This window comes from Microbacterium sp. PRC9, assembly GCF_031844125.1.
Lineage (GTDB): Bacteria > Actinomycetota > Actinomycetes > Actinomycetales > Microbacteriaceae > Microbacterium.
In genome coordinates this window covers 337,590-394,239 of sequence record NZ_JAUZUR010000006.1, presented here as the reverse complement: position 1 = coordinate 394,239, position 56,650 = coordinate 337,590, and the positions used below count along the sequence as shown (strand labels likewise).

Annotated in this window: 52 protein-coding genes (2 of these 52 only partly in view); 30 read left to right on the top strand and 22 right to left on the bottom strand. The window is 70.4% G+C overall.

The genetic code is table 11. The annotated features are described in order from the left end of the window. A protein-coding gene (gene manD, locus Q9R33_RS15710) for a D-mannonate dehydratase ManD (protein WP_311294347.1) crosses the window boundary here: on the top strand, positions 1-985 show its 3' portion. The gene continues 254 nt to the left of window position 1, outside the view; the window shows 985 of its 1,239 coding nt (coding positions 255-1,239); the start codon falls outside the window, past its left edge; its stop codon occupies positions 983-985. Next, the gene (locus Q9R33_RS15705) at positions 982-1,524 is read left to right on the top strand and encodes a gluconokinase, GntK/IdnK-type (RefSeq protein WP_311294345.1); all 543 of its coding nucleotides are present in this window, start codon (positions 982-984) and stop codon (positions 1,522-1,524) included. The genes manD and Q9R33_RS15705 overlap by 4 nt, the downstream gene beginning before the upstream one ends. 231 nt (positions 1,525-1,755) lie before the next feature. Here the strand turns inward: Q9R33_RS15705 and Q9R33_RS15700 are convergent, their stop codons facing one another. Continuing rightward, positions 1,756-4,527 carry an Ig-like domain repeat protein gene (locus Q9R33_RS15700; RefSeq protein WP_311294344.1) on the bottom strand — a complete coding sequence of 924 codons (2,772 nt, stop codon included), beginning with the start codon at positions 4,525-4,527 and terminating at the stop codon, positions 1,756-1,758. A 143-nt stretch (positions 4,528-4,670) separates the two neighbouring features. Further along, positions 4,671-5,057, bottom strand: coding sequence for an aspartate 1-decarboxylase (gene panD / locus Q9R33_RS15695; protein WP_056367019.1), 387 nt, complete (start codon positions 5,055-5,057; stop codon positions 4,671-4,673). 93 nt (positions 5,058-5,150) lie between these two features. Between panD and Q9R33_RS15690 the strand changes: the two genes are divergently transcribed. Genes Q9R33_RS15690 through Q9R33_RS15680 form a run of 3 tightly spaced genes read left to right on the top strand, consistent with a single transcriptional unit; the run spans position 5,151 to position 10,766 of the window. After that, positions 5,151-6,623, top strand: coding sequence for a DUF3375 domain-containing protein (locus Q9R33_RS15690; RefSeq protein WP_311294343.1), 1,473 nt, complete (start codon positions 5,151-5,153; stop codon positions 6,621-6,623). Next, complete coding sequence (locus tag Q9R33_RS15685) at positions 6,616-7,419, top strand: DUF4194 domain-containing protein (RefSeq protein ID WP_396654112.1); 804 nt, start codon at positions 6,616-6,618, stop codon at positions 7,417-7,419. The genes Q9R33_RS15690 and Q9R33_RS15685 overlap by 8 nt, the downstream gene beginning before the upstream one ends. Next, positions 7,416-10,766 carry an ATP-binding protein gene (locus Q9R33_RS15680; protein WP_311294342.1) on the top strand — a complete coding sequence of 1,117 codons (3,351 nt, stop codon included), beginning with the start codon at positions 7,416-7,418 and terminating at the stop codon, positions 10,764-10,766. The genes Q9R33_RS15685 and Q9R33_RS15680 overlap by 4 nt, the downstream gene beginning before the upstream one ends. A 3-nt stretch (positions 10,767-10,769) precedes the next feature. Here Q9R33_RS15680 and Q9R33_RS15675 read toward each other — a convergent pair whose 3' ends face one another. From Q9R33_RS15675 to Q9R33_RS15630, 10 genes are all read right to left on the bottom strand, one after another. Beyond that, on the bottom strand, positions 10,770-11,375 hold the full coding sequence (locus tag Q9R33_RS15675) for a GNAT family N-acetyltransferase (protein WP_311294341.1): 606 nt from the start codon (positions 11,373-11,375) through the stop codon (positions 10,770-10,772). Next, positions 11,372-13,474, bottom strand: coding sequence for a penicillin acylase family protein (locus Q9R33_RS15670; protein WP_311294340.1), 2,103 nt, complete (start codon positions 13,472-13,474; stop codon positions 11,372-11,374). Before Q9R33_RS15670 ends, Q9R33_RS15675 begins: the two co-directional genes overlap by 4 nt. A 4-nt stretch (positions 13,475-13,478) precedes the next feature. Then, positions 13,479-15,266 (bottom strand): IucA/IucC family siderophore biosynthesis protein, encoded by a 1,788-nt coding sequence (locus Q9R33_RS15665; RefSeq protein WP_311294338.1) that lies wholly within the window; start codon positions 15,264-15,266, stop codon positions 13,479-13,481. Beyond that, positions 15,263-15,850, bottom strand: coding sequence for a GNAT family N-acetyltransferase (locus tag Q9R33_RS15660; RefSeq protein WP_311294337.1), 588 nt, complete (start codon positions 15,848-15,850; stop codon positions 15,263-15,265). Before Q9R33_RS15660 ends, Q9R33_RS15665 begins: the two co-directional genes overlap by 4 nt. Beyond that, positions 15,847-17,154, bottom strand: a complete 1,308-nt coding sequence (locus Q9R33_RS15655; RefSeq protein ID WP_311294336.1) for a SidA/IucD/PvdA family monooxygenase — start codon at positions 17,152-17,154, stop codon at positions 15,847-15,849. Before Q9R33_RS15655 ends, Q9R33_RS15660 begins: the two co-directional genes overlap by 4 nt. Beyond that, positions 17,151-18,623 (bottom strand): pyridoxal-dependent decarboxylase, encoded by a 1,473-nt coding sequence (locus Q9R33_RS15650; protein ID WP_311294335.1) that lies wholly within the window; start codon positions 18,621-18,623, stop codon positions 17,151-17,153. Before Q9R33_RS15650 ends, Q9R33_RS15655 begins: the two co-directional genes overlap by 4 nt. A gap of 124 nt (positions 18,624-18,747) precedes the next feature. Next, positions 18,748-21,357, bottom strand: a complete 2,610-nt coding sequence (locus Q9R33_RS15645) for a PEP/pyruvate-binding domain-containing protein (RefSeq protein WP_311294334.1) — start codon at positions 21,355-21,357, stop codon at positions 18,748-18,750. A gap of 92 nt (positions 21,358-21,449) precedes the next feature. Beyond that, entirely contained in the window at positions 21,450-22,778 is a 1,329-nt protein-coding gene (locus Q9R33_RS15640; protein ID WP_311294333.1) for an NAD(P)/FAD-dependent oxidoreductase, read from the bottom strand. Between the two features lie 85 nt (positions 22,779-22,863). Continuing rightward, positions 22,864-23,352, bottom strand: coding sequence for an adenosine-specific kinase (locus Q9R33_RS15635; protein WP_311294332.1), 489 nt, complete (start codon positions 23,350-23,352; stop codon positions 22,864-22,866). 66 nt (positions 23,353-23,418) lie between these two features. Continuing rightward, a complete protein-coding gene (locus Q9R33_RS15630) occupies positions 23,419-24,030 on the bottom strand; it encodes a helix-turn-helix domain-containing protein (RefSeq protein WP_311294331.1) in 612 nt (203 codons plus the stop codon). A gap of 132 nt (positions 24,031-24,162) precedes the next feature. Here Q9R33_RS15630 and Q9R33_RS15625 point away from each other — a divergent pair, with 132 nt between their 5' ends. From Q9R33_RS15625 to Q9R33_RS15605, 5 genes are all read left to right on the top strand, one after another. Continuing rightward, the gene (locus tag Q9R33_RS15625; RefSeq protein WP_056367033.1) at positions 24,163-25,383 is read left to right on the top strand and encodes a globin domain-containing protein; all 1,221 of its coding nucleotides are present in this window, start codon (positions 24,163-24,165) and stop codon (positions 25,381-25,383) included. Between the two features lie 188 nt (positions 25,384-25,571). Beyond that, complete coding sequence (locus Q9R33_RS15620) at positions 25,572-26,288, top strand: hypothetical protein (RefSeq protein WP_310249461.1); 717 nt, start codon at positions 25,572-25,574, stop codon at positions 26,286-26,288. A 109-nt stretch (positions 26,289-26,397) separates the two neighbouring features. Next, positions 26,398-26,874, top strand: coding sequence for a hypothetical protein (locus tag Q9R33_RS15615; RefSeq protein ID WP_311294330.1), 477 nt, complete (start codon positions 26,398-26,400; stop codon positions 26,872-26,874). After that, positions 26,861-28,426, top strand: coding sequence for a multicopper oxidase family protein (locus Q9R33_RS15610; RefSeq protein WP_311294329.1), 1,566 nt, complete (start codon positions 26,861-26,863; stop codon positions 28,424-28,426). Before Q9R33_RS15615 ends, Q9R33_RS15610 begins: the two co-directional genes overlap by 14 nt. Positions 28,427-28,463: 37 nt before the next feature. Beyond that, complete coding sequence (locus tag Q9R33_RS15605) at positions 28,464-28,670, top strand: hypothetical protein (RefSeq protein WP_311294328.1); 207 nt, start codon at positions 28,464-28,466, stop codon at positions 28,668-28,670. Positions 28,671-28,885: 215 nt separating this feature from the next. Here Q9R33_RS15605 and Q9R33_RS15600 read toward each other — a convergent pair whose 3' ends face one another. Further along, positions 28,886-29,812, bottom strand: a complete 927-nt coding sequence (locus Q9R33_RS15600; RefSeq protein WP_056367038.1) for an Lrp/AsnC family transcriptional regulator — start codon at positions 29,810-29,812, stop codon at positions 28,886-28,888. A 219-nt stretch (positions 29,813-30,031) separates the two neighbouring features. Here Q9R33_RS15600 and Q9R33_RS15595 point away from each other — a divergent pair, with 219 nt between their 5' ends. From Q9R33_RS15595 to Q9R33_RS15560, 8 genes are all read left to right on the top strand, one after another. After that, positions 30,032-31,354, top strand: coding sequence for an MFS transporter (locus Q9R33_RS15595; RefSeq protein WP_311294327.1), 1,323 nt, complete (start codon positions 30,032-30,034; stop codon positions 31,352-31,354). 40 nt (positions 31,355-31,394) lie between these two features. Next, positions 31,395-33,083: an amidohydrolase gene (locus Q9R33_RS15590; RefSeq protein ID WP_311294326.1), complete on the top strand. Its 1,689-nt coding sequence runs from the start codon at positions 31,395-31,397 to the stop codon at positions 33,081-33,083. Further along, the gene (locus tag Q9R33_RS15585; RefSeq protein ID WP_311294325.1) at positions 33,080-34,744 is read left to right on the top strand and encodes a thiamine pyrophosphate-dependent enzyme; all 1,665 of its coding nucleotides are present in this window, start codon (positions 33,080-33,082) and stop codon (positions 34,742-34,744) included. Before Q9R33_RS15590 ends, Q9R33_RS15585 begins: the two co-directional genes overlap by 4 nt. Then, positions 34,741-35,706, top strand: coding sequence for an agmatinase (speB, locus tag Q9R33_RS15580; protein WP_311294324.1), 966 nt, complete (start codon positions 34,741-34,743; stop codon positions 35,704-35,706). Before Q9R33_RS15585 ends, speB begins: the two co-directional genes overlap by 4 nt. 89 nt (positions 35,707-35,795) lie before the next feature. Next, on the top strand, positions 35,796-36,284 hold the full coding sequence (locus Q9R33_RS15575; RefSeq protein ID WP_311294323.1) for a hypothetical protein: 489 nt from the start codon (positions 35,796-35,798) through the stop codon (positions 36,282-36,284). A 45-nt stretch (positions 36,285-36,329) separates the two neighbouring features. Beyond that, on the top strand, positions 36,330-36,899 hold the full coding sequence (locus Q9R33_RS15570) for a mismatch-specific DNA-glycosylase (RefSeq protein ID WP_311294322.1): 570 nt from the start codon (positions 36,330-36,332) through the stop codon (positions 36,897-36,899). Continuing rightward, entirely contained in the window at positions 36,896-37,282 is a 387-nt protein-coding gene (locus Q9R33_RS15565) for a DUF2809 domain-containing protein (RefSeq protein ID WP_311294321.1), read from the top strand. Before Q9R33_RS15570 ends, Q9R33_RS15565 begins: the two co-directional genes overlap by 4 nt. Positions 37,283-37,510: 228 nt before the next feature. Continuing rightward, a complete protein-coding gene (locus Q9R33_RS15560; protein ID WP_311294320.1) occupies positions 37,511-37,789 on the top strand; it encodes a GIY-YIG nuclease family protein in 279 nt (92 codons plus the stop codon). A gap of 154 nt (positions 37,790-37,943) precedes the next feature. Here the strand turns inward: Q9R33_RS15560 and Q9R33_RS15555 are convergent, their stop codons facing one another. Further along, the gene (locus tag Q9R33_RS15555; RefSeq protein WP_311294319.1) at positions 37,944-38,672 is read right to left on the bottom strand and encodes an NAD(P)-binding domain-containing protein; all 729 of its coding nucleotides are present in this window, start codon (positions 38,670-38,672) and stop codon (positions 37,944-37,946) included. 165 nt (positions 38,673-38,837) lie between these two features. On the opposite strand from Q9R33_RS15555, the gene Q9R33_RS15550 reads away from it, so the two are divergent. Next, on the top strand, positions 38,838-39,803 hold the full coding sequence (locus tag Q9R33_RS15550) for a L,D-transpeptidase (RefSeq protein WP_311294318.1): 966 nt from the start codon (positions 38,838-38,840) through the stop codon (positions 39,801-39,803). 32 nt (positions 39,804-39,835) lie between these two features. Here the strand turns inward: Q9R33_RS15550 and Q9R33_RS15545 are convergent, their stop codons facing one another. Then, complete coding sequence (locus Q9R33_RS15545; protein ID WP_310249488.1) at positions 39,836-40,924, bottom strand: FUSC family protein; 1,089 nt, start codon at positions 40,922-40,924, stop codon at positions 39,836-39,838. A gap of 149 nt (positions 40,925-41,073) precedes the next feature. On the opposite strand from Q9R33_RS15545, the gene Q9R33_RS15540 reads away from it, so the two are divergent. Then, positions 41,074-42,066 carry an aldo/keto reductase gene (locus Q9R33_RS15540; protein ID WP_311294317.1) on the top strand — a complete coding sequence of 331 codons (993 nt, stop codon included), beginning with the start codon at positions 41,074-41,076 and terminating at the stop codon, positions 42,064-42,066. A 75-nt stretch (positions 42,067-42,141) separates the two neighbouring features. Here the strand turns inward: Q9R33_RS15540 and Q9R33_RS15535 are convergent, their stop codons facing one another. Further along, a complete protein-coding gene (locus tag Q9R33_RS15535; RefSeq protein ID WP_311294316.1) occupies positions 42,142-44,064 on the bottom strand; it encodes a glycosyl hydrolase family 28-related protein in 1,923 nt (640 codons plus the stop codon). Between the two features lie 115 nt (positions 44,065-44,179). Beyond that, positions 44,180-44,767, bottom strand: a complete 588-nt coding sequence (locus Q9R33_RS15530; RefSeq protein WP_311294315.1) for a GNAT family N-acetyltransferase — start codon at positions 44,765-44,767, stop codon at positions 44,180-44,182. Positions 44,768-44,817: 50 nt separating this feature from the next. On the opposite strand from Q9R33_RS15530, the gene Q9R33_RS15525 reads away from it, so the two are divergent. Further along, complete coding sequence (locus Q9R33_RS15525) at positions 44,818-45,615, top strand: glycosyltransferase family 2 protein (protein WP_311294314.1); 798 nt, start codon at positions 44,818-44,820, stop codon at positions 45,613-45,615. Between the two features lie 4 nt (positions 45,616-45,619). Here Q9R33_RS15525 and Q9R33_RS15520 read toward each other — a convergent pair whose 3' ends face one another. Beyond that, on the bottom strand, positions 45,620-46,051 hold the full coding sequence (locus Q9R33_RS15520) for a DUF1294 domain-containing protein (RefSeq protein WP_311294313.1): 432 nt from the start codon (positions 46,049-46,051) through the stop codon (positions 45,620-45,622). Positions 46,052-46,092: 41 nt separating this feature from the next. On the opposite strand from Q9R33_RS15520, the gene Q9R33_RS15515 reads away from it, so the two are divergent. Further along, on the top strand, positions 46,093-46,521 hold the full coding sequence (locus Q9R33_RS15515) for an SRPBCC domain-containing protein (RefSeq protein ID WP_311294312.1): 429 nt from the start codon (positions 46,093-46,095) through the stop codon (positions 46,519-46,521). 7 nt (positions 46,522-46,528) lie between these two features. On the opposite strand, the gene Q9R33_RS15510 is transcribed toward Q9R33_RS15515, so the two are convergent. Further along, positions 46,529-47,326 carry an alpha/beta hydrolase gene (locus Q9R33_RS15510; protein ID WP_311294311.1) on the bottom strand — a complete coding sequence of 266 codons (798 nt, stop codon included), beginning with the start codon at positions 47,324-47,326 and terminating at the stop codon, positions 46,529-46,531. Between the two features lie 50 nt (positions 47,327-47,376). Here Q9R33_RS15510 and Q9R33_RS15505 point away from each other — a divergent pair, with 50 nt between their 5' ends. Further along, on the top strand, positions 47,377-47,673 hold the full coding sequence (locus Q9R33_RS15505; RefSeq protein ID WP_056368193.1) for a DUF1905 domain-containing protein: 297 nt from the start codon (positions 47,377-47,379) through the stop codon (positions 47,671-47,673). 5 nt (positions 47,674-47,678) lie between these two features. Here Q9R33_RS15505 and Q9R33_RS15500 read toward each other — a convergent pair whose 3' ends face one another. Further along, positions 47,679-48,905: a Fic family protein gene (locus Q9R33_RS15500; protein WP_311294310.1), complete on the bottom strand. Its 1,227-nt coding sequence runs from the start codon at positions 48,903-48,905 to the stop codon at positions 47,679-47,681. A 107-nt stretch (positions 48,906-49,012) separates the two neighbouring features. Here Q9R33_RS15500 and Q9R33_RS15495 point away from each other — a divergent pair, with 107 nt between their 5' ends. After that, positions 49,013-50,077 (top strand): DUF2510 domain-containing protein, encoded by a 1,065-nt coding sequence (locus Q9R33_RS15495; RefSeq protein WP_311294309.1) that lies wholly within the window; start codon positions 49,013-49,015, stop codon positions 50,075-50,077. Positions 50,078-50,092: 15 nt separating this feature from the next. On the opposite strand, the gene Q9R33_RS15490 is transcribed toward Q9R33_RS15495, so the two are convergent. Continuing rightward, positions 50,093-51,490, bottom strand: coding sequence for a DUF222 domain-containing protein (locus Q9R33_RS15490; protein ID WP_311294308.1), 1,398 nt, complete (start codon positions 51,488-51,490; stop codon positions 50,093-50,095). Between the two features lie 42 nt (positions 51,491-51,532). Then, a complete protein-coding gene (locus Q9R33_RS15485; RefSeq protein WP_311294307.1) occupies positions 51,533-51,817 on the bottom strand; it encodes a hypothetical protein in 285 nt (94 codons plus the stop codon). Between the two features lie 295 nt (positions 51,818-52,112). On the opposite strand from Q9R33_RS15485, the gene Q9R33_RS15480 reads away from it, so the two are divergent. The 6 genes from Q9R33_RS15480 to pilM form a co-directional block, all read left to right on the top strand. After that, entirely contained in the window at positions 52,113-52,529 is a 417-nt protein-coding gene (locus tag Q9R33_RS15480; protein WP_311294306.1) for a prepilin-type N-terminal cleavage/methylation domain-containing protein, read from the top strand. 94 nt (positions 52,530-52,623) lie between these two features. Next, positions 52,624-53,025: a prepilin-type N-terminal cleavage/methylation domain-containing protein gene (locus Q9R33_RS15475; RefSeq protein ID WP_311294305.1), complete on the top strand. Its 402-nt coding sequence runs from the start codon at positions 52,624-52,626 to the stop codon at positions 53,023-53,025. Positions 53,026-53,028: 3 nt separating this feature from the next. Further along, positions 53,029-53,607 carry a hypothetical protein gene (locus Q9R33_RS15470; RefSeq protein ID WP_311294304.1) on the top strand — a complete coding sequence of 193 codons (579 nt, stop codon included), beginning with the start codon at positions 53,029-53,031 and terminating at the stop codon, positions 53,605-53,607. Then, complete coding sequence (locus Q9R33_RS15465; RefSeq protein ID WP_311294303.1) at positions 53,598-55,223, top strand: hypothetical protein; 1,626 nt, start codon at positions 53,598-53,600, stop codon at positions 55,221-55,223. The genes Q9R33_RS15470 and Q9R33_RS15465 overlap by 10 nt, the downstream gene beginning before the upstream one ends. 3 nt (positions 55,224-55,226) lie before the next feature. Then, positions 55,227-56,111 carry a prepilin peptidase gene (locus tag Q9R33_RS15460; protein WP_311294302.1) on the top strand — a complete coding sequence of 295 codons (885 nt, stop codon included), beginning with the start codon at positions 55,227-55,229 and terminating at the stop codon, positions 56,109-56,111. Between the two features lie 29 nt (positions 56,112-56,140). Next, on the top strand, positions 56,141-56,650 hold the start of the coding sequence (pilM, locus tag Q9R33_RS15455; protein WP_311294301.1) for a pilus assembly protein PilM. Its footprint extends 525 nt past the window's final position; only the first 510 of its 1,035 coding nucleotides appear in the window; the start codon lies at positions 56,141-56,143; its stop codon lies off the right edge, out of view.

The window sequence follows — 56,650 nt, the reverse complement described above, 5'->3', positions numbered from 1 at the left end:
GATCGCGGCGGTCGATATGGCGCTGTGGGACATCAAGGGCAAGGCGGCGGGGATGCCGGTGTACCAGCTGTTGGGCGGGGCGTCGCGCACCGGGCTGCTGGCGTATGGTCACGCGTCGGGGAAGGAGCTGCCGGAGCTGTTCGATTCGGTGCGTTCGCACCTGGAGCAGGGGTACCGGGCGATCCGGATCCAGACCGGTGTTCCGGGGTTGAAGGCGATTTACGGCATCGCGTCGCAGTCGTCCGACACGGGTGGCGGTGAGGCTCGGTACGACCACGAGCCCGCGCGCCGTGGGGCGAAGCCAGTGCAGGAGGATTGGGACACCCGCGCGTACCTGAACCATCTGCCGGGGGTGTTCGAGGCGGTGCGGAGCGAGTTCGGTCCGGACATCCCGCTGCTGCACGACGGGCACCACCGGATGACGCCGCTGCAGGCGGCCAAGCTCGGCAAGTCGCTGGAGCCGTACGACTTGTTCTGGCTCGAGGACTGCACCCCGGCGGAGAATCAGGAGGCGCTGCGGCTGGTGCGTCAGCACACCACGACGCCGTTGGCGATCGGAGAGATCTTCAACACCATCTGGGACTTCAAGGACCTCATCCGCGATCAGCAGATCGACTACGTCCGCGGCGCCGTGACCCACATGGGCGGCATCAGCCCGTTGAAGAAGACACTCGAGTATGCGGCGATGTACCAGGTCAAGTCCGGCATGCACGGCCCGACCGACATCTCGCCGGTCGGTATGGCGGCCGCGATGCACCTGGGTCTCAGCATCCATAACTTTGGCATCCAGGAATACATGAAGCACGGGCAGAAGACGGACCAGGTCTTCGAGCAGTCCTTCACGTGGCAGGACGGTCTGCTCCACCCCGGCGACAAGCCCGGACTCGGTGTCGAGCTCAACCTCGACGAAGCCGGGAAGTACCCGTACGAGCAGGCGTACCTGCCCTACAACCGTCTCGCCGACGGTACTGTCCACGACTGGTGAGCGAGGTGGATACCGGCAACGGTGCCCGTTCGTCGCCGGTCGCGGTCGTCGTGATGGGTGTGGCGGGTGCTGGCAAGTCGACGCTCGCCGCCGCCCTCGCGGCACGACTTGGCGCCGAGTTCATCGAAGCCGACGACCTGCACTCCGCGGAGGCGATGGCGCAGATGGCAGCGGGGGTGCCGCTCACCGATGACGACCGCTGGCCGTGGCTGACCAGGGTTGCCACGCTAGTCCGCGATGAAGGCCGAACGGGGCCGGTCGTCGTGGCATGCTCGGCGTTGCGTCGGGTGTACCGCGACGTGCTCATTCGGGTCAGCGGCCTGGATCTAGCCTTCGTTCATGTCCACGGCACCGATGAAGAACTAGCCGCGCGTATCGGCCAGCGAACAGGGCACTTCATGCCTGCATCGATGCTCGCCTCGCAGTTGGCGACGTTGGAGCCGCTCGCCTCCGAAGAGAATGGCATCGTGGTACCACTTGCGATGCCGATCGAGGGGGCTGCCGAGGTCGCGCTCGAGTTCCTGAGGCAAGTGAAGTAGGCCATCACTTTCCCACCCCAATCACCCAGGGACGTCCGCCGCCAACCCGATACAATCGGAGCATTCGAACCGTCCGGTTCCCTGTCAACACAAGGGAACGCGAGGGTTCCTAGGACATCCGGAGGGGTTCGGAAATCGCCCGAACTCTCCAAGGGGTCGCAGGTTCAAATCCTGTCATCCCGACCGATCGAAAGAGGGTCGGCCGGAAGGCCGACCCTCTTTCGTCGTCTCCTACGAGCGGATCGAGTGTCGCCGCCGCGCGTACACGACCATCCCTGCGCCCAGAAGGAGCAGGAACCCTGCAGCCACGAGTGCGGCGGACGGATCCGCACCGGTCGGCGGCAGACCGCCAGTGGCCGGCGGAGTGGCCGGCGGAGTCGTCGCCGGAGGCGTCGTGACCGGTGCCGCCGCGACGACCACGACGATCGTCAGCGCCTCGCCGGTACCGCCGTCCTTGTCGGTCGACGTCAGCGACGCCGTGTACGTTCCGGCCGCCGCGTAGGTGTGCGTGACCGGCGGATCCGCGGGGCCGACGACCGTCAGGACCGGCGAGCCGTCGCCCCAGTCGACCATGTACGTGAAGTCCGCCGCCATGTCGGCGGACGACGGGTCGTCAGCTCCGACCTTGATGGTGAACGGTGTTCCGGCTGTCGCGGTCAGGGCGCCGGTCACGACGGTGTCGGGCGCCGTGTTGACGACCGCCAGGCTGGTGGTGGCGGTGCTCTGCTGAGAACCGAGCGTCACGCGGAGAGCGATGGTGTGGTTCGACGGGCCGTCGTCGATGCCCACCGCCTCGAGTTGATCCCAGGTCAGCGTGGGCGTCAGGCCGCTCGCGTCGCTGTAGTCGCCGTCCGCGTCGAGATCCCACTCGTATGTGGCTCCGGGGCTGGACCCCGTGCCGTCCAGGGCCACACTGTCTCCCTCGGCCACCGAGTACGGTCCGCCCGCTACCGCGACCGCGGGGGTCCGCACCTCCTGATCGACGCTCCCGCTGCTGGTGGCGTAGGCCGCCGTTCCGGAGTAGGTCGCGGTGATGGGGTGCGTGCCGGCGGTCAAGGCGCTGGTGGTGAGCGTCGCGGTGCCGTTCGCGTCGAGCGCGACGGGGGCGCCGAGCGTGCTGCCGGCGTCGGTGAACGATACCGTTCCCCCGGTGACGGGCGACCCGCCGGCGGTCACCGTCGCGGTGAACGTCACGGCGCCACCGACGAGCGAGGGGTTGAGGCTGGACGTGAGGGAGGTGCTCGTCGAAGCGAGGCCGACCACCTGATCCACGCTGTCGTCGCTGGTGGCGAATGCCGCTGTTCCGGAGTATGTCGCGGTGATGCCATGGGTGCCCACACTGAGCGTGCTCGTGGTGAACGTCACCATCCCGTTGGCGTCCAGGGGAACGTTCGAGGCCAGCGGCGTCGCTCCGTCGGCGAACGAGACGGTTCCCCCGGTGACGGGCGATCCACCAGAGGTCACGGTCGCGGTGAACGTCACGGCGCCGCCGAAGGCGGACGGGTTCACACTCGAGGTGAGCGCCGTCGTGGTGGCGCTCACGGTCGCGACCGTGAGGCACCACCCGCCGCCGATCGATCCGGTGTCCCCGCTCGCGTCGTCCACGACCCACAGGCTCCAGACGCCGTTCGCGTTGCCGCCGTTGAACGACGCCAGGGTGGTCGACCCGCTGATGGCCGGAGCGGGCGCGGGGAACGCAGCATCCGTGCCCTCTGTGTCGAGGTCAGTGGGTCGGAACGTGCCGGAGACGAGCGGTGCAGGCACCGAACCGGCAGCGGCGTCGTCGAAGGTGATCGTCGCGCCGCTCACGGGTGCGATGCCTCCGGCATCGCTCATCAGCAGGAGGTTCGTCGACGGCGTGGGGCCGGACAGCATGACGTCGAGGTCGATCGGCGCGGTGTGCGCGATCCCGTTGAGGGTCGCGGTGACCTTCGTGACCGGACCGGCGAGCCCTGACACGGTGATGTTCGAGGGATAGGGGGTGGAGGCTCCTGCCTGAGGAACCGTCAGCGTCCCCGGGTTGCAGAAGGTGTTCCCGGTGACGACGGTCGTGTTGTCGACCCGCTGCGACACCGAGCCGTTGCTCCCCAGGAATCCGGTGCTGCCCGTGTACGTCGCGAGGATCGCGTGGGTGCCTTCGGTGAGAGTGGTCGTCGTGAGCGACGCCCGCCCCGAGGCGTTCAGGGCGACCGCGGGGCCGAGGGCGGCGTTGTCCGCCGTGAACGAGACGCTCCCTGTCGTCACGGGGCTGCCCCCGGCGGTGACCGTCGCGGTGAAGGTCACCGGGTCGCCGGTCTTCGACGGCGTGCCCGACGTGGTCACCGTGGTGGTCGTCGCCACCGCGGCCTGCTCGGTCGTGATGACGAGGCTCCATCCGCCTGACATCGTCCCCAGATCTCCCGAGGTGTCGTCGACGATGAACAGCTGCCAGGTGCCGTTGGGGGCGACGCCGGTGAATGCTCCCGCGAGAGTCGTCTGCGCGGATGGAGCGGGCGCGGGCGCAGGGAAGGCGTCTGCGCCGCCGTCGCTGCTCGGACGATATGAACCGGTCGGGACGCTGCCGCTCGGCACGACGCCGGCGGCGGAATCGTCGAAGGTGAGCGTCGCGTTGTTCGACGTCGTCAGCGTGTTCGGCGCGCCGACGTCCGACATCACGACCAGGTTCTGCCCGGTGGGCGCGACGACGAGCGCGTCCACGTCGTTGAGTGCCCCATGTGTGAGTCCATGGAAGACCACCTGAACCTTCGTGACGAGCCCTGCCAGACCCGACACCGTGATGTTCGACGGATACGGGGTCGCGGGACCGGTCTGGTTCGCCGATCCCGCCTGGGGAATCTCGATCGACGTCGTGTTGCTGAAGGTCGTCGGTCCGTCCGCGTGCGCCAGGGACGGCGCGGCGACGCCGACGAACAGCGCAAGAGCGATGGAGACGGATGCTGCGACCCCGCGTCGCGGGAATGGTGAGCGTGAGGTCTCGCCTCGCCGTGACTCGGAACTGACCATGCTCTGCACCCCTTCGTCGGGATCCGGTGCGCTGGACCGCCGTGGGGCGAGGGTCACGGACACAGGGCTTGAGGGCACCCTATGACCGGCGTGGTCCGCTTGTACAGGTCCGTCGCCGCCTCGACGCAGCGGCGGCGAGGCGGTCAGCCCGCAGTCGTCAGCACGCGCGCGACGCTGTTCACCCGTGCATCGGGCGTCGACTCGTCGATGTTGACGACGACGGGCTGGTGCTCGAGCACCTCTTCGCGCTCGTACTGTGCATACGACATCACGATGACGACGTCGCCGGTGTGGACGAGGCGCGCGGCGGCGCCGTTGATCTGCATCACTCCGGTGCCGCGCTCGCCGGCGATCGTGTAGGTCTCGAATCGTGCGCCGTTGTTCACGTCGACGACGTGCACCTGCTCGTGCTCGACGATGTCGGCGACCTCCAGCAGATCGGCGTCGATCGTGATCGAGCCGACGTAGTTCAGGTCGCTGCCCGTGACGGTTGCGCGGTGGATCTTGGACTTGAGCAGGGTGCGACGCAAGGGAACTCCTGGGGATAGTGGATCGCGTCCAATAATAGGATCGGTTGCCGCCCGAATCGTGGTCCCGTGTCCGCCCCAGGTAGTCTGGACCCGATGGGGAACACTCGTGCCGAAGCGGCATATCTGCGGGCTCTCGCGGCGTTCCGAACCCCCACCCTCGACCTTCTCCACGGTCGCTACGCGCCCTTCGTGGTCGCGGCCCTCTCGATCGTGTTCACGGTCGATCGCCCGTCGGTCGAGATCTCCGATGCGCACGCCGAGGTCGCCGAGATCCTCGACGAACTCCGTGCCGCGGGCTACGACGAGGGCGATCGCACGCTCCCGGTCGGCACCGCCCGTGAGATCTGCCGCTACTGGGTGCGGGTCGGATGGCTCGTGCCGCAGATCGACGGCGACGCCGAGGTGTACCGCCTGACCGCGCACGCGGTGGGTGCGCTCGAGATCACGGGGCGCACCGCCGGAGGCCGGACGCGCGTGTCGAACTCGCGCGTGCGCACTCTGCTCGAGGCGGTCGAGCGCCTCTCCGATCATGCCGAGACGGATCCCGCCGTCCGGATGGCCCGCCTCATCCAGGAGCGCGATGCGCTCGACGCCGAGATCGCCCGCCTCGAGCTCGGCCAGTCCGAGCCGATCGACGACGAGCAGCTCCTCGAAGAGGCCGAGAACGTCCTGCACCTGGCCCGCGAGCTCCCGGCGGACTTCACACGCGTCGCGGAATCCATCAAGGCCATGCAGCGCGACGTCGTCGCCGACCTGCGTCGTGACGTCCGTCCGACCGGCGAGGTGCTGCGCGAGTACCTCCAGCGCGGCCAGCACGTCATGCAGTCGACCGCCGAGGGCCGCGCCTTCGCCGGGGCGCTGCGCCTGATCGGCGATCCGGAACGCATCGACAGCCTCACCGAGCAGCTGCACACGCTGCTCGCGCAGCCGTTCACGCGTCTCATGGACGGCGAGCAGCGCAAGGAGCTGGACGCCATCGGCCGCCGGGTCGAGCTCGGCGTCGAGGAGGTCCTCACCGCACAGCGCCGCGCCTCCCGCGTCATCACCGGTCAGGTCCGCACCCACGACCCGATCCGCGACCGCCAGGTCGACGATCTGCTCCGCGACGTCATGTCGGGTCTGCAGGCGTGGACCCGCAGCTCGTCCTCCGATGCCCCGGTCGAGCCGCTCCGCAGCCTCCCGATGGCAGACCTCGGCCATCTGCGGCAGTCGGTGAGCGACATCCGTCCTCCCGGCGCGCCCGCTCCGCTCACCGCCGCAGACGAGGACGCCCAGTTCGCGGATGCTGACACCCGCGCGTGGGGAGGACCCCGGTACGCCGAGCTCGAGGCCTACGTCGCCGGCCTCGGCGACGAGTTCGATCTGGGCGATGCGTTCCAGGGGGCCGATGACGAGGCCCGGCGACCGGTGGACCTCGTGGGCCTTCTCGAGATCGCTCACCGCAACGGCATGAGCGAAGGCGGCGAAGTGTCCGTGGTCGAAGCCCTGCGCCCCGACGGGACGACGCGACGGTTCGCGTTCGGATCCGTGACCGCCCGCACCGCGAAGGAGCACGACCATGACTGAGACCGCCACACAGGCCGATCTCGAGGCCGGCGATCTCGATGCCACCGACATCGCCGTCGAGGACGCTGCCGCGAGCGATGCGTTCATCGCGCCCGCGGCGATGGAGGACGACCTCGACGAGCTCTTCCCCGGCGACCGCGGCGTGCTCGACCCCGCGGTGCGGCGCGTGTTCGTGCACGTCCTGCAGCGGCGGTTCCTCCTGGCGGACCGCAACCGCGAGGAGTGGACGGTCCTGCTCGACAACCAGCAGCTCCTCGAATCGCGCCTCAACGACCTCTTCGTCCGCCTGGTGGTCGACCACGACCGCGGCGTCGCGTACAAGCAGCAGGTGCGCTCCGACGAGCTCGAGATGCCCATCCTGCTCAGGGATGCCCCGTACACGCGCTCCGAGACGCTCGTCCTCGTGCACCTGCGCACGGTCTACCAGCGCGAGTCGGCGGCGGGGGAGCCGGCGGCCCGCGTCGACATCGAAGACGTCGAGCAGACGGTCATGAGCTACTTCGTCGATGCCGACGGCGACACCGCCCGCCGGCAGCGCTCGATCCGCAAGGCGATGGACCGGCTGGCGCGCGACGGCATCGTCGATGAGGAGACCACCGGCCGGTTCCGCATCAGCCCGCTCGTCGAGATCGTGCTGAGCGCCGAGAAGCTGCGCGAGCTGCGCGACTGGCTGCGCACGCAGTCTGATCCGGCGGGCGCGCAGGGCGCAGCATCCGTCGCCGCCGTCGATGTGTTCGACGAGACCGACGAAGACGACGAAGACGACGAAGACGACCTCGAGGAGACCTCGCTGTGACGATGCTCGACACGCTGTTCGGGCTGATCCCGGCGGCATCGCGCGGGCAGCAGTGGCTCGCCGAGGACCTGCAGCTCGTCAACTGGGGTGGCTACGACGGCGCGCACCGCGTGCGGTTCTCACCCGAGGCGACCCTGCTGTGCGGCGGGTCGGGCTCGGGTAAGTCGACGCTCATGGACGCGTACATCGCGCTCATGATGCCTCACACGACGCCGTTCAACGGCGCGTCCAACGGGGGAGTGACGGGGCGTCCGCGCGGCGACGAGCAGCGCAACATCCTCTCCTACGGACGCGGCAAGCTCGACGAGTCGCGCACCGACGAGGGTACGAAGATGCGCGTGCTCCGCGGCGACGGCGAAGACACGTGGACCGCCGTCGCGATGACGTGGATCGACCACGACGGGTCCCGCTTCACCGCCGTGCGCGCGTGGTACATCCCGGCCGGCGCGCGTGTGCTCGAAGACACCGTGCGCGTCCGCGCGACGACGGACCGGGCGTTCGATCTCAGCTCGCTCCAGGAAGCCGCCGCTCTGCGCCTCTCCGACCTCTCCCTCCGCAACGCCGGGCTCGACCCGGTAGGCACCGATCGCGAGTTCTCGGCACGACTGCACGCCGTGCTCGGGATCGGCGCTGCGGGCGCGGGGGGCAAGGCGATGAGCCTGCTCGCCCGCATCCAGGCCGGCCAGCAGATCACGACGGTGGACGACCTGTACAAGCGTCTCGTGCTCGAAGAGCCCGAGACGATGACCACTGCCGACGCCGTCGTCGCGCACTTCGACGGCCTCGAGAGCACGCGCACGCGCATGCTGACGGCGCGCCAGCAGGTGAGCGCGCTCGAGCCTCTCCATGAGCTGCGCGAGAAGATCGCGGTGGCGCTCGAGCGCGTGCGGCTGATCGACGAGGTCGGCGAGTTCTCCGACCCGGCATCGCTGGCGACGCTCTGGCGCGCCGATCGACGACTGGGCATGCTGCGCGAGGTCGAGACCGAGCTGCGCGACCGCAAGAATGCGGCCGACACCACGCTTCGTGAAAAGCGTGCGCTGGCGGACGCCGCCGAGGCGGAGCGCGACGGTCTGGTCGAGGTGCTGCGACTCTCGGGCGGCGATCGCCTCGAGACCGCCCAGCGGGAGCTGCGCGAGGTCGAGCGGCGGCTGACCGCGACACAGAGTCGCCGCGCGGGCTTCGACGCAGACCTGCGGGCGATCGGCGAGGAGGCGGCCACGCAGGCCGAGTTCGCCGAGCTGATCGACCGCGCCCGTAAGAGCCTCGCCGACCGCGATGCGAAGGGCGGCGTGCGGGCCGAGTACGCCGAGGCGATCTCGGCGGAGAAGTCTGCAGCACGCGAGATCGCCGAGCTGGAGGCTGAGGTGCGGCGGGCGACAGGGCTGCAGGGCAACATCCCGCGGGCGCTGCACGAATCGCGCGAGCTCGTGGCGCGCGCGGCCGGCATCGAGGTCGAGGACCTGCCGTTCGTCGGCGAGCTCGTCGAGGTGCGCACGGAGTTCGAGCCGTGGCGCGAGGCCTTCAACCTCGCACTGGGCGGTTTCGCGACGACGCTCCTCATCGACGTGGATCACCTCGGGCGATTCCGCACGGCGATCGACTCCGTGCGCACGCCGGTGCGGCTGCGCTACGAGGGGGTCCACGCCGGACTCGACGAGGCGGACCTGCGCGACACGACCACGCTGCCCGGCCGCCTGGACTACCAGAGCACGCCGTTCACGGGGTGGCTGCAGGAGCGTCTCGCCGACCGCTTCGGCTTCGTGTGCGTCGATTCCGCCGCCGGCCTGTCGCAGCACCGGATGGCGCTCACGATCACCGGCCAGATGTCGCAGGGCAGTCGTGGTGCGCACGGCGGCCACGGTCGCGAGAACGTGCTCGGGTTCTCCAACGACCGGCGTCTCGCCGACCTCGCGCGGCAGCTCGACGACGCCCGTGCGCGGCTCGAGCGCGCGACGGAGGACCGCACGCGGGCGGATGCCGCGCTGGACGCCGTCGACGCTCGCTTCGCGGTGTACGCCAAGGTCCGCGATCTCACCTGGGAGCAGGTCGACGTCGCCGCCGTCACGGCCGAGCGGGACCGTTGGCTCGCCGTGCAGGACGACGTGACGGCATCCAATCCCGAGATCGCCCGCGTGCAGGGGCAGATCGCCGCGGCCAAGGGCAAGGCGGCGCGCCTGCGCGAAGAGATCGCGCGCACCGTGGTCGAGCGCGAGCAGATCGAGTCGCAGTGGAGCGACGTCATCGATGACGTCGACGCGGACCAGACGGTGATCGATGCCGCAGAAGACGCGGGACGGATGCTGCGCCCCGAGCAGATCGCGTTCCTCGACGACCGTTTCCGCCTGACCGAGACGTCGCGGCCGGCGAGCGCCTCGGACGCGCTGGCCGGTTTCGTCGCCGCGCTCACGACCGCCGCGCAGCGGCTCACCGAAGACCGCCGCGCTGCCGCCGACTCGCTCGAGCAGCAGCGCGACGGCGTGCGGCGGATCATGGTGAGCTTCCTCGAGCGCTGGCCGAACCCGAACCTGCTGCCCGACCCGGATGAGTCCGTCGACGACTTCGAGCGCATCCTGGAGGCGCTCCGAACGAGCGGGCTGCACGAGCTCGAGGCCGAGTGGCGCGACAGCCTTCTGAAGCTGTCGGGCAACGACCTCACCAACCTCGACTCGACGCTGAGCCGCTCGATCCGCGAGATCCGCGACCGCATCGCGCCGATCAACGAGATCATGCAGGACCTGCCGTTCTACGACGACGATCACCGCCTGCAGATCACGACGCGCGAGAACCAGTCGGAGGCGCGGCGCCGCTTCCGCCGCGAACTGCGCGAGGTGCGGGCGCTCATCGAGGCGGCGTCGTCCGACGAGGAGCGCGAGCAGGTCTACCGGCGGATGTCGAAGCTGATCGGCCACATGCGCCGCTCGTCGCCCGACTTCGGCGATCTGATCGACGTGCGCAACCACGTGCGGGTGAGCGCCGAGCGCGTCGACGCCGCGACCAAGCAGCACGTCGCCCTGTACGACCACATCGGCGAGAAGTCCGGCGGCGAGTCGCAGGAGCTGATCGCGTTCATCGTGGGCGCGGCCCTGCGCTATCAGCTCGGCGATGCGGGTGCGGTGCGTCCGCGCTATGCCCCGGTGTTCATGGACGAGGCGCTGATCAAGGCCGACGCGCACTTCACCAAGCGCGCGATCGGCGCGTGGCGCGGCCTCGGCTTCCAGCTCGTGATCGGTGCGCCGAACGACAAGTACAGCGCCATCGAGCCGCACGTCGACGTCGAGTACGACATCCTCAAGGACACCCGCGGCCGCTCGTGGGCGAAGCCCAAGGTCGGCCTGCGGGGCTGACCCTTACACCCTCGAGCCGCCCGACTCCCACGCCTCTCGCGTGAGGAACGCGAGCTGCCCCGACTTGCCGGGCAGCTCGACCTGCGGTCCGAGGTCGAACCCGACGAGACGAGCACGTGCGACGGCGCGGTCGTTGCCGACGTCGGGCTCGATCACGATGCGGTCCACGGCCGCCCGCGAGAACAGGAACCGGGCGATCGCGTGTCCGACGCGCGTGGTGAACCCGACGGCGGGCGCGCCACGGTCGCCGAGAAGGAAGTGGATGCCGACATCCCCGGGCTCCGTGGCATACACCTCGCCGAGTGGGTCGTTCTCGGGCTCGTACGTCTGCAGCAGCACGATCGGGAGGCCGTCGCGCCGGATCAGGAAGGCGTGGTGGGTCGAGAGAGAGTCGACGCACGCGTAGAGGTCGCTCAGCTCCTGGGGCGTGAGGTCGCCGAGCCCCCAGAATCGGGCGGTCGGTGCCGTGACCCAGCGGTGGATGACCTCGAGATCGGCGACGGGATCGAGCACGGCGACCTCGACGCGACCGAGCACCGGGTCGTCGGCCGTGTGCACGATGGCTCCGGCGGGTCCGCTCACGAGGCGCTGTGTGCTGAGGGTGGTCATGCGGCTCCTGTCGGGGCATCGGGTCGGAGGCGGGACCAGTCGGTCACGACCCGCGCGGGTCGGACCTCGGCCCACGCGGGCAGCTGATCCGCGAAGTGGGGTGAGGCGGGGTCGCCGGCGGCGCCGAACGGCACGCTCCACAGGCTGTTCTCCCGGTCGGCGAGATCCCACGCCCATCGTGCGACCGAGCCTCGCCACGACCGGTCGGTGAGACCGGGGGTCGAGCCCGTACACCGTACGGTGTCGCCGTCGCCCGACAGCGGGACGTCGAGACCCGCTCCCGGATCGACCGTGCCGCGCACGTCGGCGAGCACGTGCACCGGAAGCAGTCGATGCGTCGCGCCCCACTCGTCCGCGTCGGTGGCGTCATCGAGCGCCGCAGCCGCCAGGGGCTCGACGTCGTCGCGCAGCGCAGGGTGTGCGAGCAGCCTCGTCAATGCCGCGGCGACCTGGCCGGTGATACCGAGCCACGGGTCGAACACCGCGCCGTAGCCGTGCGGCGTGTGCAATGCCGCCAGCGCGGGGTGTGCGGCGACGCGCCGCACGAGCGCGGCTCGCCATGCCGCGAACATGCCACCCGAGACGGATGCTGCGTCCATCCGTCCATCCCACTCCCACAGCGCATCGCGCACCGCTGCGGCACGCGGCGGCAACGGCCCCCGCGGCAGGAACTGCACCAGCGCGATCGCCGAGCCGCTCGCCGTGTCGCTCCACACGGGCCCGAAGTCGCCGACGGACCCCGGCCGGAGTTCCTCGAGCAGAACCCGGATGCGGTCCGCGCGGTGGGACGACGAGTACGCCCACCCGAGGTCGATCTCCGGGCGGCCGGGGCGTTCGTTCGCATCCACCGCCACGTCGGTCACCTCGAGTGGGCGCGTGCCCGCTCGATCCGCCGCCGCCGCCACCGCCTCCGCACGCAACGGCAGGCGACGCTCGGGGCGCGGGCGATCCGGCGTCACGCCCACCGTCGCGGCGAGCACCGTGCCGTCGCGGTCGGCCGCGAGCACCCGGTTCACCGGATCGACCCACACCTCGAAAGCGGCCACGACATCCCCGGCCGACCGCGCTCGCAGCAGGCCGAGCAGTGCGCCGGCGCCGAGGTCGGCGTTCGTCCGCGCGGGCATGCGCACGCTCCACCCGACGAGCTCGTCGCCGTCCGCCCGGAGCTCGGTCACGACCGTGCCCCGCTCCGTCTCGATCGCCTCGACGTCGACCGGATCGCCGCCCCGAACCCGGATCACCGAGCGCTCGACGTCGACGTCGCGCCAGCCGTCCGGGCCGAGCGCCTGCACGCCGCCCGGCACGCGGCGCAGTCGCTCGCGGAACAGGTCCACCCCGTGCGCCATCGCGTTCGTCACGCCCCACGCGGCGTCACCGGTGTGCCCGAAGTGCGGGGCCCCGGGCACGCCGGGGAACGCGAGGCCGACGACGTCGAACTCGTCGCACGCGAGCCGCACCTGCTGGTACACGCCGGGCAGCTCGAAGATGCGGTGCGGGTCGCCGGCGAGCAGCGGCAGCCCGCTCGCCGTCCTCGAGCCGTGCAGCGCCCACGCGTTGCTCCCCGACGTCGGCAGGGTCTCGTCGCCGCCGTCGCCGTACCCCGCGAAGACGTCGACCCATGCGTCGCCGAGCGTCGCGGCGACGTGCTCGCGCCACAGCATCACGGGGAACGTCGAGAACAGCGCGTGCGCGACGTGCAGTACGCCGAGCGGGTCGTGGTCTTCCCAGGGTTCCAGGGGTCGCTCGTCGCCGAAGTGGGCGTCGAGCGCCGCGAACTCGGTCGCACCGGCTCCGATCGCCGACATCCCGCGCCGGACCCCCACCGCATAGCGGGTGACGAACGCGCGGGTCTCAGCATCCGTCCCCTCCAGCGCTCGGCGCGCGGTGTCGTCGAGCCGTGCCCGTCGCGCGAAGACATCCCACGCCACGCCGGCCGCGCCGATCAGCTCCGACAACCGCCCCGCCGCACGCAGCCGGTCGACCTCGATCTGCCAGCCACGGTCGCGCGCCGTCACCTCTCCCTGCGCCTCGGCGAGATCGCCCACGTCCGCCGCCCGGAGGTGAGGGATGCCGAGGCCGTCGCGATAGACCTCCGCCATGTCGTCAGACTCCCACAGGCTCCCGCAGCGCAACCGAGCCCACGCGCGAACGCGCGACCGGGTTCGACAGTGTGCCCGCATACATCAGCGACGCGGACTGGTTCGCGAGATCCACCATCTGCAGCGTGTTGCGCAGCTGCAGGCGGTTGAGGCACGAGTGCGCGAACGCGTCGGCGCGCAGATCCACGCGCGAGTCGATCCACGGATGCTGCGCCTCGTGCTCGTCGATGATCTCGGCGGCGATCCGCCAGAACGCGTTCTCGGGCAGCGTGCCGTCGGTGTGGAGGATGCCGGCGAGGTGACGCAGCACGCCGTCGAACACGTCGGTGAAGATCGCGAGCGCCTTCTCTTCGTCGTCGACCGGCGAGACGATGCGGCGCACGTCCTCCGGCACGGTCCGGTCGGCGAGCAAGGCCACCTCTTCGCCGATGTCCTTCATGAACACGCCGGTGGGAACGTGGTCCTCGAGGATGAGGATGAGGTTCTCGCCGTGCGGCATGAACGCGAGGTCGTGCGCGAGCAGGCAGTGCACGAGCGGACGCAGGTAGACCCTCAGGTAGGCGCGCACCCACGCCGTCGCCTCGATGCCCGACTCCCGCACCAGCGCCGTCGCGTACGAGTGCCCCCGCGCGTCGCGATGCAGCAGCGACGCCATGGTCGCGAGCCGCTCGCCCGGCGCGATCAGCGGTACGGGGCTCTCGCGCCAGAGGGCGGCGAGCATCTTGCGGTGGGCCGACGGCGCCGGCGTGCGGTGGTACGCGTCGCCGGTGTACCCGATCGAGGCGCGCTCGCGCAGCACGCGGAAGCCCGAGTCGCGAAGCGTCGCGTCGCCGGCCACGAGCTCGGCGACCCAGTCGTTGATGGCGGGCGTCACGCGCATGTAGGCGGGCGACAGCCCGCGCAGGAACCCCATGTTCTGCACCGCCAGCGCCGTCTTGACGTAGTGGCGCTCGGGGTGCGTCGCGTTGAACATCGTGCGCACCGACTGCTGCGCGCGGTACTCGTCGTCGCTCTCGCCGATCAGCACGAGATCGCGGCGCGCGATGTCGGGCGCGAACGTGATCGCGATGCGCTTCTCCCACTGCCACGGGTGCACCGGCAGCAGGTGGTAGTGGGCGGGGGTCTCGCCGAGCTCGGTCAGCCGATCCGCGAAGCGTGCGTGCTCGGCGGGGGAGAGCTCGCCGGAGAGGAGGGATGCCTCGTCCAGGCCGGCGCCGAGCGCCAGATGCGACGTCGAACGCCGCGCGGCGAGCCACACCATGCGGAACGGCCGACCGGCTTCGGGGGAGTAGGCGGCGTGCGCCGAGACGCCGAAGCCGATGCGGCCGTTGTTCGCGACGAACCCGGGGTGCCCCTCGGTCATCGCGGACTCGATCGTCTGGAAGTCGGCCCCGAGCAGGTCGTCGGCCGACGGCCCGCCGTGCGCGACCTTGAACGCCGCGCTCGCCAGAGTGGACGCGATCTCTTCGAGGTAGATCGGCAGCAGTGCGTCGGACAGGCCGAGCACCGGCTGCAGCTCGAGGATGAACGCCTGCGCGTCGAGGTCGGCGGGCTCGCCGGCCACGAGCCGGTGCAGGCTCGCCTCGTCGAGGACCCAGTGCTCGAGCTCGGTGCGGACCGCCGCGAACCGGTACTCGACGTCGGCGTCAGGCACGACGACCCGCCAGCCGTCCGGGATCGCCTCGGGCGCGAGAAGTCGCTCGTGGCTGAACTCGGCGATCGCCTTGGCGACCAGGTGGCGCTGGGCGTCGGCGAGGTGCGCGGGGGAGAGGTGAGTGGCGGGGGCGGTCATGCGGGGATCCCTGTTCGTGCGAGTGCGAGCGCCGCGACGGCGGCGAGTTCGGAGCGGGCGTAGTCGTCGCGCGTGCAGACGGAGAGCACCGCGGTCTTGGTGTGGTCGCCGTCGTCGACCGAGACGAAGCGCAGCTCGGTGAAGCCGGCGCGGAGGTTCTTGCACCGGATGCGGTCGTTGCGGGCGTCGGGCTCGACGACGACGCGCTGCGCGCCGAGTTCGTCGAAGCACCACGTCATGACCGCGGCGAAGACCGCGTCGGTGAGGCCGTGGCGGGGCGCGCCTTCGGGCGGAGCGATGAGCACGTGCATGCCGAGATCGCCGGGGAGCGGATCATGGATGTCGCGCAGCAGCACCTGCGCCGGGTCGTACGTCTCGGCGAAGAAGGTGGGGACGCCGTCGACCAGGCCGAGCCAGGCCTGCTGATGCGGATCTGCCGTGACGTCCGAGAGGTAGTCGCGCACGGCGCCGACGTCGAGGTCGCCCATGCCCCAGAACGCGGCGTGCGGGTCGGCGAGCCACCGCTGCAGCGCCGGGGCGTCGCGCTGCGGGTCGGCGGGGACGATCGAGGTCGCGAGCGTCATCGGGCGGCCCCGACGGTCGCGGGCACGTCGGCCGGTACCCCGAAGTCCTGGAAGGCGATGCGCCGCTCGATCGGGTACACCTCGCGGCCGATGATCGACGAGAGGATCGACGAGTTGCGCCACGCGCCGAAGCCGAGGTCGGGCGCGGTGAGGCCGTGGGTGTGCTCCTCGCCGTTCTGCACGAACACGCGGCCGCCGTCGACGCTGTAGTCGCGCGCCACCGCGAGACGGCCGAGCATGTCGTGGTCGAGGCGGTGGGCGATCGGCTCCAGGAAGGGTGGCGTCTGCGCGGCGTAGCCGGTGGCGAGCACGAGCGACGCGGTCTCGCGTTCGTGCTCGCGATCCACCTGCGCGTGGCGCAGCTGCAGGCGGTACCGTGAGCCGTCCCATTCGGCGGACGTCACCTCGGTGTCGGTCATCAGCGTGGTCGGCACCGGGCCGTCGGCGCTCAACCGGTAGAGGGTGTCGTAGATGTCGTCGATCAGGTCGGCCGAGATGCCCTTGTAGAGACTCCGCTGTTCGCGCCCCAGGTGCTGACGGATGCCTATCGGCAGCGCGTGGAAGTGATCGGTGTACTCCGGCGACGTCATCTCGAGCGTGAGCTTGGTGTACTCCATCGGGAAGAACCGGGGCGACCGGGTGATCCAGTCGAGCCGGTAGCCGCCGTCCCGCGTGCCCTCGAGCAGATCGCGGTAGATCTCCGCCGCGGACTGGCCGCTGCCGACCACCGTGATGGAACCCGACGCGCGCAGCGCGTCGCGCTGATCCAGGTACTGCGAGCTGTGGATCACGGGGCCCTCGAGCCCGCGAAGGGCCGCGGGGATGACGGGCTGCGTGCCGACTCCGAGCACGACGTGCCGCGCGCGCAGCTCGCTTTCCTCGCCGGTATCGGTGCGCATCGCGCGCACGATGTAGGTGTCGTCGGCGGGGTCGTGCTCTACGGCGATCACCTCCTGGTTCCAGCGCAGATTCGGCAGCTGCGCGGCGGCCCATCGGCAGTACGCGTCGTACTCGGTGCGCAGGGCGTAGAAGCTCTCGCGGATGTAGAAGGGGTAGAGGCGGCCGGTCTGCTTGAGCCAGTTGACGAACGAGAACGGCGAGGTCGGGTCGGCCATCGTCACGAGGTCGGCGAGGAACGGCACCTGAATGGTGGCGCCCTCGATCATCATGCCGTGATGCCAGCGGAACCCGTCGGCGCGATCGAGGAAGACCGCGTCCAGCCCGGTCGGCTCGGCGAGGCACGCCAGCCCGAGGTTGAACGGGCCGATTCCGACTCCGACGATGTCGTGCACGTGCGCGCTCATGCGGACGCCTCCGCACCCGCGAGAGCCTCGTCGAACTCGGGCGCGATGCCGGCGAGGGTGGTGGCGGCATCCTTCACCATCGCGAGGATCTGACGGATGTCGTCGAGGGTGGTCTCGGGATTGAGCAGCGTCAGCTTGAGGCACGGTCGCCCGTCGATCACGGTCTTCGCCACGAGCGCCCGGCCCGACTCGAACAGCACGCGCCGGATGCCCGCCACGAGGGCATCCCGCGCCAGGTCGTCGACGCCCTCGGGGCGCACGCGGAACAACACGGTGCTGAGCTGCGTCCGGCCGACGAGCTCGAGCTGGGGATCCGCCGCGATCTCATCGCCTACCGCCGCCGCGAGGTCGATGACCATGTCGAACATCTCGCCGATCCGGTCGGCGCCGAGCGCGCGAAGCGTGACCCAGAGCTTGAGCGCATCGAACCGGCGTGTGGTCTGCAGCGACACGTCGACCTGGTTCGGCTCGTCGTTCTCGAGTGGGTTGAGATAGTCCGCGTGCCACGCGCCCGCCGCGAGATCGCGGGGCTCCCGCACCAGGATCGCGCTCGACGACACCGGCTGGAAGAAGCTCTTGTGGAAGTCGACCGTCACCGACCGTGCGCGCTCGACGCCCGCGAGCAGGTGCCGCCGGCGCGGCGACACGAGCAGCCCGCAGCCGTAGGCCGCGTCCACGTGCAGCCACACGCCGTGCTCCTGGCAGACGTCCGCGATCGCGGCGACCGGGTCGATCACGCCGCGGTCGGTCGTACCGGCGGTCGCCACGACGGCCATCGGAAGGCGACCGGATGCTGCGGCCTCGCGCAGCGCGAGTGCCAGGGCCGCGGCATCCATCCGTCCCTCCCCGTCGCCTCTGACCTCGATGACCGCGTCGTCGGCGAGACCGAGCAGGAGTGCGGACTTGCCGACGCTGAAGTGGCTCGATGCCGTCGCGAAGACCACGAGCCGGGAGAGCGCGCGCGGGCGCGGCAGGGCAGTGGCGGCCAGCGCCGCCTCACGGGCGAGCAGCAGCGCGTGGAGGTTGGACTGCGTCCCGCCCGACGTGAAGACACCGCCGCCGTGCGTGAAGCCGACGCGGTCCGCGACCCACCCGATCAGTCGCCGCTCCATGAGCGTCCCGACAGCGGACTGGTCGTACGTGTCGACCGACGTGTTGACCGCCGCGAGGACGGTCTCGGCAGCGACCGCGGGCAGCGCGACCGGGCAGTTGAGGTGGGCGGCGTAAGCGGGGTGGTGGAACCACACGGCGTGCTCGAGGAACAGCTGATCGATCTCACGGACGGCCTGCGAAGATCCCACGCCGTCGCCGTCGAGGGGCACGTCGTCGACGAGCCTCTGCAGATCGGCGCGGGAGGCGCCCGAGAAGGGCTGCGTCGTCGTCTCGAACCGGTCGGCGACCTGCGCCGAGGTCTGTGCGATGAGGTCGCGGTAAGCGTCGGCGGTGGGGCGCGTGAGCAGATCGAGCACGGGGGAGAGCTCCTTGGTTAGGGTTGCCTCGCCTAACTAAGTCGATCTCGGAGCGTGTGTCAATGTGCGGGCGTAACAGTTCCCCCGGTCTTCATGGACTGCAGCCAAGAACACGCGGGTGGCGTCAGGCCGCCGGTTGCGGAATCGTCACCACGCCCGCTGCCCCGTCGACGGTCACGTGGACCCCCGTGGTGATCGTCTCGGTCGCGCGCGGGACTCCGACGACCGCGGGGATGCCGTACTCCCGTGCGACGACGGCCCCGTGGCTGTTGGCGCCGCCCATCTCCATGACGAGCCCGCCCGCGGTGAGGAACAGCGGGGTCCAGCCTGGATCGGTCGAGGGGGCGACGAGGATCTCGCCGGGCTCGAGGCGCGCCCCGACCGGGTCGATGATGACGCGCGCGGGGGCGGTGACGGTCCCGGCCGACGCCGGAGTGCCACGCAGCGCCCCGGGCTGATCCGCGGCGGAGCCGGCGCCGACGGCCTCCGGTTCCGTGCCGTCGGACAGCAGCATGCGCGGCACGTGCCGCCGGCGGAGCTCGGCGTCGTACCGGTCTCTGCGCTCACGGACCGTCTCGCGCATGTCCGTTCCGGCCGCGGCACGCTTCGTCTCGTCGAAGTCGAGGAAGAACACGTCGGCAGGGGCCGCGATCCGGCCCGCGGCGGCGAGTTCGATGCCGATGGCGGCCAGCTCCGCTCGTGCCCGGCGCATCGCGATGATCATGAGGAACTTCGGCATCTCGCGCATGCCGACGAGCGCTCGAGCCCTCCGGAGGCAGAACCCGACGGCGGCGGCGCGAGCCCGGCTGCGCTCACGCGCGCGACCGACGAGGGTGTCGATCATCGCCTCGGCGTCGCGCGCACCGGCGGCGAAGTGCTGCGCGGGGGTCGCCGCATCCGTATCGAGGCGGAGGTATCCCGACAGCACGCCGAAGAGGTGCGCGGGGTCTTCAGCCCAGCGCGGCATGCCGAGGTCGATCTCGGCGACGGCGCGGTGGCCGTAGCGGGCGAGGAAGTTCGCCATCACGCGCTGCAGGACGGCCGGCAACGCGCCCGCGAGGTAGGCGTCCGCGAGGTCTTCGGCGTCGCGGGTGCGCAGCGCCGCAGCCGACTCGGCGTCGCGCCGCGCCCGCACCGCGACGTCCCACAGTTCGAGATCCATCTGGGTGGTGACGTTGTCGGGCACGCTGCGGAGCACGGTCTGCAGATCTCCCGGCTGCGTGGAGCCGCGCAGCAGTCGGCCGGCGAGCCCGAGCATGCCGAATCCGACGACGGCGCCGGGCAGGCTCCGGGGCGCCAGGGGCATCGCGCGGAAGAGCAGATCGACGACCCCGTCGACGCGGGTCGGGATGTCGCTGCCGGAGGGGAGGTCGCGCGCCCGCACCTCCGCGGCGAGCCGCTGCACCCGCCGCTGGGCGGCAGCAGGGCTGAAGAGCGCCTGTCCGAGGAGCAACGGCAGCCGGATGCGCGCGGCGAGGTGCAGGAAGCCGCGCGCGAAGCGTCGCCGCGACCGTGGAAGCACCGTGAACCGCGGGTCGTCGAACAGCCCTCTCAGGACCACGGCGGACCGTGCTTCCATCACGTCGAGCGCCCGCGGGAAGATCTCTCGGCCGACCGCCGATCGCACGACGGGCGTCGCGTCGACGAAGATGCGGTCGCCGCCGATCGCGAAGGCGCCGGGTCCGTCGGAGATCCGGGCGGGACGGCGGCCGATGAGGTCGAGGAAGCCGGAGCCGATCACCCGGAAGGCGGCGACGCCCATCGGCGTGATCGGCCGATGGAGCCCCTGCGCGAGGCTGACGCAGAAGTAGACGCGGGTGTCGCCGGCGGGCAGCCGCGCGTCGCGCACGGGCACAGGGAACAGGGTGGTGACCGGCCGCGATTGGGTGAGCCAGGCGTGCCCGTCGCCGTCGATCGCCCACTCGATGTCTTGCGGGCTGCCGAACGCGCGTTCCACTCGGTCTCCGAGCGCGGCGAGCGCTCGTACCTGCGCGTCGGTGACGCTCGCCGGCTGGTCGGCCTCACCGCCGGGTCGCCGATCGAGGATCCGTCCGGTCGCCGTGTCGATGACGAAGTGGTCCGGGTCGACCGAACCCGACACGACCGCCTCGCCGAGACCGCGCGCCGCGTCGAGCACCGCCTGGCGGCGGCGGCCGGTCACCGGGTCGGCCGTGAACAGCACGCCCGCGGACCCGGCATCGACCATCCGCTGCACGACGACTGCCAGGGCGACTCCCGCGCCGTCGATGCCCTGCGCGGTGCGGTACGCGACCGCGCGGTCGGTCCACAGCGACGCCCAGCAGCGGTGGACCGCATCCAGCACGTCGTCGATGCCGGCCACGTTGAGGTAGGTGTCCTGCTGGCCGGCGAAGCTCGCACCCGGCAGGTCCTCCGCGGTCGCCGACGATCGTACGGCGACGGCACCGGCCCCCGGCTCCAGCCGGTCGTACGCCTCTCGCACCGCGTGGGCCACTTCGTAGGGGAACGGCGCCTCGAGCACGGCCGTACGCGCGGACGCGGCATCCGTGATCGTCCCGGACTCGACTGCCGAGCCGCGGACCGCGCGCCGGTAGGCCGCGGTGGTGACGCAGAAGCCCGGCGGCACGTCGAAGCCCGCGCGGATCAGCTCGCCGAGGTTCGCCGCCTTGCCGCCGACGGTCGCGAGGTCATCGGCCGACAGTTCCGCGAGGTCGACCACGAAGCCGCCGTGCGGTGCGGGGCTGGACGCGGCCATGGTGTCGTCCTATCGGCCAGGTCGGCCCACGCTCGTGGGCTCAGGTGCAGAATCGCACTCCCCGCACCCCGCCACAAGATCGACCGGGCTCGTCAGTCGGCCCAGGCCTCCTCGATGGCGATGTCGCGTCCGAGCACCCTCGCCGCCGCGCGGTGGCCGGAGAGCATCGCCGCGGGCACCGTCGCCGGGTCGTCGGTCCACGTCGCCTCGCCGGCGAGGTGGAGCACGCCGCCGATCGGCGTCGCGAGGTCGTCGTGGTCGGCCGTCGTCGACCCGACCGTCATGTAGGCGTACGACCCGTGCGACCACGGGTCGTCCTGCCAGTCCGTGATGTGCACGTAGGTCGGCGTCCCGACACGCTCGCCGTACAGGCGCCGCAGCTGCACGAGGATGGACTCGATGATCTCGTCCTCGGTCCAGTCCCACGTCTCGACCGCCGCCGGGCCGGCCGCGAAGGTCAGCAGCGTCGGCGTGCCGTCGAGCGCGGTGAGGTCGTACCACGAGTGCCACCACCGGCTCTCGGGGCCCTGCTGGCGGATCGCGTAGACGCCGTCATCCCAGAACTTCGCCGGAAACCGCAGGAACACCTTCTCGAACGCATTCATCGTGAGCCTGCTCAGCGCGCCGGCGACGGGTTTCGGCAATGCGGGCTCGATCACGAAGTCGTCCGACTGCAGCACGCCCACCGGCACGGTGACGATCGCGGTGTCGGCGGAGAACAGCCCGTGGTCGGTCGTGACCAGCACGCCCTCCGCAGTCCACTGCACGGCGGACACGACATGGATGAGACGGATGTCGAGTCCCTCGGCGAGCCGCCGCGGCAGGCGGTCGTACCCGTCGGGGAACACGACCTCGTCGCCGTCGATGGAGTCGTCGTCGAGCCCGTGCGCGGCGAGGTCCTCGATCCACGCGCCGTACTGCTCCTCCGAGCGGTGCTCGAGGTACTCGCGCACACGCTGCGTGCGCTCCGCGTCCCATCCCTGGGCGGCGAGCGCGGCGTCGGTCACATCCCGGTACGACGCATCGGGGGCCGAGGCGGCGACGACCTCTCGCAGTGTGGCGTCGACGGCGTGGATGTCGTCGATGTACGCCCGGGTGGCGGCATCCGTCAATCGCTTCCCGTCGGGTCCGTAGTACGCGATCGGGCGGCTGTCGGGCTGGTAGCCGCCGACGGTGAACTCGACGGTGCGCATGCCGAAAGCCTCCGCCGCCGCGGCGACGGGGGAGTCGGTGATGCCGTGGATCCACGAGGCGCCCATGTCGGTCACCGTGCCCGGGAAGTGGCGGTCGGTCGAGACGCGGCCGCCCACGCGGTCGCGGGCCTCGAGCACGACGACACGACGGCCGGCCTTTCTCAAGAGGCGTGCGGCGGTGAGACCTGCCACCCCCGCGCCCACCACGATCGTGTCGAAATGATCCATCTGCGATCCTCCTCGGCCGGCGCATCGCCGCGCCCTTCGACGCTAGCGGCATCCGGCAGATCGCAGATCCACGGGCGCCGCCGCGTCAGAGCTTGTAGCCGATGGCGCGCAGCAGATCCCGGCGATCCGCGACGTCCTGCTCGGTCTCGACGCCGACCGGCGGCTGACCGTCGATGACACCCGCGACGCCGCGCCCGGCGTCGGTCGCCGCGACGAGTATCTGCACCGGGTTGGCGGTCGCACAGAAGATGGAGCAGACCTCGGGCACGGCCTTCACCTGGTTGAGGACATTCACCGGGAAGCCGCCCTGCAGCATGATCACGAACGCGTGGCCCGCGCCGATCGCCAGCGCGGCATCGACGGCGAGCGCGACGAGGTCGTCGGCGTTGCCCGTGCGGCGCACCAGCCGCGCACCGGATGCCTCGCAGAACGCGACCCCGAACCGCAGCGTTCCGCCGACCCCGGCGAGTGCTTCGTGCAGGTCCTCGACGGTCTTGATGAAATGCGATTGGCCCACGATGACGTTCACGTCGTCCGGCTTGACCAGCGAGACGACCTCGATGTCGACGGTCATGGGAACCTCCTCCGACAGCGCCAGCCTAGACTCCCGGCCTTCTCGCCGCGCGGGGGTCTGCGCGCGCTATGCCGGCCGTGTGGTGAGCAGCAGCCGGCAGTGGTGCGCCGTCACGAAGGGCTCGAGGCGCTTGAGCTCCAGCGGACCCTCGGTGTGCAGCAGCACGTCCTGCACGAGGCGCGCGTGCACGCCGCACACCAGGGCGCGGTCCTCGTCGATCATGTCGTGGTACCGGCACGGCGCGAGGTCGAACGACAGCGTCTTCTCGTCCACGGCCGGATCGAGCCCGGCGTCGTCGAGGTGCTCGTACAGCACGTCGAGCTGCCGCGCGGCGTCGGCGGGAAGCTCCGGAGCCTCGCTGCGGGTCACGGCACGCAGCATCCGTCCCCTCGCCTCGGCGCCCTCGACGCGCGCGCTCGCCGCGTCGCTCGACGCCGACTCGCGCACGGGGTGGAACACCACCGGAGGGCGCCCGCGGACGCCGACCTGGATCGTCTCGCTGCGGATGAGCCCCTCGTCCTCCAGCACGCGCAGATGGTCGCGGACCGTGTTCAGCGGGATGCCGGACTCCGAGGCGAGCTCGCCGGCGCGGCGTCCGGGCACGCGCTGAATGGCCTGCAGCAGCTGCAGGCGGCGGGGCTGGGTGAGTCCGCGGAAGTCGTGCGCGCGGCGGGGCATGGTTCCAGGGTAAGAGGGCTGTCTCCGCCCGCGCTGAGAGGTCGACCGGATAAAACCGGTGGAACGCCCGCCGCGTGATGCAGGGACGGAGGAGAGTCGAGGCCGTCGCGTCCGGTCCGAGAAAGGAACCCCATGCAGCTCTCACCGGAGTCCGAAGCCATCGTCCGCGCCACCGCGGGTGTCGTCGCCGAGCATGCCGAGGAGATCACGAAGGTCTTCTACCCGGCGATGTTCGCCGCCCACCCGGAGCTCCTCCGCGTCTTCAACCGCGCGAACCAGGCGGTGGGGGAGCAGCCGAAGGCGCTCGCCGCGTCGGTCGTCGCCTTCGCGGTGCAGCTCATCGACCCGAACGCGCCCGACTTCACCCCCGTGATGCGCCGGATCGCCCACAAGCACGTCTCGCTCGGCATCCAGGCGCGCTCGTATCTCGTTGTCGGACACCACCTCCTGGCGGCCGTGGGGACGGTGCTCGGCGACGCCGTGACCCCCGAGGTGAAGTCCGCGTGGGACGAGGTCTACTGGCTGTTCGCGACGTCGCTGATCGCCGAGGAGGCGAAGCTCTACGCCGAGGGCGGCACCGACCCCGAGCAGCCGTGGCGCTCGTACCGGGTGGTCGAGCGGTTCGAGGAGTCCGACGACGTCTTCTCGCTCCTGCTCGCGCCGGTCGCGGGCGAAGTGCCCTCGCACCACACCGGGCAGTACGTCGCGATCGCGGTGGACCTGCCCGACGGCTCGCGCCAGCCGCGCCAGTACACGATCTCGTCAGGCCCGCGCGGCGACTCGCTCCGCGTGACGATCAAGCGCGTGCGCGGCGTCGGCGACACCCCCGACGGCCAGGTGTCGACGTGGCTGTTCGAGAACGCGAAGCCGGGCACGGTGCTCGACGTGTCGCAGCCGGCCGGCGACGTGGTGCTCGACGATTCCGAGCAGCCCCTCGTGCTGGTGTCGGCAGGCATCGGCATCACGCCGGTCGCCGCGATCCTCGAAGACCTCTCCCGTCGCCAGCCCCAGCGCACCGTGCGCCTCTTCCACGCCGACCGCGCGCACGACACGCATGCCCTCTACTCGTCGCTGCGCCGCCAGGTGCTCGCGATGGACGATGCGAAGGCGCAGAACTGGTACGAGACGGATGCTGCGACCGCCCCCACGCTCCACCCGGCGCGTGAGGGGTTCATGGACCTCGCCGACGTCGAACTGCCCGCCGGCGCGACGGTGTTCATGTGCGGCCCGCTGCCGTTCATGCGCACCTCCCGTGCGACGCTGATCGCGCGCGGCATCCCGAGCGAGCGCATCCACTATGAGGTCTTCGGCCCCGACCTGTGGGCGCAGAACCCCGAGGGCGCGGCCGCCTGAGCTGGGGGACGACGGCCGGTACCCGCGCGGGTGCCGGCCGTTCGCGTTGGCGCGCGCACAGGATCGGAGGTCTCGCCCGACACGCCGGGGACGGATGCGGCCAGCCGGCGTGTCGCGAAGGACCTCCGATTCTGTGCCCGTCGCCGGAGCGGCCTACCGCCCGCTCGACCTCGGTGGGACCATGAACCATGGCGACGGGGGCCGACGGGGACGGGGCCGACGGGGGCGAGGCCGAGAGCGACGCCGCGCTCGCGCGCCGGCTGCAGATCCTCGCGACCGAGCACTGGGGTCTGCTGGCCGCACGCAGCACCGCGCAGAGCGAGGTGCTCACGCGCATCACGATCTACCTCACGCTCGTCTCGGCGGGCCTCGTCACCATCGGCCTGCTGGGGCAGGCGACGCGTTTCGGGTCGTGGTTCCCCGCGGCGGCGCTCGGCATCCTCGGGTTCCTGTCGGTCGTCGGCCTGCTCACGCTCATGCGCGTGATGACGGTCGCCGAAGAGGACCTCATGTACGTGGTCGCGATGAACCGCATCCGCGGCGCCTACGCCGACGTCGATCCCACCGCCGCCCGCTATTTCCTCGCCTCACCCAGCGACGACCAACTCGGGTCCATGGTGACCTACTCGTTCCTTCGCTACCGCGGCGGGCTGGAACAGGTGCTCGGCTCGTCGATGATCCTCAGCATCCTCGTCAACGGGTCGGTCGGGGGCATGTTCGTCGGCGGTCTCTGCGCGGCTCTCGGCACGCCCGTGATCGCGGCGGTCGTCGTCGGCGTCGTGGTCGGTCTCGCCATCGTCGCCTCCGCCGTCCTGTACGGCGGGTTCCGCTACCGGACGGTATGGACGACCTACAGGCCGCTCCGCCCGAGCGCGGGCCCGCCTCCGCACTGGGCGCGACGCTGATCTGCGCACCGCGGCAGGCGATGAAGGACAGCCGCGTCGTGTCGCGGATGTATCAGACGGGGGCCCAGACGCTCTGTCGTGTCGTTGAACCCGACATCGAGGAGCTGTCATGCGCATCACCTACCGCATCCTGTCATTCGCCATCTGCGCGCTCGTCGCGCTGCAGGCGGCGTCGCACGCCTGGGCCTCAGCCGGGCTCGGCCTGTACATCGCCGAAGGCGGCGTCGTCGACGCGTCCGCGCAGGAGGGCCCGCCGCCGTTCCCCGAGGTGATGGGCTTCATGATCCACGGCATGAACGGCATGTTCGTCATCCCGGCGCTCGCGCTGATCCTGCTGATCGTGTCGTTCTTCGCGAAGATCCGGCGGGGCGTCGCGTTCGCCGCCGTCGTGTTCGGGCTCGTCATCCTCCAGGTGACGCTCGGCCTGTTCGGTCACGGCATCCCGCTTCTCGGGTTCTTCCACGGCGTGAACGCGCTGCTGCTGTTCACGGCGGCGCTCCTGGCCGGACTCAACGCCTCGAAGCGCCGCGTCTCGGCACAGGCCGACGCGGTCGCCACGCCCGCTGCCGCCAGTGCTTCCGCCTAGGACCGCATCAGCGAAGAGCCGGTGGGCGTGGTTCGCCCGCCGGCTCGGCGCTGTACTGGGCCTGGTCGCGGTCGGGCTCGTCGGCTGGATGTGGTGGGCGAGCGTGCTCCCCGGCTCGTACTCGGCGCTCGACATGGGCGTGCCGGATTTCGGGGGCGGCGCCGGCTCCGAAGCCCACGCCGCGGCGCACGCCCATGCAGGCGCCGCCGACGGCACAGCGGCCGCGCCCGCAACCGGTGAGACGTCCGTGCCCGACCTGATCGTCGACCCCGATCGGCCCGCCGACGTTCACGTCGAGCTGACCGCGCGGGCCGAGCGCGTGAGCCTCGACGGCGGAGAGCCGTTCGACGGCTTCACCCTCAACGGCAGCACGCCGGGCCCGACCATCCGGGCGACGGAGGGCCAGCTCGTCGAGGTGGTGCTGCGCAACGAGGACGTGCCCGCCGGCGTCACCGCGCACTGGCACGGGGTCAACGTCCCCAACGCGATGGACGGCGTCGCCGGCGTCACGCAGGACGCCGTCATGCCAGGGCAGAGCTTCACCTACCGCTTCGTCGCCGAGCAGGTCGGCACGTTCTGGTACCACGCGCACCAGGCGTCGCACCCGCAGGTGGTCGGCGGCCTCTTCGGCGCGCTGATCCTCGAACCGGCTCCGGAGACGGATGCCGCAACCGCCGCCGTGACCACTGCCGGCGTCGACCTGGTCGCGGCGATCCACACCTACCCGGGCGGGCAGCGCACGATCGGCGGCGCGCTCGGAGCCTCCCACCACGACGCCGCTCCCGGCGACATCGTCCGCGTGCGGCTCGTGAACACCGACTCCACGCCCACGTCGGCGTGGGTGACCGGTTCGTCGTTCCGGGTGCTGGCGGTCGATGGGCACGACCTGGTCGGTCCCACGCCTGTCGACGATCACAGCGTGCAGATCACCGCAGGCGGCCGTGCCGACCTCGAGCTGCGCGTTCCCGACAGCGGCGCCGCCCGCGTGCAGGTGCCGGGGGTCTCGGTCACCATCGGCCCCGACGGCGTCGATGCCGACGAGACGTCACCGCCGAGGGAGCATCTCGACCTGCTGTCCTACGGCGAACCGGCAGACGTCGACTTCGACCCCGAAGCGCCGGAGCGCCGCTTCACCTACGACATCGGCCGCCTCCCCGGCTTTCTCGACGGTCGCCCCGGCTACTGGTGGACGATCAACGGCGGCATGGGGGCCGCGGTGCCGATGTACATGGTCGACGAGGGTGATGTCGTCGTCATGACGATCTCCAACAGCAGCGGCGAGGGGCATCCGATGCACCTGCACGGCCACCACCTCCTCGTCCTCTCCCGTGACGGCATACCGTCGTCGGGCAGCCCGTGGTGGGTGGACTCCCTCGATGTCGCACACGGCGAGTCGTTCGAGGTCGCCTTCGTGGCCGACAACCCCGGCGTCTGGATGGACCACTGCCACAACCTCCCGCACGCCTCGGAGGGGCTCATGACCCACGTCGCCTATCACGGCGTCACGACGCCGTTCCGCCTCGGGCGCGACACCGGTAACGACCCGGAGTGAGCGCCCGGCCCCGCCCCTCGCGTGAGAGTGTGGGCGCATGACCTCGCTCGACCCGCTCCCCGCGAACGGCCCGGCGCTCGTCATCCGGCAGGAGGAGCGAGCGGATGCTGCGACCGACCTCGAGCGCTCCGTCGAGCTCGACTGGGACCCGGCGACCTTCGGCACCCTGGCCACCGAGGTCCCGCGTCTGCCGAGGTCGACGGTCGAGGACGCCCTGATCACCGCGCTCGCCGGCGCCGCGTGAATCGCTGTTGCTCGCGGGTCCGGGCCGTTTCGACTCGCTCGTTCCTCGCTCGCTCAACGACCGGTGGAGAAGGCCACGTCAACGGCCAAACCATCGTGCGTTGCGTCGACTCGCTCGTTCAGCGACCGGGTGCCATAACCCCCGGTCGTTGAGCGGAGGGCGCTCTGGCGCCCGCAGTCGAAACGCCCCGAGCATCCGGGATCATCGGCCCCTGCTCACCCCGTGATCGAGCCGAGGGGCTGCGGGATGCCGCCGCCCGCGGGACGGAGGGTGCGGGCGTAGTCCTCCTTGAGCACGGCGAGGTGGAACCACGCCTCGACGCCCGAGACGCCGGGGATCTCGCGGATCCGCTCGAGGCTCGCGTACAGCGCGCCGGCGGACGGTTCGACAAGAGTCGTCACCACGTCGAAGCGGCCGAGGGTGCGCGCGGCGAAGTCCACGCCGCGCCACGTGCGCAGCGCATCGGTCACGCGGTCGTCTGTGCCCGCGAGGTTGAGGCCGACGCCCATCGACAGCTGGCGGTGCACGAGCCCGCGCGCCTCGACGGCGCTGATCTTGATGACGCCGCCGTCGACGAGCCGCTGCACGCGTGTCGTCACCGCCGAGGGGGAGAGCCGCACGGCCTCGCCGAGCGCCCGGTAGCTCTTGCGGCCGTCGCGCTGCAGCTGCTCGATCAGCGCGGTGTCGATCGCGTCGATGGTGACGTCGCCGTGGTACTCCGAGACGAAGAACCCCTTGACCACGTCGGTGTAGATCAGCGTGTTGATGTCGGCGACGCCGGGCAGCGCCCGGATCTGGGCGAGCAGGTCGTGCAGCGCCGGCATCGACCCGAGTCGCACCTCCGTCACGAGGTCGTACGCGCCGCCGACGGCGGAGACGAGCACCGTCTCGCTGAGTCCGCGCAGATGCTGCGCCACGGGCTCGACGCCGCCCTGCGTGCGAATCGATACGTGCGCCAGCACATGCTGCCCGAGGAAGACCGGGTCGACCGCGGCGACGACCCGCACGGTGCCGTCGGCCAGCATCGCGTGGAGCCGGGTCGAGACGGCGGCGCGGGACTGGCCGAGGCGACCGGCCAGCGTGTGGATGCTCGCGCGCCCGTCGACCTGCAGCTCGCGGATGAGTTCGGCGTCGAAATCCATCGCGATCGTCCAATTCGTCGATTTTCCCGGGAACGCACGTCGTCGCGTGCGGAATCCGAGTCTAGAGCCCTGTCCACAGGACGCGACAAGTGATTCTGTGCAACAGATCGAACAGAACGCCAGCAGATTCAAGCCAGGGCTGGAGTTCTGCCCTTGCCAGCGGCATCCGCTCGTCCTTAGCCTTCATCGCATCCCCGATACATCCGCAAAGGAGCGGTCATGACTTCCACCACCAGCAGGGCGCGGCGCTCAGGCATCGCCGCGTTCGTGGGAACCACCATCGAGTGGTACGACTTCTACGTCTACGCGACGGCCGCTGCGCTCGTGTTCGGGCCTCTCTTCTTCCCGAGCGGCGACCCGCTCGCCGAGACCGCCGCCGCCTTCGCGACGTTCGCCGTGGCCTTCCTCGTGCGCCCGCTCGGCGGCATCATCTTCGGTCACATCGGCGACAAGCTCGGCCGCCGCGTGTCGCTGGTCATCACGCTCCTCCTGATGGGCGTCTCGACGGTGCTGGTCGGCTGCCTCCCCACCTACGAGGCGATCGGCATCGTCGCCCCGATCCTCCTCATCCTGCTGCGTGCGCTGCAGGGCCTCGCGGTCGGCGGCGAGTGGGGCGGCGCCGTGCTCATGAGCGTCGAGCACGCTCCGGCCGGCAAGAAGACGTTCTACGGCGGCTTCACGCAGCTGGGCAACCCGGCCGGCGCGCTGCTGGCGTCGGGCATCTTCGCGATCATGTCGCGCTTCGGCGAGGACTTCATCATGAACGGCGGATGGCGCATCCCGTTCCTGCTGTCCATCGTGCTGGTGGGTGTCGGCTTCTGGGTGCGGTACCGCGTCGAGGAGTCGCCGGTCTTCGAGCAGAAGGTCGAGGGCCGCAAGCAGACCATGCCGCTCGCGTTCGCACTGCGCGTCAACTGGAAGCCGATCCTGCTCGGCATCGGCCTGCTGCCCATCTCGACCGGCGGCTACTACCTCGCCACCACCTTCGCGACCTCGTACGCGACCGGCGAGCCGATCAGCATGAGCCCGCAGCTCATCCTCGACGCCATGACCATCGCCTCGTTCATCGAGTTCGTCGTGACGCTGCCGGTCGCGTGGCTCGGTGACAAGTGGGGCCGCAAGAACATCATGTACATCGGCCTGGTGACCTCGGTGCTGACGTTCGTGCCGTTCATGCTGGTGCTCCCCGGCAAGGTCGAGCCCGTCATCTTCCTGCTCGCGTCGCTCGTGCGCATCGCGATGAGCGCCACCTACGCGCCCATCGCCGCGATCCTCGCGCAGATGTTCCGCCCGCAGGCGCGCTACACGTCGATCGCCCTGTCGTACGGCGTCGGAGCGGCGATCTGGGCCGGCTTCTCGCCCTGGTTCGCGACCATGCTCATCGCGTGGACCGGCAGCGTCTGGTCGGTCATCTTCATGTTCATCGGAATGGCCCTGCTCGCCGGCCTCTGCACCTGGCTTGCGCCGCAGCACTCCGACGAGGCGCCCGTGACGGACTCGTTCACGCCGCGCACCGACACCACGGCTGCCCGCACCCTCTGAGCACGGCTCCGTCCGCACTCGAACTCGAACCGAGGACACCATGAGAAAGCTCGCCCCCTTCGACCGCCCCGCGCAGCAGGCCCCGCGCCTGGTGATCGCCGGTGCCATCCACACCGTCGACGCGCAGGGCCGCACCGCCACCGCGATGCTCACCGACCGCGGACGCATCGTCGCGATCGGCACGACAGAACAGTGCCGGGATGCTGCGGCCGCCCTGCGCCTGGACCCCGAGGTCGTCGACCTCGGCGACGCCGTCGTCGTGCCGGGCTTCGTCGACGCGCACGCCCACCCGCTCATGTACGGCCAGCTCATGACCTGGGTGGACTGCGGACCCGAGAAGGCGGGCAGCATCCCCGAGATCGTGGCGCTGCTGAAGGCCGCGGCGGCCGAGCTCCCCGCGGGTCGACCGGTGCGCGGCTACGGCTACGAGCATCGCAACCTCGCCGAGCAGCGGCATCCGTCCCGATTCGAGCTCGACGAGGTCGCGACCGACCGCGAGGTGTACCTCATGAACGCGTCGGGGCACGGCGGTGTCGTGAACTCGTACACGTTCGAGCTGAACGACGTCGACCGTGACACTCCGAACCCCGAGGGCGGCGAGATCTTCCGCGACGCCGACGGCGAGCTGACCGGCGAGATCTCGGATGCCGCGTGCAACATGCTCACCGGGGTCCACGGGGTGAAGATCGGCCACCACGGCCCGAACTTCCACCTCGCCGACGAGCCGGAGGAGCACCTTCGGCAGCTGGATGTCGCGACCCAGCGCTTCCTCGCCGGGGGAGTCACCACGATCGGCGACGCGCAGGTGTCGCGGCGCGAGTTCGACATGTACCTGCGGCTCGCCGAGGCCGGGCGCCTGGAGCTCAGGGTCTCGATGTACCTGCTGTCGCACCTGCTCGACGACGCGCTCGAGATGGGCCTCGTCGGCCAGTTCGGCAACGCGCACCTGAGCTTCGCCGGCATCAAGCTCTACGCCGACGGCACGCTCGGCGGGTGGACGGCGTACTTCCCCGACGGCTACGTCGGCGACCCGTGCCGCACCGGCCAGCTGTACCACGAGCCCGCCGAGTACACCGCGCTCGTCCGCAAGGCGCATGCGGCGGGGCTGCAGACCGCGACCCACGCGCAGTCGCCGACGGCGATCGAGATGGTCGTCTCGGCGATCGAGGCGGCGCTGGCCGAGCACCCCGACGACGATGCCCGCCACCGCATCGAGCACTGCGGGCTGCCGACGCCGGAGCAGATCCGGCGCATGGCGGCAGCCGGCATCCGTCCCGTCAACCAGACCCAGCACTACTTCAACTGGGGCGAGGGCGTCGAGCAGGCGATCGGCACGCCGGGGGAGCGGTTCAATCCGCTCGGCGAGTTCGAGGCGGCGGGGGTGCCGTTCACGATCTCGTCCGACGCGCCGGTGGCCGAGCCCATCCCGCTCGAGGCGATCCAGACCGCCGTCACCCGTGTGACGCGCCGTGGCCACAAGCTCGGTCCCGACAGCCTCCGGGTGTCGGCGGATGCGGCGCTGCGCGCCCACACGTACGAGGGCGCGGTCTCGCTCGGCCGCGAAGACGACCTGGGCTCGCTCGAAGCCGGCAAGTACGCCGACTTCGCAGTGCTCGGAGCCGACCCGCTGACGGTCGACGCGACCGAGATCTCCGAGATCCCGGTGCTCGAGACCTGGGTCGGCGGAGAGCGCCGGTACGCGATGGCTCGTGTCGAGGCGCTGACGTGACCGCCGACGCCGCGGCGCGGTACGCCGACACGACCGGCCGCGCGGTGCTCGAGACCGTGCGCAACTACGGGGTGACCGCCGTGTTCGGCATCCCGGGCACCCACAATCTCGAGCTCTACCGCCCGCTCGATGGCCTCGGCCTGCGCGCGGTGACCAACCGGCACGAGCAGGGCTCGGGCTACGGCGCCGACGGCTGGGCGCAGCAGACCGGGCTGCCCGGCGTCGTCATCACCACCTCGGGGCCGGGCCTGCAGAACGCGATGAGCGCGATCGGCACGGCGTTCTGCGAGTCGCGACCGCTGCTGGTGATCTCACCCGGCGTCGCGCTCGGCGCCGAGTTCCGCGACGTCGGCACCCTTCACGAGACGAAGGACGCGACCGCGATGGTCGGCGCGATCGCGGAGTGGTCGCGGCGCGTGACGAGCGCGACGGATGCCGTCGACGCGGTGCACGACGCGTTCGCGCTGTTCCGCACCGGGCGCCCCCGTCCGGTGCACATCGAGATCCCGCTGGACGTGCTCGAGGCGCCGGCCGACGTGCCGGCGGCGGCACGCGAAGCTCGTCCCGCTCCGGCGCCGGTTCGCGGTGACGCGGGTGCGGTGCGTGATGCCGTGAAGCTGCTGACGGATGCTGCGCGCCCGGTGATCGTCGCCGGCGGCGGTGCCACGCGCGCCGGCCGGGCGATCACGGCGCTCGCCGAGCGGCTCGGCGCCCCGGTGCTCACGACCCTCAACGGCAAAGCCACCGTCGACGAGCACCACCCGCTGTCGCTGGGCTCGAGCCTGCGGCTCGAGGCCGCGCGCCGGGTCGCCGAGGACGCGGACGTGCTCCTCGTGCTCGGCTCGAAGCTCGGCGAGGCGGAGCTGTGGGCCCCGCGGCTCGAGGCGCGCGGCGCGGTGATCCGTGTCGACATCTCGGCCGCGCAGCTGCACAAGAACCTCGACGCGTCCGTCGGCATCGTGGGGGACTGCACCGCCGTGGTGGAGGAGCTCCTCGCGGCGCTTCCCGACGGGCCTCGCGCTCCCCGTGACGTGACCGCCGAACGGGAGGCGATCGCCGCCGAGACCGCTGCGATCCTCCCGGAGACCGTCGCGCTCGCCGAGGCGATCGCCGCAGCCCTCCCGCGCGACGCGATCGTCTCCGGCGACTCGTCGCAGATCGTGTACATGGCGCTCGCCAACGTGCTGCGTCAGGCATGCCCGCACTCGCTGCTCTACACGCCGACCTATGCGACGCTCGGCTACGGCCTTCCCGCCGCGATCGGCGCACGGGTCGCCCAGCCCTCCGCGGGCGGCCGGCCTGTCGTCGCCGTGGTCGGCGACGGCGCGCTGATGTTCTGCGTCAACGAGCTCGTGACGGCGGTCGAGCAGCGCCTCGACCTCACCGTCGTGTGCGTCGACAACGGCGGGTACGCCGAGATCAAGCAGAACGAGGTGGATCGCGGCATCCGTCCCGTCGGCGTGGATCTCGTCCAGCCCGACTGGGTCGCCCTCGCGAACGCGTTGGGCGCGACGGGCCGGCGCGCGTCGAGCCCCGATGACATCGCGCCCGCCATCACCGAGGCGATCGCCGCCGGAGGCGTGGAGCTCGTCCACATCCCGCAGGACGGCGGGGCGCAGCATCCGTCGGCCGAATCGTCCACCCCGAGAGGTGAGTCATGACCGAACACCACGAGCCCGTCGGACCCGTCGACGCGTCCGTCTACCCTCGCTACGCGGGGATCGCCACCTTCGCGCGTCTGCCGCGCATCGAGGAGGTGCCGCGCGCCGACCTCGCGATCGTCGGAATCCCGTTCGACACCGGCGTCAGCTACCGCCCCGGCGCGCGGTTCGGCCCTTCGCATGTGCGCGAGTCGTCGCGCCTGCTGCGCCCGTACAACCCCGCGCAGGACGTGTCGCCGTTCGCGGCCGCGCAGGTCGTCGACGCCGGCGACATCCCGGCGAACCCGTTCGACATCGGCGAGGCCGTCGCCGACATCGAGACCGCGGCCACGGCGCTCGGCGAGCGCGTCGACCGCATCGTCACCGTGGGCGGTGACCACACGATCGCCCTTCCGCTGCTGCGCGCCGTGAACAAGAAGCACGGGCCCGTCGCGGTGCTGCATTTCGACGCGCACCTCGACACGTGGGACACCTACTTCGGCGCCCCCATCACGCACGGCACCCCGTTCCGCCGCGCGAGCGAAGAGGGGCTCATCGACCTCACCGCGAGCTGCCACGTCGGCACGCGCGGACCGCTCTACTCGAAGCAGGATCTCGACGACGACGAGCGCCTCGGCTTCTCCATCGTGTCGAGCGTCGACATCGAGGAGCGCGGCATCGAGACCGCGATCGAGCGTGTGCGCCGCCGCGTGGGCGACCGACCGCTGTACATCTCGATCGACATCGATGTGCTCGACCCCGCCCACGCACCCGGCACCGGAACCCCCGAGGCCGGCGGCATGACGAGCAGGGAACTGCTCCGGATGCTGCGTGCTCTGAGCGACCTGAACGTCGTGGGCGCGGACGTGGTCGAGGTGTCGCCCGCGTACGACCACGCACAGCTCACCGGGATCGCGGCGAGCCACGTCCTCTACGAGCTCGTCACCCTCATGGCAGCCCAGATCGAGGCCGCGCGGAGCTGAGTCCTAGCGTGCACGATGCCCGGTGACAAGCCCCTCCACAGGGCGTTCTGCCCGCCGCAGGCTGGGAGGACCCCAGAAGGAGGACGGTCATGAGCGACCACGCAGAGCACATGGACACCCCGGAGCAGAACGCCGGCGCCCAGGAGCCGATCGCGGCCACGCGCCGAGAGCAGCGCGAGCGCGAGGCGGCGAACCCCGACGCCGGCACTCGGGCAGACGCCCCGCAGAACGTCGTGCCGGATGCCGGCGCACCCGCGTCACACGACGCGGTGGAGCATGACGCACCCGTCGAGCACAGCGCGACGACCGATCACGACGTGATCCGCCAGTGGGCGGAGGACCGCCACGCGACCCCGGCGACCATCGAAGGCACCGAACAGGACGGCGGCGTCGGCGAGCTCCGCCTCGACTTCGACTTCGGCAACGACCTCGAAGCCCTCAAGGAGGTCTCGTGGGACGACTGGTTCCGCGCCTTCGACGAGCGCGGACTGGAGTTCGTGTTCCAGGAGAGCACGCGCCCCGACGGGTCCGCCTCGAACGACTTCACCCTCGAGCCGGCGGGTCAGGCGCGCACCTGACGCCTCGTTGCCGGGCTGCGCCCGCGGGTGCGTGAGACTGAACGCATGGGTTTCACGCGCGCCGAACTGCAGACGTACCGCGGGCGCAGCATCCCGGATCTCATGCCCACGCACCCGAAGCTGGTGTTCGTGGGCATCAACCCGGGTCTCTGGACGGCCGCCACAGGTGTTCCGTTCGCGTACCCGGGCAATCGCTTCTACCCGGCCCTCGTCGCGGCGGGCATCATCGAACGGATGCCGCGCATCGACGACGACGGCATGGCCGAGGAAGATCGGCGCATGCTGCTCGACGCGGGCATCGGCATCTCGAGCATCGTGCGTCGCGCCACCGCGCGTGCGGACGAGCTCTCGCGGACGGAGCTGAGCGAGGGCGCGGAGCGGCTGGCCCGCGATGTCGCCGGGTGGAAGCCGGCGGTGGCCGCGATCCTCGGCCTCACCGCCTACAGGCAGGGCTTCGCGCGGCCTCGGGCGGTGGCGGGCCGGCAACCTCACGACCTCGGCGGTGCCGCGCTGTGGGTGGTGCCCAACCCGAGCGGCCTGAACGCCCACATGACGGTGGCGACGCTGGCCGAGGCGTATGCGGAGCCCGCCCGAGCCGCCGGCGTGATCTCGTGACCCGCACTCGTCGGCTCGTCGCCGCGCTGCTTCTCGTTGCCACGGTCGTCGCCGGGCTGCTCGTGCACGGTGTGCTGCCCGATACGGTGGCGACCGACATCGCCGGCGACGCCCTCTACGCCGTCGCGGCGTACCTGGCGGTGGTGCTCATCGCCCCGCGCCTTCCCGCACTCGCCACGGGCGCGATCGCCGCCGCATGGTGCGTGGCGGTCGAGCTGTTCCAGCTCACCGGTCTCCCGCTCGCCTGGGGCGCGCAGTTCGCCCCCGCGATGCTGGTGCTCGGAACGGTCTTCGACGCCCGCGACCTCCTGGTCTACGTCGCGACGATCGTTCTCGCGACCGCCGTCGATGCGCTCGTCGGCAAAGCCTCGAGACCGCGTTGAGCGCGTTTCGTCTCGCTCGTTCCTCGCTCGCTCAACGAACCGGGGCCTCGTGAAGCGCCAAACTCCCGGTCGTTGAGCGGAGGGCGCTCTAGCGCCCGCAGACGAAACGCCTGCGCGCGGCGCACAGTCAGGAGGGCGATTCCTCCCCGCCGCGCCCCTCCGGCGAGCTGTCCACCGAACCCCCGAATGCCGCTCCACCTCACCGCCCGTTCCCGCGACGATCGGCCCATGGGAATCGTGTACATCCTCCGTTGCGCAGACGGCACGTACTACGTCGGCAGCACCACGGACGTGAGCCGGCGCCTGGAGCAGCACCGCGCGGGCATGGGAGCGACGTACACCCGGCGCCGGCTCCCGGTCGAGCTCGTGTGGATGGAAGAGTTCGCTCGGATCGACGAGGCGTTCGCCTGGGAGAAGCGCATTCAAGGCTGGAGCCACGACAAGCGCGAAGCTTTCATGGCCGGCGGCATCGACGCCGTGCTCGGCTGGAGCAAGCGCCACGGCTGACGTCCGAGCCCGACGCCAGCGCCGGGTTGGGGGCGTTTCGTCTCGCTCGTTCCTCGCTCGCTCAACGACCGGGGGTCGGGGAGCGTCGCTGCTGGGTCGGGGTCGCTCGTGGGTTCGGGGCGTTTCGTCTCCCTCGCTCGCTCAACCCCGGGGGTCACCCCGCCGCGCGAGCGCGGGCCACCACGATCCCGCGCTGCGAGGTCGGGAAGCGGTCGAGCATCGCGCGGAGCTCGGTGGCGTCGACGTCGGCTCCGAAAGCCTCGGCGCCGGGCTCGAGCATGATCCCGGCCGCGAGGGGGCCTGCGAGCACCGGGTCGAAGCCGAGGTCGTCGACGAGCCGCATCACGACCTCGACATCCGACGTGGAGTCGCCCGCCACTGCGATCGCCTTCCGCCCCGAGGACCCGACCGGGCGCGCCTCCTCGTCGAGGTCGCGGTAGCCCATATGGTTGAACGCCTTCACGACCCGGGCGTCGGGCAGGAACCGCTGCACCGTCTCGCTCGTCGTGGTGCGCAGGTCGCCGAAGTCGGCTCGCAGCCCGTCGACCTCCCACCAGTAGTTCATCGCGTCGATCACGAGCTTCCCTCGCAGAGCGTCGGCGGGCAGCGTGTGGTGCTGGGGGAGCGGCAGCGCGAGCACGATCGCATCGGCGTCGCGTGCGACGACGGATGCCTCGACCGCGACCGCGCCGGCAGCCGCGGCCCGGATCGTCCCGGCGATCCGCGCCGGGTCGCCCGACCCGGCGACGAGCACGCGGTAACCGGCGGCGATCGCGAGGCGGGCGAGCACCTGCCCCACCCGCCCGGCGCCGATGATGCCGAGCGTGCGGATGCGGGGCGGCGCGGCAGCATCCGTGATCCCCGTGCGCGTCAGCTCACTCACGCGAATCAGGCTAGCCCGGCTCGTGGGGTCCGCGCCGGCTCGACATCGTGGGCCGCGGCAACGACGGCGCCCTGTGGCACAGCTGGTTCGACAACGGCTGGTCTTGACGCATCCGGGTGTCGGCGTCAGGTTGCGGCATCCGCCCTCGCGACCGACCATGGGGGAATGGGGGATGCCGAGACCGACGGCCCGGCAGCGGTCGAGCCGGATATTGTCGCGCCGCGCAAGCGCCGACTCAACGTCTGGGTGATCGTCGCGCTCGCCGCGGCGCTCCTCGCCGGCGCACTGACCGTCGCCTGGCTTCTGCGTCCGCCCGCCACGGAGGCCGCGCCTACGCCGACCCCGACCGCCACCTCCACACCCACCCCGACTCGCACACCCACACCCACGCCGACCCCGACGCCCACCCCCACGGGGTTCGCCGCGAACACGGCGTCGTACGACGTGTCGACCCTGCCGCAGATCAGCGTCTTCGCCGTCATCCCGGCGTTGCCCGTCGATGACGCCGCGTTCACCGCCCCGCTGCCCGCGCACGCGGTCGCAAAGGGCATCGGCGCCCCGGTGTGGGCCGATCCCACCGCCGAGCCGGTGGCGTACCTCCCGCACGAGTTCCCGTACGACGGCACCTCGGTCCCCGTGGTCGAGGAACAGGAGAACTGGGTCAAGGTGCTGCTCACCGGGCGCCAGGCCGTTCCTTCGCAGGGCAACCCGGCGCAGACGGCCGGGTGGATGCGCAAGACCGACGTCGACCTCGCCCCGACCGACACGAGCGTCGTCGTGAGTATCTCGGGCCGCACGATCGACATCGTCCGCGCCGGCGTGCCCGAGCGCATCGCGTCGGACTTCGCGTGGGGCACCGACCGCACGCCGACCCCGCTCGGGCGCACGTTCATCATGACGACCCGCGTGGTGCCCGAGTACGCGTACACGCGCGGCCACCCCATCGTGTACCTGTCGGTGCAGTCGCCGACCCTCGACGGCTTCGGGGGAGCGGATGTCGCGGTCACGGCCTTCCACTACCACGACGACCGCTCCGGACCGATTTCGAACGGATGCCTCCGCGTCGACCCGACCGCGATCACGAAGCTCTCCGAGCTCCCGCTCGGCACCCCGGTCATCGTCAACCCGTAACCCGCTCGCCGCGTCGCGGTGACAGGCCCGCTTCACACGAAGGAGCGGGACACGTCGATGATGCGCCGCAGACACAGCTCGAGCGCCGCGCCGGTCGCGATCTCGGCGCGCGTCCCCGGCCGGGGTGTGCCGAGCGCACGCTGGTAGCCCGCCAGCGCTTCGCCCGCCGCGCGGAGCCGGGCCTGCGCGTCCGCGTCACCGAGCGGCGTCGCCACGAGGTCGGCCGTCCTCCTGATCGCGCCGGCGAGCTCGTCGCGCACCTCCTCTGCGAGCGACGCATCGTCGGCGGCCTGCAGCTCGAGCAGGAGATCGATGAGCTCTTGAGTGAGGAAGGCCGTACGGTCGAGCGCCCTCATGCGGCGCGAGTTCTCCTCGCGCTCGCCCCGGTGACGGCGGCGACGCGGATTCGCCCGAGCGCTCTCGTCCGCTTCGTCGACCTCCGCGGTGACGGTCTCGCGTGTCTCGGCGAGGGTGCGCAGCGCCGACTCGAACCGGTCGGCGCGAATGCGATCCTCGGCCACGGCATCCGCCGCGTCGTCCAGCACCCGGGTGACGGTGTCGCGCAGCGCCGAGAGCCGTTCGCCCGCCCTGCGCAGGTAGAGCGGCGGCACGACGATGAGGTTGACCGCGATACCGACGATCACCCCGAATGCAGTCGTCCCGAGGTACGCGATCGAGAACTCCTCGGGGTCGGTGGCGCCCCCGATGAGGAGCACGAACAGTGCGGCCAGTGGGGCCCAGTCCCCGCCGTCGCCGAGCAGTCGCAGCCCGCCCAGCAGCACGCCGACGCCGATCACCGTGCCCAGCACCACGCCGCCCGGCACGCCGAGACGCAGCGCGACGACGCCCGAGAGCCCCAGCCCGATGCCCACTGCGAGGCCGATCAGCACCTGGAAGCCCACCCTTGCTGAGCGGGCGATCGTCGGGTACATGGTGACGAGCGCGCCGAGCGGCGCGTAGTACGAGTACTGGTCGTCGAGGTAGGGAATGAGCGGCGCGAGGTACCACGCCAGCACGGCCGCGAGCGATGTCTTGATCGCCAGCAGCAGCCTCGGCTGCTGGGCGAGGCGCGCGGTGTACGAGACGGCGCGCCGAAGCCGCGGTGCCTCCTCCGAGCTCATCGGCACCTCCCTCCGTCCGCCAGCCACCATAGACCTCGCACGGTGTTGCGCCATCGGCCTTGCGCGACGCGCATATCGCGTGCGTCGCCCTCTTCGCGAGCCATGGTGGGATGCTGGAATCCGACCCCGCCCCACCCCGGAGGATCCTCATGCAGCAGCGCGCACTCGGCCGCACCGGACGCTCGGTCTCGGCGATCGGCCTCGGCACCTGGCAGCTCGGCGCCGACTGGGGCGCGGTCACCGAGGAGGACGCGACCGCGGTGCTCGCAGCATCCGTCGACGCAGGCGTCACCCTCTTCGACACCGCCGATGTCTACGGCGACGGGCGGAGCGAGTCGATCATCGGCCGGTTCCTCGCCGCCCGGCCCGGCCACGGCATCACGGTCGCGACGAAGATGGGCCGGCGCCTCGCGCAGGAGCCCGAGAACTACTCGCCCGAGAACTTCCGCGCGTGGACAGACCGCTCCCGCGCGAACCTCGGCGTCGACACGCTCGACCTGGTGCAGCTGCACTGCCCGCCGACCGCGGTCATCGAGGACGACGCCACGTTCGACGCCCTCGACGCGCTCGTCGCCGGCGGTGCGATCGCGGCGTACGGCGTCTCGGTCGAGACGACGGCGCAGGCGCTTGCGGCGATCGCCCGCCCGAACGTGACGAACGTGCAGATCATCTTCAACCCGTTCCGCCTCAAGCCGCTCGACGAGGTGCTCCCGGCCGCCGAGGCCGCCGGCGTCGCGATCTTCGCGCGCGTGCCGCTCGCATCGGGCCTGCTGTCGGGCAGGTACACCGCGACCACGACGTTCGCCTCCGACGATCACCGCACGTACAACCGTCACGGCGAGGCGTTCGACCGTGGCGAGACGTTCTCGGGCGTCGACTTCGAGACGGGTGTCGCGGCAGCGGCCGAGCTCGCCGCCGCCCTGCCCGACGGGGTGTCGCTGCCCGCCGCGACCCTCGCGTGGATCGCGTCGCGCCCGGGCGTCACGAGCGTCATCCCCGGCGCGCGCAACGTGCGGCAGGCCGAGTCCAACGCCGCGGCGGCCGCCCTCCTCGAGGGTGGCTTCGACCTTGCCGCGTTCGACCGGGCCGTGCGCGACGTCTACGACCGCGACCTCCGCGCGGCGATCCACCCGAACTGGTGACCCGCAGCCCTTGAATCACGGATGCCTCGGCCCCGCGCAGCGCGCCGGGCCGAGGCATCCGTTTCCGGGGGGTCTTTACGGGGTGGGGTAGTCCACCACGAACTGCGGGGTTCCCGTGTTGGTGCTGTCGGCCTGGCCGCCGACGCCGTTGACGACGTGCTGGACCGTGCCGGCCGACAGGTTCACCGTCATGATGTGGTGCAGCTTCACGCCGGGCGTCGCAGGCACCTCGAACCCGTTGGTCGTGAGGATCGACGGGTTGTTCTGGTTGAACACGTACACGCCGGCGCCGTCGAGCTCGTGGTTCTTGACGTGGTCGGCCACCTTGTAGCCGGGGTATCCGAGCGTGCCGTTCGGCTGTGTCCAGTCGGCCTGCGTGGGCGGGTCGTAGGGCAGCTCGTTCTGGTACAGGATGACGCGGCCGTTCTCGCCGTTCCAGAGCGTGTTGTACGTCTGGAAGTGCTCGACGAACAGACCCGTCGCGGTCACGTCATCACCGTTCACGATGACGCCGTTGGTGCCGGTGTTGGTGTTCCAGCGCTCGGTGTCGCCGTTCACGCCGTTGTTCGGGTCGAAGCCCTCGACGCCGTGGTCGCCGCGCCACACCCAGGTGTGGTCGATGAGCACGTCGTCGGCGTTGACCTCGAGCGCGGTCGTCGTCTTGCCGACGTGCGGGCCGCCGACGCGGAAATACACGTCGCTCAGCGTGATGGGGTCCTGCGCATCGAGCTTCTTGCCGCCGTTTGGGTTGCCGACGCGCAGCAGCACCGGCGACAGCTCGGTGCCCGCGTCGATCGTGACGCCCGCGACGACGATGCCGTCGGCGTCCTTCACCTCGAGCGGCACCGCGCCGTTCACCGCGGTGAGCGTCGCGTGACCGAGGCCGAGCACGACCGTGTTCGCGCGCTTGACCTGGATCGACTGGGCGACGTCGTAGATGCCCGGCGTGAGGATCAGGTTCTGTCCGCGTGCGAGCGCGTTGTTGATGTCCTTGACCGAGTCCGACGGGGTCGCGATGTAGAAATCGGTGATCGGGATGCTGCGCCCCGCGGTCTCACCCGCGCCCCAGCTGATCCCGCTCGTGTCGCGCTGTGCCGCGGGCACGCGCACGTTGTAGCGGCCCTCGTCGTCGACGTACAGGTACGGCTTCTCGCGGCTGACCGGCGTCCGGTCGACCGTCGTGTACGGCGGGTTCGGGAAGCCGGCGTCGTCGGGCGCGCCGACGACTCCCGAGAACACCTGGTTCCAGACGGCGTTCGACCAGCCGGCGACCTCGCTGTTGCGGATCAGCCACTGCTGCTGCGAGCCGTTGATCACGAACGGCAGACGCGAGTCGGCGATGAAGCCGCCGCTGGCGTACTGCGGCCCGGCGGTGCAGTAGTCCATGAGCGACAGGTTGCCGCCCGAGATGTCGAGGCGGCGCATCGAGACCGCCTGCGACACGGCCCAGAACTCGGCGCTGGCGCGGCATCCGTCCTGACCGGCCTTGTCGATGTCGATCGACAGGTTCGAGATCGTGCGCCAGAAGTTCACGAGCGCGAGGCAGTTGCCCGTGCCGCCGTCGGCCAGGCAGCGGTTGTAGACCTCGACGGCGCCGTGGACGGTGACGTCCTCGGGCGACGCGCCGAGCCCGGCGACCTCGGTGTAGTAGCCGACCTTCACCTGCAGCGGGTCGGCGGTCGAGCCGTACTGGCCGGGCAGGAAGTACACCGCCTGACGGGTGGTGCTCATCTCGGCGTCGACCTGCTGCGCGTGCAGCGCGTCGAGGTCGGCCTGGATCTGGTCGACGGGAGTGTCGGGGGAGTAGATCGTGACGTTCGGGCCGAAGTCCGGGTGGAACGGGTCGACCGCGCGCGGCGGCGCCGCCACGGCCGGGGTGGCCAGCAGCGCGCTCGCGACGAGGGCGGTGCCGGTCGCCAGTGCGCCGACGCGTACGGCGCGGGCGCGTCGGCCCGATCGTGCGTCCGGCGCCGCGAGGCGTGAAACGGGGGCGGGCATGGGGAGTCCTCTCCGTTGAGGTAGAGCCGGCGGAATGCCGATTACTTACCGGACTGTAACCAACCGTGGGAGCGGTCTCAAGGGGCAGTTTTCGGCGAGCGCTTGCTGAGTCGTTTCAGAAGTCGAGGCGCATCACGAGGCGTCGCTTCGTCGGATGCGTGACCTCTCGGAAACCCGCGGCGAGGAACGGCCCGGCCGGCCCGACGCTGAGTTCGTCCCAGATGACCTTCTTGCCGCCGGTCAGCATCGGATACCCCTCGACCGCCGACGCGCCGCGTGCGCGGGCGTGCTCGGCCGCGGCCGCGATGAGTGGGTACGTCAGTCCTTCGCCTCGGTGGCCCTTGCGCACGACGACGCACGCGATCGCCCAGACCGACTCGTCGTCGGGGTCTTCGTCGCGCCCCTGCCACGGTACGGGCGAGCCGCGGACCCGCCCGAAGACTCCTCGCCGGTCGACCGCGCACCAGGCGACGGGCTCGTCGCCGTCGTAGGCGACGATGCCGATCGTCTCGGTCGCGCGCGGGTCGTCGCAGTGCGCCTCGGCGCGCAGGATCGCGGCACGTTCCGACTCGGGCATGCGCCACCAGTCGTGGTCGCCGAGCCGCTGGCGCTGGCATTGGCACCGCCCCGCGGCGCCCGTGAGGATGGCCTGCAGGTCGTCCCACGAGGCCTCGTTCGCCGGAACGAAGCGCAGTCCGTTCATGTGGGCAGGGTATCGCCGTCGGCCGACACGCCGGGAGTATCGTGTGGCTTGTGACCCTCGCCCCTCGCGTCGCCGTGGTCATTCCGTGCCGGAATGACGCGGGTTATCTCGACGCGTGCCTGGCCGCACTGGCCGCGCAGACGCATCGGCCCGACGTCGTGATCGTCGTCGACAACGCCAGCACGGATGCCTCCGCCGCCGTCGCTCATGCGTACGACGCCGTGCTGGAATATGAGCCGTCGATCGGCATCTGGCCGGCCGTGTCTCGAGGCTACGACGCGGCGCTCGAACACGCCGATATCATCGCCCGGCTGGACGCGGACTCGAGGCCGCACCCGGATTGGATCGCGCGACTCGTGCGCGCCTTCGTCGCGGACCCCACCCTGGGGGTGCTGACCGGCGGCGCCGAGTTCTACGGCGGAACACCGATCCAGAACTACCTCGGCGAGCGCTGGTACATCGGCGGCGGGCACTACTGGATCAAGAAGTGGCTCGGCATCCCGCTCGTGTTCGGATCGAACTTTGCGATGCGCACGCGGGTATGGGAGCGCGTGCGCGATCAGGTCGACCGCGGCAACGCGCGCATCCACGACGACCTCGACCTGACGATCCGGCTGCGCTCGTCCGACGGCGTCCGCTACGACCCGCAGCTGCGCATGCCCGTGTCAGCACGTCCGGTGCAGACCGTGTCCGGTCTGTCGCGGCGGGTGTTCCGTGTCGCGTCGACGTTCGCCGCGAGCTGGCCCGAAGGCGCCCGGTGGCACCGCTCCGAGCCGTCGCGGGTGGCGTCCTCCTCGGGCGAATGGATGCCCGACGGCGATGACTGGGCGCCCGAGTACGGGCGCTGACGGGTCAGCTGCCGAGAGCCGGGGCCGTCAGGTAAACGTAAGCCGCGAGCACAAGGACGTTCACGCCGACCGTGCCCCAGAACGCACGCCGGAACGACCGCTTGCGGGTCTTGTGGCGGAACACCTGCTGCGCCACGAGCGCGCCCGGCCAGCCGCCGATGAGCCCGAGGATGAGCAGCGTCTGCTCCGAGATGCGGTTCGCCTGGCGGCGCGCGGCCGCCTTGTCGATGCCGTAGGCCGCGAACGCGACGACGCTCGCGGCGCCGTAGAGCGCTGGTACCCACCATGCGAGCTGGAACACGAAGTACGCACCCGCGAAGGCGCCGGCGAAGGCGATCAGCGTGATCCAGCTGAGCGCTGCGGGGAGCGGCTTCGAGAGGTCGCGCCCCGGGCGCTCCGGCGTGGCAAGGGGAGCGCGTGGTCGCGGGTTGGGCATGCGCTCGATCCTATGGGGGAGGGTCGGCGTACGGTGTCAGCATGCATGAGCTCACCGAAGAGGCGCTGGTCGCAGCATCCGTCGATGTCGTGTGGCGGGAATTCACGGTCGCGGGTCGCCTCGCCGAATGGTTCTGGCCTCCGCGCTTCGAGACCACCGCGGTCGTCGAGCTGCGCGAGCTCGGCCGCTGGGAGGCGCGGTCGGTGCCCGTCGACATGGCGGTCGAGGGCACGGTGCTCACGTTCGAGGCGCCGCGCGCGCTGCGGCTCGGGTGGAAGTGGGCGGGGGAGGAGCACACCACCGACGTCGAGGTCGAGCTGCAGTCCGCGGCGGATGCTGCGACCCGCGTGATCGTCAGGCACTCCGGTTTCGCGACCGCCGAGGAGCGTGACAACCACATCGACGGGTGGTCGAGCTGCCTGCAGCGACTGGTGGATCGCCACGGCGGCGCGCCGGGCGAGCACCTCTGAGGAGGTCTCAGGCGCCGCACGACCCCTCGCGGTCGCCGCGCGCAGCGGCGATCAGCACGGCATCGAGCTCAGGCCCCGTGCAGTCGTGGCCGGCGTTCGGAATCTCGACGAGGCGCGCGTCGGGGAGCGCATCGACCAGCGCGAGTGCGGCCTCGCGGGGACTCCGCGCGTCCTGCGCCCCGCGCACGATCAGCGTGGGCGTGCGGATCGACGGGAGCGCGGGGCGCAGGTCCTGCGACATCACGTCGAGCAGCGCCGTCGTCGTCGCCGGCCGCCAGTCGTCGAGGAGTGCTCGCGCGCGAGCGCGTCGGGAGGGATCGGTGCCTGGTGCGAAGACCGAGTCGAGGAAGCCGTCGGCCCACTCGTCGACAGGATGCTCGACGGTGAACCGCGCCGCTTCGAGTCGCTGCGCGAGCGCGTCGGCGTCGAGCGATCCACCCCAGCCCGCGTAGGCGCCGACCAGCACGAGGCTGCCGACCGCGTCCGGGTGATCGCGCGCGAGCAGGAGCGCCAGCACCGATCCCATCGAGAAGCCGGCGACGCACGGGGATGTCAGTCCGAGCGCGGTGAGGAACGAGGCGGCGGCGTCGGCCCAGTCGCGGTCAGTCCACCCGGCGGGCACGCCGTCCGAGCCGCCGCAACCGGGAGCGTCCCACGCGATCACCTCGATGTGAGGGCTGAGGCGATCGAACTCGTCGCTCCAGATCCGCGAGTCCTCGAGGGCGCCGTGCATCAGCACCAGCGGCGCGCCGCTGCCCTCTCGCCGGTACGCGATGCGGATCCCACCGGCCACGATGGCGGCCATGCCCGCAGTGTACGCTCGGCGCGTCGGAGCCGCTCGCTACCCTCGTGTTCGTGATCATCGAGTTCGACGGGGATGTGTTCCGCTGGGAGGCGCGCGAGGATTCGGCGTGGTTCTTCACGTCGGTGCCGCCCGAGCTGAGCGAGGAGATCCGCGAGATCCCGCGCCCGTACCGCGGATTCGGCTCGGTGCGCGTGCGGGCGAACATCGGTGGCAGCGAGTGGACGACGTCGATCTTCCCCTCGTCGGACGGCTCGTACGTGCTGCCGCTGAAGAAGGCCGTGCGCGATGCCGAAGGACTGGTCGACGGCGGACCGGTGACCGTGCGCCTCGAGGTGCTCGACGGCTGAGGCGGCTACTTCGCCGGTGCGAGCATGCGTCGCTGAATCCGCCGGTCGAGATCGTCGAGCTCGCCGATGACGTCGTTCGCCGCCCACACGCGGTCGCGCTTGCGTCCGGTGATCTCGGTGATCACGCCCGCGTGGGTGAGCCGGTCGAGTGCGGCGTAGGCGGTCGCCGGGGTGCTTCCGATCGCTGTGATCGCGTCCTCGCCCGACATCACGGGGTCGTCGAGGAGGGCGGTGAGGAGTCGATCGGTGGCGGAGCCGTCGGTCGCGTCGACGAGCGACCGCCACTCGGCGGGGAGTTCGCGCAGTGCGTCGATCGACGTTCGCGACTCGACGGCCGCCGCGACGGCCGCACGCACCATGATCGCGATGATGGTGGTGGGGTCGCCCTCGCGGTACGCCGTGAGCGAAGAGAAGTAGTCGTCTCGCACCGCGAGCAGGCCGCTCGCGAGCGGCATGACGGCGGTCTTCGTGACCCCGCGCCGGCGCAGGATCGCGCTCACGAGTGCCCGTCCGATACGGCCGTTGCCGTCGGTGAACGGGTGGATGGATTCGAACTGCGCGTGCGCGATCGCCACCTGCGCGAACACGGGAACGTCGTCGCGGTCCGCCCACTCGATGAGGTCGTCGAGCAGCGGTGCCACGACGTCGGGAGGTGGCGGCACGTACAGCGCGTTGCGCGGACTGTGGTCGCTGCCGCCGATCCAGTTCTGCACGTCGCGCAGCCGCCCGGCGTAGTGCGCCTCGGCGGAGTCGTCGGCCATCAGGGTGCGATGGGCGGCGAGCAGATCCTCGACGGTGATCGTCCCCGCATCGCCGGCTCGGTCGACGAGGCGGTGGAGCGCGGCGGAGGCCGCGACCATGCTGGTCGCGCTGCTGTTCGCTCGGCTTCCTGCGAGCGCACGTGCGTAGTCGGCGGCAGTCGCCGAGATGCGCTCGATCTTGGAGGAGGCCACCGACTCGGTGCGGAGCATGAAGCGCCCGAGCGTGCGCGACTGCGCTCGTGCCTCGGCGTCGGTCGTCGCCACCTCGACGAGCGCTCGCTCCGCGGCGGCGGTCAGTTCGGGGCCCGGCGTGTAGGTCAGGTGCGCTATGCGCGGAGGAATCGACACGGCGACGGAGCGCAGCATCCGATCTTCCCGACTGCCGCCACGGATCGACTGGCGCCAGTCCCGCATCTCGGTGGTGTGGGCGCGCCAGACCGAAGCGTCGGGAAGTGAAACAGGGGCGCTCACTGTTTCAGTTTAGCGGTGGAGATTGAAATAAGGCGCGGCTTTGCTGTGGTGCTCCGGGTCACGCGGCTCCGGTATGTTTGCGCTCGAGAATCATTCTGCTGGGGAGCATGATGTCGGACGGGTCTCAGGGGGGACCGCCGCCCGGTTGGTACGAGGACGCTTCGCGTGCTGACCGCCTGCGGTGGTGGAACGGCGCTGCGTGGACGGAGGACTACCGTCCGGTGGCGACCGATGCTGCCGCCACGGTGTCGATGGACGTCGTCGGTGACGCCGGGTCGGGGGCGGTTGCGCCGCTGAGTCGCGCACAGTTGCGTGCGCGGCGCACGGCCGATTCGGATGCTGTGGGTTCGACGGCTGCGGCAGGCGAAGGGTCGGGGGTGCCCGGCGCGGCGGTGGGGTCGCCCGCGCCGCCGTCGGTCGCCGAGGAGTCGCATGCCGCCGCGGTGTGGCCGGCTCCGTCGTCGCTGGGCGAGGAGTCGTTCGTGCCTTTGGATGCGGAGGTCGTGTTCGAGGCATCTGCCCCTGTCGTCGTCGAGCACGAAGAACCCCATGCCGCCGCGGTGTGGCCGGCCCCGTCGTCGCTGGCTGAGCCCGCGGAGACCCGGGACGAGGCATCCGTCGATGCGCCGTCGGCTATGCCGGAACCCGAAGTCCCGGCGTCCGCGCCGAATCCGCAGGTCGCGCCGGGTCCTCGTCCGCCGGCGTCGCGCGAGGTCTCGACGAACGGCTCCCGGGCTGCGAAGGGCGAGCCCTTTCCCGACCAGCTCGCGCCCCGGCGTCCGGCGCCGGTCGACGATCGTCTGCCCACGCCGATCGTGTACCAGCCGGTGTCGAGTTCGTACGTGGGGGAGATGCGGCCGCCGCTGCCCGAGGCTGCGCCGGCGAACGTTCCGGCGCGCGCGTCGATCGTGCTGATGGCGGTGGCTGCGCTCGGGGGTCTGGCGGTCGTGTTCTGGCTCGGTGGCTGGAACGAGTCGGTCGCCGGCCTGGTCAGTCTGGTCAGTGTGGCGTTCGCAGCCGGCGCGTTCTTCCTCGCGATCGGCGGGCTGATCGTCGCGACGCAACGCCGGACGAGCAGGCTTCTGTCGGGCATCGCGATCGTGGTGTCGATCGGGTTGGCGGCGTGGCTGGCGATCGTCGCGACGCAGCAGGCGCTCGCGATCCTGAACTGAGCGGGCAGGCGGAACTCAGAAGGGTGGCGGATCGACCGGCACAGTCAGCGAGGTCGGCGAGACCCACCATTTCGCGCCGGTGGTTTCGTCGCGGTAGAGCACCCATTTGCTCTTGGTCTTGATCACGTGATGTCGTTCGCATAACGGACTGAGGTTCGTGTCGGCGGTCTTCCCGCCGTACTGCCAGTCGATCCGGTGGTCGATGTCGCAATCGCGGGCGGATCTCGTGCATCCGGGGCCGGTGCAGACCTGGTCGCGAACCCCGAGCCACCGACTCAGCGCCTTCGGAACCCGGTACGTGGTGCGGTCGACGTCGAGGACGGTGCCGGTGACCGGGTGGGTGAGGATGCGGACCCAGCTGGACGCCTCGCCTGCGAGTCGCCGCGCGGTCTCTGTGTCGATCGGGCCGTAGCCGTCGAGCGTGGCGGGCTCGTCGTCCTGGCCGAGGAGCGTCATGACGGGCACAGTGATCGCGACGGAGGCGCGGGATCGCCAGGTGCCGGATCCCGCGGCCTGGGCGGCACCAGCTGCGCCCGCGGCGAGCACGTCGAGCACGATGTCGGCCCGGAGCTGGGCCAGCGTGCGCTCCTCACCGTCGTGCGCACGCAGATGCCGCGCGTGCGCGTCCGCGTGCCGATACGTGGCCAGTACCTTGTCGGCCGGGCCGAAGACGGTGAGCGAAGCCATCCCGTCGGCCTCGGCCTGGAACCACACGTTCCGATCGTCCATCGCCCGCGTGTGCCGCTCGTCGATGTGCTCGGGGTGCACTCGTTCGCGCACGACTCGAGCGCGCGTGCGGAACTTTCCGGGAGTGAGAGTCGTCGCGGATCCCCGGAGCAGCTCGTCGAACTTCGCCCAGGCCCCTCTGTCGCGGGCCGGGAGTGTGCCGGCCTGCTGCGCCGCGGCCGTCGCGTTCTGAGTAGGAACCCGTCCGGCCCGGAACGCTTCCCAGATGTTCGGGCACCGCTCGCGCAGGGTGTCAGCGTGCGCGGCGCGCGTGCTCACCATCATTTCGGACATGCCCAACCGCACAGCGAGGTCCAGCGTCGCGGCGCGCACGGCGATGTTCCGCCGCTCCGCACGGACCGCCGCTGCCGAACGCCCCTGCGGATCGAGCCACGCTGGATCGAGAGTCGGATCAGGCCCGACCCACGGATCGGGGCAGGCCGCAGCATCCCGCAGGATGTCCGCGATGCCGGCGTACTCGTCGGCAACCAGCATGCGCGCTCGGGCGCTGATGCCCTCGAGTTTGTTGACGGCGGCCTCGTGCGCGGCGCCACTCGCTTCGAGCTGCGCGAGCTCGATAGGCGGAACCACCTCGCCTGGGTCGAGCACGTCCCATGGGTCGAGGAAGAGCTCGGGATCACCATTGATCCGCGAGTCGAGGTCGACCTCCATAGGAGAAATATTCATGCATAGAGACTACGGATAGCCTCCGACATTCGATCAAAATGTCTAAAGGGTGAGCTTGCTCGAGCGGGCCGGGTAGACGGCGACTCCCCGCCCGAGGATGCGTCCAGACACGGGGTGCAGCGCGAGCTGGGTGAGCAAGGCATCCCACAGTCCCTGCAGGTCGGCGACGGGCTCGCCGGTCTCGAAGAGACGCGTCACGAGGAACGAGGTGATGTCGGCGAGCTGGATGATCTCGCGGTCCCAGGTGCTGAGTTCGGTGTCGACCCAGAGCGGCTTGTCGAGCACGAGGTCGTACCTGGGCGCCTGGGTGAGGTGCGCCGACAGCATCGCGCGGATCTCATCGATGCCGCTGCTCCGGAAGAACAGCTCGTGCTCTGACCTGCACCAGGTGTTCAGGGCTGAGCCTTTCCTGAGGCAACCCAGCATGCGTATGCATTGACTTCTGTGGGCTGTATCTCGGATGCTTCTATGCGGGAGGGGATTCACGCACAGCGCGTGTGTCTCAAACCCAGCTCTAACGGAGTCTGGGACGTGTTACTGGGGTTATTTGAGACCGACGCGCTTTGGCGCGCGTCGGTCGGTTAGAGCTGACCTTTCAACTCACACTGGGGAGAGACGCGCCATGCGTGCATTTATCAAGAACTACCTCGAGGCCGAGAAGGCTCGCCGCGAGGAGGAGGGCGAGAAGGGCTTCTCGCTCATCGAGCTCATCGTCGTCGTCGTGATTCTCGGCATCCTGGTCGCGATCGCGATCCCGATCTTCGCGGGCCTGCAGGCGTCAGCTCAGGAGAACGCGCTGAAGGCTGCCGCCTCTGATGGTGCCACTGCGGTCGCGGCGCAGATTGCGAACGCGCCCGCTACGGCAACTGCGCTGGCGACGGCTATCACTGCGGAGCTCACCGAGCTCTCGCAGGGTGACTTTGTGGTGACCATCGATGCTTCGGACAGCCACACGACTGACGGGCTCGAGGGAATCTGCGTTCGCGCGGCGCTCGACAGCGACGCTACCAACTTCGAAACGGCGGGGCCGGGCTGCTGACGGTCGTTCCCTCACTCACGAGGGCTGGGGAGTGGATCCTCGGCCCTCGTGGCATCATTAAATCGGGGATTCTGCCACTTGGGGAGGTGGGCGGATGATAAGGGTTCGTAGCGCCGACGCTTCGGGATTCAGCCTTATCGAAGTAGTGATTGCAATGGTGATCCTGGGATTCATCGCTATCGCTTTGCTCCCGGTGCTCATCAGCGGCATCCGCTACTCGACTGAACAGGCAGATGTTGCCTCAGCCACGCGGGAGCTGAACGGGATGGTTGAAAGGGCCCGGGCGACCCCGACGTGCGGAACCCTCACGTCGGTTGCTGCACCCACGAAGTTCCTTGAGGGGACCGTCGTCACCACGGGCCGCTATGACTACGAGTCAAAGGACGCTGGGTTCTTGTGCGTCGCGGGAGGACTAAATCATCTAGAGCTAACGGCCACCACCCCATCAGGCAAGGTGCTGATGACTGTCGCTGCAGAGATCAATGTAGGTACCTGACCAATGGATGACCCGACCACATCCCAGTCCGACGCGGGAATGACGCTCATTGAGTTGATCGTAGGCCTCGTGGTGTCGGTCCTAGTGCTCAGCGGCATTGCTAGTGTCCTCATCAACGCCTTTTTGACCCAGAGTGCTGTGCTTTCAACATCCGAAGCCACTAACCGAGGACAGCTGGTCGGCTCTGCTGTCGAGAAGGCGATGCGAAACGCCGTGTACTCGACGGTGACCGCTGGGGGCACGGTACTTCTTGTGGAGACGACGTTCGACTCTCCGGGAGACGCTCGGCATTGCCAAGCCTTTCGGCTCGCCGACAAGACGGCCCAGATGGCGTCCTCTGCGACCGACATCACCGTGCCGGTGTGGGGCACCTGGCTCCAAGATGAGGCAGGCCGCCAGTGGAGTGCGCTGGTCCGACAGAACGGCTCCACCCCGTTCTTTGCGCAGACGAACCCCTCGCAGCCGAATGGTGGGGTGCGTTACGTATTCGACATCGAGACCGATTCGGCGCCGGTCGTGTTTCGGGGTGAGATCCACCCCGAGTGGCAGCCGGCCGCCGGAAAGGACGCAACATGTTGGTGACAAGGATTCGCCACCTGATCCGCCGTTCCGGAGATGAAGGCGCAGTGCTGGCCACGGTCGTGGTCGTCATGCTGGTCGGGTTCGTCATCGCCACGATGATCGCCGCCTCCGTTCTGTTCACGATCCAGTCGAATGTCGGCAATAAGGACCGGACGCAGGCATTCATCGCGGCCGAGTCCGGCCGCGACGTCGCGTTGAACTCGATCAGGTCCAAGATCGGCGAAGACGGCGTGGACTGTGCCGCCAACCCATTCGCGTTGACGGGGTCGGGGAGCAATCCCAACTTCGACTATCAGATCCGTATCTCGGACGACATCGACCGCCCGACGGTGAATGCGGGTTCGTGGATCAGCGGGTGCCCAAGCGACGCCACGAAGTGGGTCAAGATCACCTCGACGGGCTGGCAGGTGGCTTCGGCCAAGACGACCGTGGACGCGGTGTATCCGTGGTTCCATGGTCCGGCGACCACACCATCGGGTACGGTTGCTTTCTTCGAAGGCCAGTTCACCGCGACGAAGTCCACGTATACAGGTGACCTCGTCATCCGAGACGGAGACTATTCGTGCAACAACGGTGCATCCGGCGGCATCCAAGGCGATCTCTGGGTGCTTCGAGGCAAGCTGACGATCACCGATACCTGCATCGTGACAGGCAGCGTGTACGTCCGCGACGGCATCAGCGTCGCCAACAAGCAGCTCCGTGTCGGCGGTGACCTCGTATCGCTCACGGGGAAGATCAATCTCAACGCCAACGGAGCCGAGGTCGGCGGGAGCGTCTACGCCGCCAGCGACATCGACACGAAGACCGGGTCTGGAGTCGTCAAAGGGGCGTTCAAGACACCGGGAAGCATGGTGGGCCACGACCCGACCAAGTGGACGAACGGCGCTACTCCCCCCGCAGCGGTGCCGATCGACGACAGCGCGCCGACACCCGTCATCTCTCCGACGCTAGCGCAGGTGTACGACGCCACGAGCTGGATCGAATTGACGAAGGACACCACCTGGAGCAACGCCGGCCTGCCCGCGTATGCGCCGGCACCCGGGACCGTATGCACGACAGCACAGATCCAGGCGGTCATGAGCACCGCCGGGGTGCGTGCGGTGATAGACATGACCGGTTGCCCGCTCAAGGGGAGCGCGATTGAGGTGAGGCCCGACAACGTCGCCGTGATGCGGGACGTGATGATCCTGGTGCCCGCGAACGAGAAAATGGATCTGGTGCTCGACGGTACGATCTCAAGGCCTGGTGGTACGACGCTCGACAACAGCCCTCAACTGTTCATCGTCCACTTGGATCCCAACGGCAGCGACGGGCGTCCTCCTACCTGCTCCAGCTCAGCGCTCGATTCGTTCAGCGCGAAAGGCCCGACCAATGTCCGCACGCTGATCTACAGTGCCTGCGGCATTGGAAGCACCATGGCGCTCACGATGGCGGGTCAGCTGTATATGGGCAGTGACGGCCTCCACCTCAACGGTGGTGTCTTCACCTGCAAGCCGATGTCGTGGAAGCCGACGCTTCCCACCATCACGTGCGGTGTCAAGGGCGAGGGCAGCATTTTCGACCCTGGCAACACCGTCACCCGCCTCGATGACTTGACCTACCAGTCTGAGCAGTAGCGGATGAATCTCTCTGCCACCGTCCTCATCGTCTTCGCCGGGGTGCTCGGCCTCCTGATCGGGTCGTTCCTCAACGTCGTCGCCTACCGGGTGCCGGCGAAGATCTCGCTGCTGCGCGAGAGCCGGTGCCCGCATTGCGACGCGGCGATCAAGCCCTGGCATAACGTGCCGGTGCTCGGGTGGATCGCGCTCCGAGGCAAGTGCGCGAACTGCAAGGCGCCGATCTCGGCGCGGTACCCGATCGTCGAGGCAGTTACAGGCGTCGCGTTCGCCGTCGTGATGTGGTGGGCAACGGTGGTATACGAGGGACTTCTCGGCATGAACCTGCCGGTGTACCTGCTCCTGCCGGCTGTGGACGGCATCGTCCGTCCCGCCGACCTCTGGGCGCTCGGTCTTGTAGTCGTCGCCTACCTGTACTTCGCGGCGATCTCGATCGTGCTCACGCTGATCGACCTCGACACCCACCGTCTCCCGAACAGCATCGTTCTGCCGAGCTACCTCGTGGCCGGCCTCCTCTTCGCCGTCGCCGCCTGGCTGACGGGCGAGTGGGGACTGCTGCTCGGCGCCGGTGTCGGCATGGTTCTGCTGTACCTCTTCTACTTCCTGCTGCGCGCTGCACGACCCGGCGGCATGGGCGGGGGAGACGTCAAGCTCGCTGGGGTCATCGGCATCTACCTCGGCTGGCTCGGATGGGGCGCGCTCGCTGTGGGGGCGTTCGCGGCCTTCTTGTATGGGGGAGTGTTCGGTATCGCGCTCATGCTGTTGCGCCGAGCCGGGCGCAAGACCGCCATTCCGTTCGGACCCTGGATGATCCTCGGGGCCTGGACAGGTGTTTTCGCCGGCGAAGCAGTCGGCAAGTGGTACGTGGATCTCTTCGTCGGCGCCTGACGCCGACGGTCTTTGGGGAAGGGGAAATCATGGGGAAGACGATTGTCGGGCTGGAGGTGACCGAGGAGAGCGTCCGCGCTGCGGAGATCTCACTTGGTCGTAAACCCCAGCTCGTCGCGTACGGCGAAGTGCCGCTGCCGCCCGAGGCATCGCGCGACTCGGAGGTGCTCGACTCGGGCGCCGTCGCGGTCGCGCTCCGGCAGCTGTGGACCGGCGCGAAGTTCAGAAGCAAGGACGCCGTGCTCGGCGTCGCCAGCCGCCGCATCCTGGTGCGCGAATACACGACTCAGGCGATGCGGCCTGATCTGCTGCGCGAGGCCCTGCCGTATCAGGTGCAGGACCTCCTGCCTGTGCCGGCGAGCCAGGCGGTGCTCGACTTCTTCCCGCTGTCGCAGGACGGCGACCAGGTCTCCGGCCTGCTCGTCGCGGCGGTGTCCGAGAACATCGAGCAGATCATCTCCACTCTCGCGAAGGTCAAGGTGCGCGCTCAGGCGGTCGACCTCGCGGCGTTCGGCCTCGCGCGCGTCACCGCGCCGCTC

What these genes read in the sequence shown, in the direction of transcription:
- Q9R33_RS15700 (WP_311294344.1), bottom strand. Translation starts at nt 4,527, where the DNA reads ATGGTCAGTTCCGAGTCACGGCGAGGCGAGACCTCACGCTCACCATTC.
- Q9R33_RS15690 (WP_311294343.1), top strand. Translation starts at nt 5,151, where the DNA reads ATGGGGAACACTCGTGCCGAAGCGGCATATCTGCGGGCTCTCGCGGCG.
- Q9R33_RS15685 (WP_396654112.1), top strand. Translation starts at nt 6,616, where the DNA reads ATGACTGAGACCGCCACACAGGCCGATCTCGAGGCCGGCGATCTCGAT.
- Q9R33_RS15675 (WP_311294341.1), bottom strand. Translation starts at nt 11,375, where the DNA reads ATGACCACCCTCAGCACACAGCGCCTCGTGAGCGGACCCGCCGGAGCC.
- Q9R33_RS15670 (WP_311294340.1), bottom strand. Translation starts at nt 13,474, where the DNA reads ATGGCGGAGGTCTATCGCGACGGCCTCGGCATCCCTCACCTCCGGGCG.
- Q9R33_RS15665 (WP_311294338.1), bottom strand. Translation starts at nt 15,266, where the DNA reads ATGACCGCCCCCGCCACTCACCTCTCCCCCGCGCACCTCGCCGACGCC.
- Q9R33_RS15660 (WP_311294337.1), bottom strand. Translation starts at nt 15,850, where the DNA reads ATGACGCTCGCGACCTCGATCGTCCCCGCCGACCCGCAGCGCGACGCC.
- Q9R33_RS15655 (WP_311294336.1), bottom strand. Translation starts at nt 17,154, where the DNA reads ATGAGCGCGCACGTGCACGACATCGTCGGAGTCGGAATCGGCCCGTTC.
- Q9R33_RS15645 (WP_311294334.1), bottom strand. Translation starts at nt 21,357, where the DNA reads ATGGCCGCGTCCAGCCCCGCACCGCACGGCGGCTTCGTGGTCGACCTC.
- Q9R33_RS15640 (WP_311294333.1), bottom strand. Translation starts at nt 22,778, where the DNA reads ATGGATCATTTCGACACGATCGTGGTGGGCGCGGGGGTGGCAGGTCTC.
- Q9R33_RS15635 (WP_311294332.1), bottom strand. Translation starts at nt 23,352, where the DNA reads ATGACCGTCGACATCGAGGTCGTCTCGCTGGTCAAGCCGGACGACGTG.
- Q9R33_RS15630 (WP_311294331.1), bottom strand. Translation starts at nt 24,030, where the DNA reads ATGCCCCGCCGCGCGCACGACTTCCGCGGACTCACCCAGCCCCGCCGC.
- Q9R33_RS15625 (WP_056367033.1), top strand. Translation starts at nt 24,163, where the DNA reads ATGCAGCTCTCACCGGAGTCCGAAGCCATCGTCCGCGCCACCGCGGGT.
- Q9R33_RS15620 (WP_310249461.1), top strand. Translation starts at nt 25,572, where the DNA reads ATGGCGACGGGGGCCGACGGGGACGGGGCCGACGGGGGCGAGGCCGAG.
- Q9R33_RS15615 (WP_311294330.1), top strand. Translation starts at nt 26,398, where the DNA reads ATGCGCATCACCTACCGCATCCTGTCATTCGCCATCTGCGCGCTCGTC.
- Q9R33_RS15605 (WP_311294328.1), top strand. Translation starts at nt 28,464, where the DNA reads ATGACCTCGCTCGACCCGCTCCCCGCGAACGGCCCGGCGCTCGTCATC.
- Q9R33_RS15600 (WP_056367038.1), bottom strand. Translation starts at nt 29,812, where the DNA reads ATGGATTTCGACGCCGAACTCATCCGCGAGCTGCAGGTCGACGGGCGC.
- Q9R33_RS15595 (WP_311294327.1), top strand. Translation starts at nt 30,032, where the DNA reads ATGACTTCCACCACCAGCAGGGCGCGGCGCTCAGGCATCGCCGCGTTC.
- Q9R33_RS15590 (WP_311294326.1), top strand. Translation starts at nt 31,395, where the DNA reads ATGAGAAAGCTCGCCCCCTTCGACCGCCCCGCGCAGCAGGCCCCGCGC.
- speB (WP_311294324.1), top strand. Translation starts at nt 34,741, where the DNA reads ATGACCGAACACCACGAGCCCGTCGGACCCGTCGACGCGTCCGTCTAC.
- Q9R33_RS15575 (WP_311294323.1), top strand. Translation starts at nt 35,796, where the DNA reads ATGAGCGACCACGCAGAGCACATGGACACCCCGGAGCAGAACGCCGGC.
- Q9R33_RS15570 (WP_311294322.1), top strand. Translation starts at nt 36,330, where the DNA reads ATGGGTTTCACGCGCGCCGAACTGCAGACGTACCGCGGGCGCAGCATC.
- Q9R33_RS15560 (WP_311294320.1), top strand. Translation starts at nt 37,511, where the DNA reads ATGGGAATCGTGTACATCCTCCGTTGCGCAGACGGCACGTACTACGTC.
- Q9R33_RS15550 (WP_311294318.1), top strand. Translation starts at nt 38,838, where the DNA reads ATGGGGGATGCCGAGACCGACGGCCCGGCAGCGGTCGAGCCGGATATT.
- Q9R33_RS15545 (WP_310249488.1), bottom strand. Translation starts at nt 40,924, where the DNA reads ATGAGCTCGGAGGAGGCACCGCGGCTTCGGCGCGCCGTCTCGTACACC.
- Q9R33_RS15540 (WP_311294317.1), top strand. Translation starts at nt 41,074, where the DNA reads ATGCAGCAGCGCGCACTCGGCCGCACCGGACGCTCGGTCTCGGCGATC.
- Q9R33_RS15535 (WP_311294316.1), bottom strand. Translation starts at nt 44,064, where the DNA reads ATGCCCGCCCCCGTTTCACGCCTCGCGGCGCCGGACGCACGATCGGGC.
- Q9R33_RS15530 (WP_311294315.1), bottom strand. Translation starts at nt 44,767, where the DNA reads ATGAACGGACTGCGCTTCGTTCCGGCGAACGAGGCCTCGTGGGACGAC.
- Q9R33_RS15520 (WP_311294313.1), bottom strand. Translation starts at nt 46,051, where the DNA reads ATGCCCAACCCGCGACCACGCGCTCCCCTTGCCACGCCGGAGCGCCCG.
- Q9R33_RS15515 (WP_311294312.1), top strand. Translation starts at nt 46,093, where the DNA reads ATGCATGAGCTCACCGAAGAGGCGCTGGTCGCAGCATCCGTCGATGTC.
- Q9R33_RS15510 (WP_311294311.1), bottom strand. Translation starts at nt 47,326, where the DNA reads ATGGCCGCCATCGTGGCCGGTGGGATCCGCATCGCGTACCGGCGAGAG.
- Q9R33_RS15495 (WP_311294309.1), top strand. Translation starts at nt 49,013, where the DNA reads ATGATGTCGGACGGGTCTCAGGGGGGACCGCCGCCCGGTTGGTACGAG.
- Q9R33_RS15490 (WP_311294308.1), bottom strand. Translation starts at nt 51,490, where the DNA reads ATGAATATTTCTCCTATGGAGGTCGACCTCGACTCGCGGATCAATGGT.
- Q9R33_RS15485 (WP_311294307.1), bottom strand. Translation starts at nt 51,817, where the DNA reads ATGCTGTCGGCGCACCTCACCCAGGCGCCCAGGTACGACCTCGTGCTC.
- Q9R33_RS15480 (WP_311294306.1), top strand. Translation starts at nt 52,113, where the DNA reads ATGCGTGCATTTATCAAGAACTACCTCGAGGCCGAGAAGGCTCGCCGC.
- Q9R33_RS15475 (WP_311294305.1), top strand. Translation starts at nt 52,624, where the DNA reads ATGATAAGGGTTCGTAGCGCCGACGCTTCGGGATTCAGCCTTATCGAA.
- Q9R33_RS15470 (WP_311294304.1), top strand. Translation starts at nt 53,029, where the DNA reads ATGGATGACCCGACCACATCCCAGTCCGACGCGGGAATGACGCTCATT.
- Q9R33_RS15465 (WP_311294303.1), top strand. Translation starts at nt 53,598, where the DNA reads ATGTTGGTGACAAGGATTCGCCACCTGATCCGCCGTTCCGGAGATGAA.
- Q9R33_RS15460 (WP_311294302.1), top strand. Translation starts at nt 55,227, where the DNA reads ATGAATCTCTCTGCCACCGTCCTCATCGTCTTCGCCGGGGTGCTCGGC.